Source organism: Microcoleus sp. M2_D5, from assembly GCF_036701935.1.
Lineage (GTDB): Bacteria > Cyanobacteriota > Cyanobacteriia > Cyanobacteriales > Microcoleaceae > Microcoleus.
The window spans coordinates 1-42,304 of record NZ_JAUBRP010000054.1 but is presented as its reverse complement, the minus strand read 5'-3'; the positions used below and the strand labels follow the sequence as shown (position 1 = coordinate 42,304).

Below are 42,304 nucleotides of genomic sequence, written 5' to 3'. Positions count from 1 at the left end.
GCAATGCCGGAAGTGCGATTGTTAATACCGCGAGTGCGGTAGGCAATGCAGCAGGCAGTGCTGGAGGTGCGATTGTTGTTAATACCGCGAGTGCGGTAGGCAATGCCGGAAGTGCGATTGTTAATACCGCGAGTGCGGTAGGCAATGCAGCAGGCAGTGCTGGAGGTGCGATTGTTAATACGGCTAGTGCGGTGGGGAATGCAGCAAGCAGTGCTGGAGGTGAGATTGTTGTTAATACCGCGAGTGCGGTAGGGAATGCGGTAGGGAATGCCGGAAGTGCAGCACTCCAATTTCCCAATTTTTTTGGTTCAGCCCTCGGTTCGATTTCCCAGAGTCCTATCCTAAAAAAACTGACTGAAAATTTCAAAATCGACTGGTTAGTTAATGCGATCAATAAAGTTGATGTTGTGACTGCCGAGGCGCAAGTTCGAGAGTTGCAGCGCCAATATCCTCACGAGAAACCTCAAGAAATCGCACATCGCTTAATGGTGGAAAAAGCCTTGCTAGCTGCAGGAAGTGGCTTGGTTAGCAGTTTAGTTCCGGGCGCAGCTTTGGCATTGGCTGGCATGGATTTAGCGGCAATGACGGTGTTATCCGCCGAGTTAGTTTATCAAATAGCTGCCGCCTATGGAAAGGATTTGCAATCGAGCGATCGCCAAAAAGAAGTTGTCGCTATTTTCGGTTTATCCTTGGGTAGCAATTTAGCGATCGAAGCTGGAGTTACGCTTGTCAGCAATATTCCCTTGGCGGGTGCGGTAATTAATGCTAGCGCCAGTGCGACAATGATTTACGCGCTGGGATACGGTGCTTGTCGGTTTTATGAAGCCGATATCGATTCCTCGAAAATCGAAACCAAGCTCGAAGATTTACAAGAGGTATTGCAAGCGGAAAGTGACCAATATTTAGAGACAGCGATCGCACAAGAAACTGTGATGGATTGGATTTTGGTGTATGTCGTCTATACCACCCAAAAATTCACCCGATGGGATGAGTTATTACCCCAATTACAAGCGGCGAATTTAAATCCAAAGTCTTTAGCTGAGATTGAAGCTGTGAAAAATAAGTCTAAATTGCCTCCCAAGTTGGATATTTTACTCGCACAACTCGAACTCGACTTTGCCGAACCGCTTTTAAAGCGATGCACTGACATCATCGAGGCTGACGGTGAAATTAATGAACAAGAGGGGAAAATTTTGCTGACAATTCAACGGGCTGTTTTGAGCAAAAGAAAGCAAGCTCAAAAGCAAGCGTAGCCAACTTCGATCGAGGATGGGGTATTGGAAGCCACTGAAGTACAAACTGAAGTCTAAGCTAGATCGCAAACTACTCCGTGCGTTCACGCCCGGAAATGTCAAATCCAATGCTCATAAACTGGCTCAAGCGAATGGGGTAAAACTCTGGGACGATAACAGTTAATTGATTTAGTGATTCGAGCTAAAAAATAAGGGATCTATGAACCAAGAATCCCAGTCTATGAAAGAGCGGGGAGTATCATTTGAAAAAAAAAATTGCAGTTTTGCAGTCTAAAAATCGCTGAATTCCCAGCAATACAGTGGAAATAGACACTCCAGAAAAAGCTCGATCGCTCCTGAAGTTAATGGATGCACTGGAAGATTTGGACGACGTGCAAAGTGTGACGGCGAATTTTGAAATGACAGATGAATTGATGTCTTTGAGTATGGTTTAATGCTCTAAATCACCAGATTTTTGCCATCCGCAAGACAAATCCCGGTAACTCTGGATCTGCGCTGACTGTTTCAGGATTATCTAAGATTTCCGGTTCGCGATTGGGACGGTAGATGTAGACTTTTCTGTTTTTGCGATCGATCAAAAAGCCGAGGGATACACCGTTCTCAATATATTCTTGCATCTTGTTTTGCAATCCCTTGAGAGTGTCACTAGCAGACCGCAATTCAATCACAAAGTCAGGACAAATCGGTGCGAAGGAGGCTTTTTCTTCTTCTGTTAAGGCATTCCAGCGCTCTAGTTTAATCCATGAGGCATCGGGGGATCTGGTTGCTCCATTCGGCAAGGTAAAGCCTGCACTGGAGTCAAACGCTTCACCTGTGCCATCTTCTTCTGCCCAGTTCGCAAGTTGCTGAGCAATTTTAATGTTGCGGTTCCCTGTATCTGAAAAAGCTGGTGACATAATGATAACTTCCCCACTGGCTGTACGCTCAATTCTCAAATCGCGATTAACTAGACAGAATTCATAAAACTGTTCAACAGTCATCGATTGAATCGCAGGGAAATTGACCGTCAGTGGGACGCTTTCGGTTTGAATTAGCAGCGTCGTCATGGTTTTTCCTCAGTTGGTGCAGGGGTGATATAATACCTTGAGCTTACACTATTTTAGCTTGGCGATCGCAAGTCTTAGTCGATCGGGGAATCGGAGGCTTGTATCGGTTTTTGGGCTGAGTCAATCGATTTTAGATTTTAGATTTTAGATTGAAGCATTGACTTGCGCGAGATAAATTCGGGGGCTTGTATCCTCGATGCTTTCAGTCAATAATCTTTTTTTCCAGTCAGCAAATAAGTAACCATGTATCCCTTGCCCTTAACTTGAATAGCGCCGCGCTTCTGAAAACTATATTTATCTTTTAATATCTCGTAGGTTTCGGCGGTGACTTGAATGCAGCCGGTAATCCCGTGGGATTCCATGCGCGAAGCAATATTTACTGTGTCGCCCCAGAGGTCGTAAATAAACTTTTTTAAGCCGATGACGCCGGCAACGACAGGGCCACTGCTAATCCCGATCCGAATGCTGAAAGGTTCCGAATGTTCTAAACTCAGCAGCCTAATTTCGTGCAGCATATCGATCGCCATGTTCGCAACCGCCTCGGCGTGATCCTCTCTGGCTGTAGGCAAACCGCCGACAACCATGTAAGCGTCACCAATAGTCTTAATTTTCTCCAAACCGTGGCGATCGGCCAAGTGGTCAAAAGCCGAAAAAATATCGTTGAGCACTTCCACCACCGCCGTCGCTGAAATTCTTGACGAAAGCTCTGTAAACCCCACAATGTCGGCAAACATCACAGTGACTTCCGCAAAACTTTCGGCGATATTGTGTTCGTTGTCCTTCAAACGCAGGGCGATCGCTGCGGGCAAAACGTTTAGCAGCAGTTGCTCGGATTTAGCTTGTTCGAGTTCCAACTGCAGGTAAGCAGCCTGCAACTGTTCGGCTTGGCGAATTCTTTCTCCGGCTAGCTTTTCGATTTGGGCGGTGCGACTCAAAGATGTCAGCATATATGTCACCGGAATCAGAGTCCACAGCATCCCCATCGTCAGAGTTCCCCAAGAGCGCCAGTGCTTGCGAAGCCTGCGAATTTCCGGCGTTGCCGACACGTACATAGACCACTGGCGGCCGCTAATTTTCAGCCGCCTTCTGCAAGCTGTATAGTTCGGGGCTGGATTGTCAAGAATTGGGCAGTTTTGCATCAGGGTTCGGTCAGCAGCGGCTGATGCTGGAAGCACTTGTTGGCTCGCGGATTGGAACTGCACCGCAAATTGCTGAATTTGTCCGTTAGCAGGGAGATTTTTGAGAACCGGGTTGGGCGTTTGGGGTAACAGCGAGGGTGGTTGTTGCTTGTCTGGAGCCTCGCTAACGAGATAAATATTGAGGTATTCGGTATTGCGTCCTTTTAAAGAGGTTTGGAAAATATCTTTGCCTCGAAATACGCCCAGAACAAATCCTTGTAGCAGTTGGCGGCGGGATTCCAGGGTAGTCGGTTTACTGCTGTTTTCGTAAATCGGAACTATGGCCAAAAGACCTAGTTCCGGGGAAGCGCCCTGAGTTAAGCCGATGTAGTTGGTGACAATCATTTCTCCTGTATCGCGCCCTCGATCGAGCGCGGGGCGGATTTCTGGGTGGGAGGCGAGGTCAAAGCCTAAGACTGTCTCGTTTCCGGCTGGTGGTTCGACGTAGAAAGCCGGGAAGTATTCGGAACGCTGGAGGGCCTTGCGGAGTTCTCCTCGCGGCCCGCGCTCTGTAATCTCGAAGCTGGGATCTGTTTCGGTTCTAGCTTTGGTTTCGTAGCCCGGCCGCTCGTCCTGGGGGACGCGGGGGGCCCAAGCCAGGAGTTGCAGGCTGGGGTGGACGGATAGGGGACGGGCGACAAACCGGGCAAAAGAGGAACGCTCGACGGCGCTGAAGGCTTTCATGTAGTCGCTGAGGGCGAGAACAGTATCTAAGTCGGAGTTGAGTTGGCGTTCGATGCCGATCGAAATATCGTCAATGCGGCGGTGCATTTCGTAGTCGCGGCGCTTGTCTTCCCAGTCCCAAACCAAGGCGAATGTCAAAACCGACAGTCCGACACCCAAAGCCAGCGTCAACCCGGCTGGAATGTAGCGAGACCAGGATAAAGGTAGTTTTTTCAGCATATTTGCCTAGCGAATAAGGGCAGCAGATTAGCACACCGCTGAGTGCGATTTGTTTCGGTCTCTGAGTGCGGTTAATTCAAAACCTTGATAACTCAAGCACCGACGGCAATTGGGAATTAAAAGTTAGATATTTAAACTTTTAGATTAATGGACGATCGCTCAGCAGGGGATTTCAATCCAGAATTCCGCTCCCTGTCCGGGCGCACAGATGCACCGCAGGCTTCCCTTATGTTTTTCTACCACAATCTGATGGCTGATGGATAATCCTAAGCCGGTTCCAGCCCCTACGGGCTTGGTGGTGAAGAACGGGTCAAATAGCCGCTTGCGAACCTCTTCGCTCATTCCCGGCCCACTGTCGGCGATGCAAATTACAATGCGATCGCAATCACTGAGCTGGCTTTTACTGTGGCTTTTCAACCCAGCTTTTTTCATAAGGGTGCGAATCACGATCGTCCGAGGTTCCGGTTGGTTTTCTAGAGCGTCGATCGCATTGCTGATAATATTTAGAAATACCTGGTTTAACTGACCTGCACAACAGTAAATTTTGGAAATTTTTCCGTATTCTTTAATAATTTCAATACTGCTTTTTTTACTTGCTTGATGCAATCTGTGCTGCAAAATTAACAGTGTACTGTCAATTCCTTCATGAATATCTACCAACTTCATTTCTGATTCATCCAGTCTCGAAAAATTTCGCAGCGACAAGACAATATTACTGATTCTTTCTACTCCTACTCTCATGGAATTCAGCATTTTTGGCAAGTCTTCCTTCAGAAAATCCAAATCTAATTCCTTAACTTTTTCAGCTATCTGAGGTACTGGGAACGGATAGCATTCCTGGTAGAGACTTAACAGTTCAATTAAATCGTTAAAATAGTTGTAAGTGTGAGAAATATTCCCGTTAATAAAAGTTGCGGGATTGTTAATTTCGTGGGCAATCCCAGCTACCATCTGACCGAGACTCGACATTTTTTCGGATTGAACTAATTGGATTTGAGCGTTTTGTAGTTGTTCGTAGGCTTCTTGCAATTGGGCGGCTTGTTTTCTTAATTGAGATTCGGAAGCTTGAAGTGCGGCGGCGGAAATTTTGCGATTGGTTATATTTTCAATCATCCCTAAGTTGTAAATAGGTTGTCCTTCGCCGTCTCGAATTAAAGTAGCTGTCACGTTTACCCAAACAATTTTACCTGTTGCGGTAATCTGGCGGAGTTCGATTTGATAGTGAGTAATTTCTCCCCGCTCAAGAGAATCAGCAACTTGGACATTTTTTGGAGAATCTTCGGGATGCCCAAGTTCAATAAATGTTTTGGCTAGCAATTCTGCTGCGGTATATCCCAGCATTTCACAGTAAGTTTTATTGACTCTCACTAACTTGTTATCATCTAAATTAGCTAAGTAAATAGCGATGGGTGCATCTTCAAAAATTGTGCGAAATAGTTCCTCGCTAGCCCGGACTTTAGCTGTTAGGGAAAGCCGCTCGGTGATGTCTTCAAAGGTAGACAAAATGCCGACAACATTGCCGGAATTGTCGTGTAAAGGTATTTTATTTGTATCCAGACAGCACTGGGTGCCGTCGGCTTGCATTTTGGATTCTATTATGTGATATTCTGGGGTGTTGGTTGCCATGATGCGGCGGTCGCAGGCTCGAAAAAATTCTGTTTCTTCGGGCTTCCAGGGCATATCGAAGTCGGTGAGACCTGCGATTTCACTTGGGTGATTGAAACCTGCGACTTTGGCAAAGTTTTTGTTGCCTCCCAAGTAAACTAAATCTCGATCTTTCCAGGCGATTAACTGAGGGATGTTGTTGATTACCGACCACAGCATTTTTTGGGATGTTTCCAAGGCTTCCGTGCGTTCTAGGACGCGCTTTTCCAGTTCTTGATTGGCTTGTTGCAGGGCGATTTTTGACTGGCCCAGGGCGATTTCTGCTAGCTTGCGATCGCTGATGTCGATTGTCACTCCCTCCCACAGTATATCGCCCCCAGGCTGCCGTTCGGGGCGGGCAATACCGCGAATCCATTTCAGTTTTCCCGATCGGGTTACGATCCGCCCTTCATATATCCAAGGTTTGAGAGTTTTGCCGGAAATTGCGATTGATTCTAACAGAGTTTTTAGGTCTTCTGGATGCACCGTTGCCCACATTAAATCGGAGTTTTGTTCAACTTTTTCTGGAGCTAATTCGTAGAGTTCCCAACAGCCGGAACTGACATAAATGAATTTATCGGAACCGTCGGGATGCCGCAAGTATTGATAAATCATTCCCGGCACGTTGGCGGCCATTTTTTGGAATCTGGCTTCGCTTTGGATCAGCGCTGATTCTGCAAGTTTGCGATCGCTAATATCAATCAACAAGCCGTCCCAAATAATGTTATCTTTTTCGCCCGGTTCTGGCCGGGAAGCCCCGCTAATCCACTTAATCCGATCGCCCGGAAAAACAAATCTGCCTTCCCACCGCCAAGGCTCTAAAGTTTTAGCTGAAATAGCAACAGATTCCTGGAAGCTTGGCGCATCGTCTGGGTGAATTATTTCGAGCGCGGGAATAGCTGAATTTTGGAGTACATCTGGTTCTAATTCCCAGAGTTCGCGACAGCCGGAACTGACGTAGGGGAATGACATAGTGCCGTCTGCTGCTAACTGAAATTGATAAATCATTCCCGGAACGTTGGCGGCTAGTTTTTGAAACCTCGTTTCGCTTTGCCGCAGTGCTGTTTCTGCTTCTACGCGATCGGTAATATCGTAAAATGCCGATAAAATTGCGGCTTCGCCATTAAAATTAATCGCTCGCATCGACATTTTTACCCAAAAAAAACTGCCATTTGCTTTCTTGAGGCAGATTTCTTCGCTGTCGCTAAATCCGTTTTCTTTGACTAATTCTAGCAATTGAATGTTGTCATTGATATTGGCATAAATGTCAATTTCTTCTCCACCAACAAGTTGTTCGTAACTCACACCGAAACTTTCACCAACAGCAGGATTTGCATACAAAATAACGCTGTCTTCTAGGCGCGTAATTAACAGGGGAACGGGAGTTGTAGTGGCAATCGCGCGCAATCTTTCTTCGCTTTCTTCCCTGGCAGTTTCGGCTGCTACTCTTTTGCTAATATCGTTCTGAACTCCGATAAAATGAGTTAATTTTCCCTGATTGTCTAAGATGGGGGAAACCATTAATTCATTCCAAAAAGGAGTTTTGTCTTTGCGATAATTTTTGAGCACTACCTGAATTTCCGTTCCCGCTTCCAAACTGCTGCGAAGTTTGTCTAATTCGGCCCGATCGGTATCCGGGCCCTGCAAAAATCGGCAGTTGCGTCCAATAACTTCTCGGGCACTGTAACCGGTCAGTTTCTCAAAAGCAGGATTGCAGTAGATAATAGGTGTGTCAGCCTTGCGAGCATCGGCGATGAGGATGCTGTTGCTCGACGCTGCGATCGCCCGTTCTAGGAGAGACAGGTTGAAAGAGTCTGTTGTCATCTGTAGCAATATCCAAACTTCCGAGGAGGGGACAGAACAATAAAAACTTATAAATAGCTTGAGCCATTCTTATTCTATAATTTTATTTTTAATTTAGCTGTGTTAGCAAAGTCAGCATTCCACGAAAGCCGGCGGGGAAAACAACTAATACCATTTTAGATTGTAGATTTTAGATGGGCAATGGCTGATTCCATAATGGTTGAGAGCAGGGGCATAAAGCGGCCTTCTTGTTTGAAAGTATGATAACAGAAGGGATTCGGCACTTAGGATCGCGAATTAAATAACTTACAATCTTAATTGTTATTGTGGGATGGGCGTCCCGCCCGTCCTTTTTGAACGGGCGGGACGCCCATCCCACTTTCAAGAGTGGAAGTTATTTAATTCACATTTCTTATCCATAAAACAAGGTGAAAATATCGAGGGCGGAAAGAAAACAAAAGGTGAAAATACTTATATTTTCTACTTGTTTCTTCTCCTCCTTCCATCCGGCTCGTCAGCCCTTTTAAATTGACAAGCTGATGGAAGAACCCCGAGCTGTTTTGCTGACTTCAATCCTGGCTTGAAAAGCTTCTTTCAGGTGGGGCATATGGGTAACGGTGAGAATGCAGGCGAAGTCGGAGGCGATCGCATTAATTGCAGCAATCAGCCGATCGCACCCTTCCGCATCCTGAGTCCCGAATCCCTCATCAATAATCAACATTTGCAAAGCCGTGCCCGCCCGCTGAGACAGCAGTCTCGCCAGCGCCAGCCGAATCGCAAAATTAATCCGAAAAGCTTCACCGCCCGAATAAGTTTCGTAGGCGCGAGTACCGCGAGCATCAGCAATTAAAATGTCTAAAGTGTCAATCAATTTAGTTGCTTTTTTAGAAGCCGCCGCCCGCTGAGTAATAAATTGAACGTGCAATTGATTCGCGCTCAATCTCGACAAAATCTGATTTGTTTCAGCTTCGAGTTGAGGCAAAACATTTTCAATCATTAAAGCTTGAATGCCGTTTTTACCAAAGGCTTGACCCAACTCTTGATAAACTCGCTGCTGGCGTTTGGCAACTTGCATTTGCTCTTTTTGAGCTATTAGCTGAACTTGCAGAGTTTCCAGATTTTGCTGCTGCTGCTGGAGTCGTCCGAGACTTCCCAAATGTTGGTCTAGCTGCTGGCGGCGGCGACTGATTTGCTGTTCGATCGCACTTATTCTGGCTGCGGGATCGGGATGTTGTTGCAATTGCTGGTTCATCGCGGAAGTTTGAGCGCTGACAGCTTGCAAATCTCGATCGCGCACTGCGATGGAATTTGCTATTTCATTAACCCGCTGCTGCACTTGCGGGTACTGCACAGTTGCCGATCGCAATTTTTCAGCGCGGGCGATCCAAAACTGCGATCGGCGCATTTCGCTCCGCACGTGTTCGTGCTGTTCCAAATTATAGCCAACTTCCGCAATGTATCTATCTAAAGACAGAATTTGCTGCTGTATTTTCGAGGTATTTTTTTGCTGTTCTAACTGTTGCTGTACGGTGGCTAATTGAGTTTGCAAATCCGGGCGGCGGGCATTAATTTTATTCAGTTTCTGCTGAGCGTCTTTGATTTGAGCTTGCTTAATTTCCGCCCACCGCAAGCGCTTTTCATCGCTGCGGGCGAGCGAGTGGCTGCGATCGCTGTAATTGAGCTGTTGCAGTTGCTGTTCGATGTGCTGGAGTTCGCCCAAATCCTCCGCTGCATACTCGCCGGTACGCAGCAACCGCTCTATTTCTGCCGCGTCTTGACGCATACTTTGCAGGCGGTTTTCGTCTTGGCTAAGACTATCTAATTGTGCTTGCAAATGGCTGCGGCGTTCCCGCAATTCTTGGTACGGCGCTAATTCCTCTTCTAGTTCGCGGTATTCATGTCTGAGAACTTGAATTTCGCGCTCGGAGACGGCCAACTGTTCGCGGACAACCCACAGTTGGTTCCAGATTTCCTGCTGTTGGGAGTGGTGTTTTGCGACTACCAAATTCCAGTAGTGTTCGTCTAAAGGTCGATCGCACAAAGGACAATTGCCAAAATTTACATCCCGCACCATTAAATGCGAATTCGATGGCTCGTTTTCCGCAAAATTCGAGGCTTTACCTTCACCTGCAATTTTTTCTCCTTCATGTTTCCGCAGCAGTTGCAGTTTTTGGTCGATCTCGGCGAGTCTGGTTTGATAGTCGCGGCTTTTGGCTTGCAGGTTTCCGAGAAAGTCGTGCCTTTCTTGACCTTTTTCGCGGACTCGCTGCTGATAAACTCGCTTGTTTTCCAACTGCAAAATTTGATTGGCGATGGCCGAGATTTCCTGCTGTAATTGCGGCTGTCGCTGCTGCTGCTGAACTTGCACCTGTCGGTTGATTTCCTCTAAGCGGGCGGTTAAACCGGCGCGGGCGCGATCGAGCTTTTGTTGCTTTTGCTGCTGCTGTTGTAGCAGCGGCGAAACTTGCAGTTGCAGTTGCTCTAGTTCGTTGAGGCGCGATCGAACTGCTTGCAACTGTGCGAGTCCTTTGTCAACCTCCGGCTGCTGTTTGAGAATCTCCAGAACATCTTTTTCATCTTGTTCTAAAACATCTAATTGAGCTTGCAACTGCTGAATTTTGCTTTGCAAAAAGCTCAGTTCTTGCCGCTGCTGTTCTTGCAATTGCTGGCGCTGATTTTGGGCTTCTTGGTTAGCTTTGAATTTGCAAGCCAGAGTCTCTTCTGTTGCTTGCAAGCTGTGAAAATACGCAATCCCTTCTGTTATTTCATTTTCTTGCCCTAGGAGGGCTTGCAGCTCATTTTGCTGCTGTTTGGCAGCGCTGAGTTCTTGCTGCAAGCGGCGGCATTCTTGAGTGATATTGTAGTGCTGTTGCTGGTGGCCTGCGAGGAGTTTTTGCCAAGTTTGGCGGTTGTGGTGCTGGAGTTGCAGTTGCTGCAACTCGGCTGTGTCGGCTTGCTGCTGCTGCTGAAGCAAATCCGTTGCTTGCTGCAATTGAGTTTGTTCGGAAGCGATGGTCTCTTTTTGTTGCAGTTGCTCTTGTACGGTTAGCAAATTCTGCTTGAGCACTTCGACTTGAGCTTTAAATTGTTTAGAGGTATCCTTGGCTTGGTCGGATAAAGTATCGTAGGAGTCGAGTTTGAGCAGGTTGGCTAAAACTTGTTTGCGTTCGATCGGCTTTTTGAGCATAAATTCATCAGCTCGCCCCTGCCGCAAATACGCCGAGTTGATGAAAGTATCGTAATCTAATTTGATCTGTTCGAGAATTTTTTGCTGAGTTGTTCTGAGCCCCTTGTCTGTGAGCGTGCGAAAATTAAGTTTTTCCTCGCTCTCGGCAGAATTCAAACTGACTTGAAATTCCAAACTTCCCGATTGTCCGCGCCGGCGGTTGCGAATCACCCGATAGATTTGGCCGCCGGTGGAGAAAGTGAAATCAACGCGCACATCAATTTCGCCGATATGGATGATATCGTCTTCCGTATCGCTGCGGCAACAGCCCCAAAGTGCCCAGGATATCGCTTCTAAGAGAGAGGATTTGCCAGCACCGTTGGGCCCGCAAATGCAAGCGGTGTGCAAGCCGCGAAAGTCTAAAGCAGCTTCGCGATAGCTGAGAAAATTTTTGAGTGTAAGCTGTATAGGAATCATTTAGGCCATCGCGCCATACAATCTATCTATAAATAACACTATTTGTACGCTGTTGCCTAGTTATTCAATCTAGATCCAGAACAATTGTCAGTGCTTCTGCAATTTCTTCCATAATTGTCTCGGACAAGGTTCCAAGTTGTCGGACAAATCTTTGTTGGGAAACGGAACGGACTTGAAAAGTATCGGCTGCTGAGAGTTTCGCCAAGCCATTTTTTGAGGTCGGTTCGAGCTGCACCATCCAATCAAGCGGGAAGAAAAGATCGTTCCATGCTGTAATCGGAACAATTACTTTGAGCCGCAAATTTCCCACTTCATCATCGCTAACAACCGCAACAGGTCTAGTTTTGCCAATTTCATCTCCCACCGTTGGATCTAGTCTGACAAGCCAAATTTCGCCTTTACGCATTAGTTTTTACCCCTGCGTTCAGGTATTCTTCCTCTGAATCGAAATACGGTTCGCTGTCGGGCGACCACAAATCGTGAAGCGGCCCTCCTGGTTCATACAAGGGCACTGCTGCTTCTGCTGCGGCTCTGAGTTTCCGCTTTCTCTCGGCTTTGCGCTGGGCTTTTTCTTCTATTTCTTCGCGCATCATCCGGGAAGCTGTTTCGATGATTTCTAGGCGTTCTTCTGCTGTCAGATTTTTGAGTGCTGCTAAGATTTCTGTTTTGGTCACGGTTTTTTCGGGTGGTTGGTGAGAAAGTGCGATCGATCTTATATCTTGCACCATTTTCAATAATCCTTTTTTGGGCGGGCTCTCCTGCCCACCCCACAAGAAAATCTACTCTTTGTGGAACGGGCATCTTGCCCGTTCTTGACAATAGGAATGAGAATTAAATAACTTACACTCTTGATGACTGTTGTGGGATGGGCAGGAGAGCCCGTCTTTTAAGGACGGGCGGGACGCCCATCCCACAAGAAAAAAGGGAAATTATTTAATTGGAGTGAATTTGATTGTGGGATGGGCAGGAGAGCCCGTCCATAAAAAGCTTATTGAAAATGACGCAACATCTCAGATCGATCGCACCATCATTATATCTTTCACAAAAATCAATATCGGCGCTCTGTGCTGATGAGGCAACCTACATTACCGGTCTGTGCTTGTGGCGCACCATACATCGGTCGCACAGGAAGATTTTCCATCATCAAAAAAAGGGTTGACTGTATTCCTACAGCCAACCCCGCGCTTATTTATTTGTCCTGCGTTTGCTCAAACAGCAACACTACCGGGCAATATTCGGGAACGTATAGCCGACACCGACTAACAATCCCACTTCAGCTCCGTCTACAAAACCAATATTCAGTCCCGCTGTTGCTGTAAAATTTCTCGAGAGCGGCACATCTACACCACCCGAAATCAGGAAGCCAAAAGTACCGTCATCGCCGGTAGAAATTAGTACGCCAGCACCTGCATAAGGAGCAGCAGTAATCACAAAATCGTCGCTGACTTCCACGGTCTCTTGAGATACAAAATCGTAGGTAACAGGAACTAGAAAAGCTAAGTTGTCGCGGAACAAAACAGTCGGTCTCACCGAGAAATTGTTCGTCAAACCGATTTTGCTAATAATCGCAAATGAACCGTCGCCTAAAGCTGAATCTCCGCCAAAACCTAGATTGCCGCCAATCCCGATGTAGCTGGGCCCAGAACGGGTTGCTCGGCCTGGTCGGATTTGAGTTCCTTGAGCCACTTTTTCAGTTGGTTCCGAGACAGTTGCCGGTTGTTGGGCAACTTTCGGTTGGTTTGTCAAAGCTGAGGCGGAAGTGCTGACAGGATTGCTCAACAATTCTTGTGCTGTTTGGACTTCTTTTTCTTCCTTCGTTGCTGCTACTTCAAGATGATTGCTCTGGGCAACAATTGAGGTTGGTCGATCGTTCTTTTTGGCAGTCTCGACTGTTGACTCCACTTTGACGCTATTATCAGCAATTTTAGCGGTTTCTTCCGACTTTTGGGTCTCAGCAGCAATGGAGGTATTTTGCGCTGTTTCTGTCTCAGCAATTTCAGATGTTGCTGCTGCCGATTTTTCGGGTGCAGCAATAGATACTTGCAAGTTTGCCGCAGGTTCAGAGGCGACTGGCTCTGCCCCTTCTGTTAGTTCGCTCCAACTGATAGAATCAATTTTTTTATTACTAGCCGTTGTTTCTGCGTCTGGTTTAACTGCTGAAGTTGCCGCTGGCTCAGAAATTTGGTCAATATTTTGAGCTGCGATTGTTGCAGTTGTAGCGACATCGGGCAAGTTGCCAGTTTCAGCTTTCGCTGACATGGTACTGCAACAAACAGCTAAAGCAGCAAGATTTATTAACGCGAAAGTAGACTTGGAAAATAGACTATTCATAGCAACTCCTCAATGAAGGGTGTGTTAAAAGTGTAAGTGTTTGAGGGAGAACGTCGAGAGCTTTGGGAACAAAAGACACAAATATGAGTTGTGTTGTTCCTAGATTGCCATTTTACCGTTGAATAGTCAACTCTCAAGCTGATTAAGATTCAAGAACGGACGGTGGGTTTAGAGGCTAATTTTAATTTACAGATCGATCGGCAAAAAATCAATCCTAGGGATGATTTCATCCTTAATCTTGTTTAATTTAGGGGTCGATCGTTCGCCTCGCTTGCATCCTACAATACTTTACTTGGGGGCGCTGCACTCGCAGCCACGCGGGAAAAATCCGGTTTTTGAGGGCGCACCAGCTCTAAACCAAGAGAAAACAAGCTTTTAAAACTGTTTTGGCAGTCCCGCCGTCCACAGCAAGTACACTTAATACAACGCGATCGGCTGCTGCAGGGTCCAGGACAAGTAATGTAGAATAATACCACCGATTCGAGAAAGATTTGTGGCTCGATCGTGTCAAAATTACTGAATATTATGAAAATTGTGTAAAATTTAGTGTTCTATTTGTAAAGTTTAGCCTTCGCTTTCGCTCAGGGTCTGACCATCTCACAACAGCACGCAACTAAACAAGTAAAAAAATACAAATTATCTCATCTCAACCTGACTTTATGAGCAAAGTTCTAGTGATATTAGGCGAATTGAGCGATCGCGACATCGATTGGATGCTCGCCAACGGCACCCGCACCCAAGTCCTCCCCGGCACAACCCTGATCGCCGAAGGTAAGCCCTTAGACGCCCTGTACATAGTTCTGGAGGGAACTTTGAGCGTGGCTGTATCATCTTTGGGCGACAAAGAAATTGGAAAAATTATTTCCGGCGAAGTGTTAGGCGAAATGTCTTTTGTAGACGGGAGGCTTCCTTCTGCTAGCGTCACGGCAATTGAAGAGTGCCTCATCCTGTCAATTCCCCGGCGGCTGCTAACTGAAAAACTCGAGCAAGACGTGCTTTTTTCCCTGCGGTTTTATCGGGCGATTACCAAATTTCTGTCGTCGAGACTCCGGGGTACAGTCAAACGCTTCGGCGATGATAGTGATGGTTTAATATATGAAGAGCCCGACGGCGAGGACGCCCTCCGGGGAAATGTCGAAAATCCCGATTTGGCGGCATCGAGATTTCAATGGCTGTTGGAGCGTTTGAAGGGGAGTTGAAGGAAGAAGGAAGTTCGGCAACGGATTCGCTTGCGCCAGATGTAACGGATCTAACGGATGTAACGGATTTCAGGAAGAAGGAAGAGGGAATAAGAGAAAAGAACACCTATTTCCTATTTCCTATTTCCTATTCCCAATTAGAAAACATATTTTTCAGCGACGCGCCAATAGCGAGAAAAACGCTTCAAATCAATGTAACCATCGTAGCGGACAAAGGGTTCCGGCGGCAAAACTTCTACTGGGTGCGAACGCTTAATTTTCCGGCAAATATCCTGAAACCGAGGACTGGGACTTTCCGCAGTCACCACTTGATTGGCGCCGGATTCGATCGCAAAAGCGATAACTTCCGCAGCCACATCGCCCCGCCGAATAACTACCGGCAACTCCAGCAAACATTCGTAAATAAAAACCATTCGTTTGAGACTCAACTGCCACTCATCAATCAGCGCATCATCCCAAACCCAGATGGCCGGTGCATCTGGGTGCGCTTGAAAAGCCGGGCCTTCAGGACTCAAACAGTCGCCGTGCAGCCAAATAATCGGATTGTTCATAAATGGGAAATGGGGAATGGGGAATTTGGAATTGGGAATTTGGAATTGGGAATTTGGAATTGGGAATTGGTAACTAATGACAATAGTTAACCGCCAACAGTCAACAGTCAACAGTCAACCAATAACTTTTTAATTTCTGCGACCTTTTTTAGGGCGTTCCCAACTTTTAGAACCGCCGCTGCGATCGACCTTTTCTCCATGAGGAAACAACTTCCCTTCCAAATATTCGTAAGTTCCCTCAAAATCGCACTGCCCGTACAGAGGACAATCCCGACAATAAACCGCCTTAGTGTAACGCTCCAAATTTTCCCGATTAAAAAAATAAGGTTTGTGACTAAAAGCGCTCGCTACCCACTGCCAAGAAAGATTATTGCTCGCCGGATCTCCATCTAGCAAATGTTGCAAAAACCAGCGAGCTCCGGCTTGCCAGCGCACGCGCCGCCAGTGTACCAGATAAGCGGCCATCCACATCCGCTGGTGATTGTGCAAATAACCAGTTTCTCGCAACTCGCGGCTGAAACTGTCGATGCAAACCAAACCAGTCGTGCCCTCGACGACATCCTGCGGCAGAGTTTCGCTGTAATATGAAGCAGTGTAACCAGTTTTGTAAGCTTCCCGGTCTTGCCAAATCCCGTTGCCCAATTCGGCATACAGTCGCTGCCAATAATCCCGCCAGCCCAACTCGTTGACAAGTTTTACGGCATCTTCTGGATGCCGCACCTTCTCCAGCACGGCATCCCGGACTTCGGCAAGACTCAAAACGCCGTAGCGCAAATAGGGCGACAAGCGCGTTACCGCACCGCCCTGGAAATTGCGGGTTGAGGCGTACTTGCCGGGGTCAATTTGTTGCAGGGCTGTCTCGGCTGCTTTGCGCCCGCCTAGGATCGGGGGTACGCTGCTGTCCCGGCCGGCTGCTTCGGGGAACTGTTGGCGCACGTAGGCAATTAATTCGTCGCGGCTGGCAAATTCCCGCTCCATGTCCTGACTCATTGTTTTCTCAAGCACCTGTTATTGTTTCTTAATGTTAAAGCTATTTGTTCGGGCCTGCGGGGTCGATCGGCCTAAATAGCCCTTCACTCCTGGTAACTCGCATCTTGCACCCTTGTCACCAACAGGCTTTTCGGCCTGTTCCACAACAAAATTTATCTTTTGTGGAACAGGCCGAAAAGCCTGTTCATAAAAGGCTAATTGAGAATGGTGCAATATCTCAGCGGTAACGTACAGTTTGCCCCAGCAGCAATCGATCGTCGGTTCGCAGCCAAAATTAGCATCAAACTCACTAAACTTAGGGTTAAATATCACGCAAAATCTCATGGAAACTTTTCCGGCGGGCGCTAAACCGATCGCCAGCTTAGCTAACGGACAGCAGCAAGCTACAAAACAACTGGAAAACAGCGAAGTTCAAGAGTTCGATCGAGCCATGATGCGCCGCTGCATAGAATTGGCTCGCCGTGCTCTGGGCAAAACCGCACCCAACCCCCTTGTCGGTTCTGTAATTGTCCGAGACGGCAAGATTGTCGGCGAAGGGTTTCATCCCGGTGCCGGCCAACCTCACGCCGAAGTTTTTGCGCTCCGGGAAGCGGGGGAACTCGCCGAAGGAGCGACTGTTTACGTGAACCTGGAACCCTGCAACCACTACGGCCGGACTCCCCCCTGTTCCGAAGCTTTAGTTAAGGCGAAGGTGGCAAAAGTAGTGGCTGGCATGGTCGATCCGAATCCTTTGGTAGCTGGAACTGGACTTGCCCGGTTGCGAGAGGCTGGCATTGAAGTGGTGGCGGGAGTGGAAGGGGAAGCTTGCCAAAAACTGAACGAGGCTTTCGTGCACCGGATTTTGTACCGCCGGCCTTTGGGAATTTTGAAATATGCGATGACTTTGGACGGTAAAATTGCTACTACTAGCGGCCACAGCGCTTGGGTAACAGGCGAGGAGGCACGGAGCGAGGTACACCGGGTGCGCGTCGGCTGCGATGCTGTGATTGTTGGGGGAAATACGGTGCGTCTGGACAATCCCCTACTGACGAGTCACCAACCTGATAGGAATAATCCCCTGCGGGTGGTGATGAGCCGCACTTTGGATTTGCCGAAGTCGGCGTGGTTGTGGGAAACCTCTGTGGCGGCTACTTTGGTGCTGACTGAGCCTGGGGTTAACCCGGAATTTCAGGAATTTTTGATCGCCAAAGGGGTGGAAGTTGTGGAGCTCTCGCCGCTGACACCGACTAATGTTATGGCTTATTTGTACGATCGATCTTTTCTTTCTGTACTCTGGGAGTGCGGCGGCACTTTGGCCGCTCAGGCAATTGCTGAGGGTGCAGTTCAAAAAATTATGGCTTTTATTGCTCCTAAAATTGTCGGGGGTCAAGGAGCTCCAACTCCTGTAGGAGATTTGGGCTTTTCGGCGATGACTGAGGCTTTAACTTTAGAGCGGATTTCTTGGCGCGCCGTAGGTGCAGATTGTCTGGTGGAAGGCTATTTGAAAATTAAAGATTGAAAGTTAAAAGCGAGTCTTTTTAGTTTTTGATTTTTAACTTTTAACTCCTTTTATGGTTGAAATTCTGATTTGGAGTTTGATGGTTGGCAGTCTCGGCTTGGAGGCTGCGCTCGCGGGTGTATTTGTGAGCCGCGAGCAATTGGCTGCGGGGCAAAAGTACGAGGAGGAGGAGGAAGTTTTGACTCGGTACGAATCTCAAGAAGATAATTTTAATGCGCCTGAAAATCCGCGATCGAATGGCAATCCCAAATCCGCTCCTAATGCTGTTGATTTGACGGTTTGGGAGTACAAGATTGTGCGGGCTAGCAATGATTTGTTCCGCAATCCTGCGATTTTTCAGAAGCTGTGTCGGGAAGAGGCGGAGGTTGGCTGGATTTTGCTCGAAAAGCTCGACGACAGGCGGGTGCGGTTCAAACGTCCGATCGCGCTGCGGGACGCCCCGATGCCTAATTTACCAACGTTTGACCCTTACCGCACTCATTACGGCCCGATCTCGACTGCCATGACTTGGGCGGCGGCGATCGTGTTTGTGAGCGCGATCGTGCTTCCTGCTGTTTTGGGCTATGCTTTGGTGTCTACTACTCTCAGCAGAAGTCGCTCTAATTGGCCTCCGACACCTGTTCAATCTTTGCCTGTTCCCAGCGGGCAAAAAAGTACGAATTAAGACTTGGGTAGTTGGTGATATCATGTTAGTAATTAGTCCTGTTATTTTTAACACGAAATTACAAAATCAGGAAGTTTCACCAACAGGTTAGCAATATGACAGTAGAATTGAAATATCGAGCGCGCTCGCTTCTCCAGATAGCTCTCAACAACACACAAGCTGACTTTCGAGACGGACAGTGGGAAGCGATCGCCTCTTTAATCGAAGAGCGCTCGAAACTGCTGGTTGTACAGCGCACTGGTTGGGGTAAAAGCTTAGTCTATTTTTTAGCAACTCGGCTGCTGCGAGATAGAGGAGCCGGCCCCACACTCCTGATTTCACCTCTACTCGCTCTCATGCGAAACCAAATTGCCGCCGCCGATAGAATTGGCATTAAAGCAGCAACAATTAACTCCTCCAATACAGAGGAATGGCAACTCGTAAAAACTCAGTTGCTAGCAGGAGAAATAGATGTTCTCCTAATTTCCCCCGAAAGACTCGCCAATCAAGACTTTACAAACACCATTCTGCTACCAATTTCTCAAAAAATTGGGTTATTTGCCGTCGATGAAGCCCACTGCATTTCCGACTGGGGACATGATTTTCGACCAGATTATCGCCGGATTGTCCGAATTTTGCAAGCTCTTCCTCCAAACATACCTGTTTTAGCCACAACCGCTACAGCTAACAACCGAGTGGTTAACGATATCGTCGATCAATTAAGTTCAAATCTCCGCGTAATCAGAGGAAACTTAATTAGAGAAAGTTTGCAACTTCAAAATATCGCTCTGGGAAGTTCAGCAGCAAGAATGGCATGGTTAGCAGAACAGTTGCCCAAGTTACCGGGAAGCGGCATCATTTACACCCTAACTATCAGAGATGCCGAACGGGTTACGGACTGGTTAACTATTCAAGGAATTGATGCTAAAGCCTACCACAGCAATCTGGAAAATCTTGATAAAGAAGCATTAGAAGAGCAACTTCTCAACAACAAAATTAAAGCGTTAGTTGCAACTGTAGCTTTAGGAATGGGTTTTGACAAACCCGATTTAGGATTCGTCATTCATTACCAACGTCCGGGTTCCGTTGTTCATTATTATCAACAAGTAGGGCGAGCAGGTAGAGCCGTAGAACAAGCCTATGGCATTGTTTTAAGTGGCGATGAAGATGACGACATTACCAACTATTTTATTAGAACAGCTTTTCCTCCCCAAGCTCATACGCAATTAATTTTAAACGCACTATACCAAGCTGATAATGGCTTATCTGTTCCCCAATTAGAGCAAGAACTAAATCTTTCGAGAGGGCTGATTGAAAAAGTTGTAAAACTACTATCCCTAGAATCACCCGCCCCGGTGATCAAACAAAGTTCCAAGTGGTGCGCTACCCCAGTCAACTATCAGCCAGACACCGATAAAATTGAACGTTTGACAGAAATTCGCCGCCAAGAACAAGATAAAATGCGAGAATACATGGGCGAAAGCACACAATGCCTCATGGCTTTTCTTGCAGGAGAATTAGATGACCCCAATCCAACTAACTGTGGGAAATGTGCTGTGTGTTTGGGTAAACCTTTACTGCCAGAAACACCTTCTCTGGAAATGGTAAATCAAGCAATTCAGTACCTACGGCGGTGCGATCGAATTATCGAACCCCGAAAACAATGGCCTTCTCAAGCATTTCCAATTTACCGTTTATCGGGAAATATTAAACCTAATTTAATAGCCGAAGCCGGAAGAGCTCTGTCTTTATGGGGTGACGCAGGTTGGGGAGAATTAGTTAAACTAGGTAAGTATCGGGATAATAATTTTAATGATGCACTGGTTGAGGGCGCTTTTGAAATGATTCAGCGCTGGCAACCTGAACCATTTCCTACTTGGGTGACTTGCGTACCTTCTTTAAATCGTCCCGACTTAGTACCAAATTTTGCTCAAAAGCTGGCCGATCGATTAAATTTGCCTTTTAAGCCAGTCATTCGGAAAATTAACCCAACACGACCTCAAAAAGAGATGAATAATAGTTATCAGCAAGCTCATAATTTGGATGGTGCATTTGCGATCGACACTTGGGAAGGAATAACAGGAACAGTTTTCTTAGTTGACGATATGGTAGATTCCCGGTGGACTTTTACAGTCATTGCGGCACTTTTACGTCAACGTGGTAGCGGGTCAGTTTTTCCGCTAGCATTATCCCTCAACTCTCTCGCCGATTAGATATATGAATCATGTACTACCACCAGATACTCAAGCAATTTTACTCTTGTGCGCCAGCTTCGGGCAAAACCGGCAAACAGAACCGCAACCTCTAACGCTTAGCGAATATAATTATTTGGCTGGTTGGCTGCGCGAAAATCAGAAGCGCCCAGCGGATTTGCTAAGTTCAACTTGTTTAAATTTGTTACAATCAGTTCCGGCAAGTAAGCTCGACTTTAACAGAGTTTCGGCATTATTAGAACGAGGGGTAATGCTGAGTTTAGCTGTTGAAAAATGGACGAATCAAGGGCTGTGGATATTGGGAAGAAGCGACTCTCAATACCCCAAGCGCCTCAAGCAAATATTGAAACATTTAGCACCAGCAATTCTCTATGGAATTGGCAACATAAAATTGCTAGGTCTGGGAGGATTAGCTATTGTCGGTTCTCGCGATGTTGATGAAGAAGGACTCGATCGCACTCAGAGAGTAGCACAGACTTGCGCGGAACAAGAAATGCAGGTAATTTCAGGCGGCGCGCGCGGGGTAGATACCGCGGCAATGTTAAGCGCGCTGGAGGCGGGAGGAACGGCTGTTGGCGTACTGGCTGACAGTTTGGCCGCTTCTGCTGTTGCTGGAAAATACCGCGCTGGCATTAAAGAAGGCAGACTGACTTTAATATCTGCTTTCGATCCGAATGCTGGTTTTAATGTTGGCAATGCGATGGGGCGAAATAAATATATTTATGGTTTAGCCGATCGCGCCCTTGTCATCAGTTGTTCCGTCGGTACTGGCGGTACTTGGGCGGGTGCGGTGGAAGCGCTAGAAAAGATCAAAGATGTCCCGGTTTTTGTGCTAGATGATGCCGTGCCAGAAGGCAATCGCCAACTGCTGAAACGGGGAGCACAACCTTTGCCATTTCCATTATTTATACCTGGGAGTTCAATAAGGGGAAAATTCAGGGAAATTTTGGAGGCTAAAGCATCAGAATTGGGAGCAATCGAAACAGCCATAGAAACCAAGGAAAACCCACAAAAACAAGGTTCGTTGTTAGAAATTCAAGCCGCATTTACAGAGGTGGAAGTCACACACTCATTAACATCGGATATTGCAGTAAATAGATCGCTGTCAAACTCAGTATCGGAGATTGTAACCGCAAAAACAGAAGTGGAAGCACCGGCCTCGGAAGAAATAAATGTTGCATTTAATGGAACTTCGGAAGATGCGATTCCCTACGGGATAGCTTCGCCGCGCGTACACGAGAAAACACCAACAGTCCAATTTCCTCCAAAAGATATTTACGAAGCAGTTTTACCCTTGATTCTCAGTAATTTAGAGCAACCGTTAGATGATAAATCTCTTGCAGAACTTCTGGATGTTCAAATAGGGCAAATGCGGCTATGGTTAAAAAGAGCAGTGGCAGAAGGTAAGGCGATAAAAACTAAGAATCCCGTGGTTTATGTAGCCCATCAAAAAGCAGCTTTATTATCTTTGCTGGAGGAAGGTGCATAACCCACGGTGTCTCAGACTTCCGTGGGTAATTTCTGCAATTATCCCTCGAAAATTTAAAGTTTAAAATCGATTGAATTCTTAAATTTGGGGCGGTATTACTGAGGCAGCGGATAGCAATCTCAAGTCATAATTTGTATCGCCTTGAAATTGAGAAACGCGGACAAAATAAGTCCCCGCAGGTAAAGGCCCATTGCTGACAATTGTTTCTGAAGCCGTGCCTAAATTGTTAGACGAAGCAATAAGATCGTCTAATCCAACGGCGCCGTTGCCGTTGAGATCCTGAATTAATTCAATATCGACATCTGCACTCAAACCGTCAACAGTTACACTGAAAAGGCTGGGAGTATTGAGGATAAAACTGTAAATGTCGGCTGGTTCAGCATCTCCCACAAAATCGCTCGCCGTTTGAATTTCTGTGAGAATACCCAGGCTTTTTGCTGCGTTCAAATTGTCGGCGGGATCGGGAAGAGTGCTCAACAGTCCTTCTTGTTGACCGAATTGAATGTAGTGGTCGATCGCACTTTTAACTGCGCCGCTTTGGACGGCTGCTGCTACCAGCGGATATTTTTCTAGATAAAAGCCGGGATCGAAGAAAACGCTGGCTTTGCGGTTTTCTAATTGACCGGCTTTGAAGTAGTGTTCAAATGCGGTAAATTGATTGGTTTGGACTGCTGTCTGAATGTCGGGGTTGCTTGTTAGATAAAAATTAACATCGAAGAATGGGTTGGGGTTGCGTAGTTCAAATTGACCGAATCTGATAAAGTGATCTGCCCCTGAAAAGCCGTTGAGTTTCGCTGATACCGCTACATCTGTATTGGTGTCTAAATAATAGCTGGCGTCGAACAGGGCATTCGGGTCGCGATTTTCAAATTTGCCAATTTTTCGGTAGTGATCGAAGGGACTCGATACCGTGCCTCTGGCAACTGCTACGGCGACATCTGGGTTGTTTTCGAGATAAAATTTGCTGTCGAACAGTGTTCTGAGGGTTAGCATTATTAAAAAAATCTCTCTGGACTTTAGTCGGGAAATTGCACGATCGAGAATCCAGTTTACATCAAAGTTTTGTTTTGTGAGGATGTCTGAATTATGGCTAAATCTGCACTGATGGCAATGCTGCGCCGCGCTGCAAGCATTGCCCAGAAATCAAGGGAAACGGGCATTCCGGCTGATGAACTGCTGGGGATGCTGAGCGATCGCACTCCCAATTCTCCCATATCTCGGCGCCGCTTGCTACACGGGGGCTTAGCTGCTGCGGGGGCTGCCGCTGCTGCGACTTTTACCAGGGAGGGAGGGGGAGCTTTTGCTCAACAGGGCGGACGATCGCCGATTTTGGTTGTGGGTGCGGGAATTGCAGGTTTGACGGCGGCTTATCGCTTGCGCCAAGCGGGCGTGCGCGCCGATATAATCGAGGCAACCAACCGCGTGGGGGGGCGGATACGCACTATTCCCAAGGTGGCTGGAACGCTGATTCCGGCGGATTTGGGGGGAGAATTTATTGACACCGGCCACACTAATTTAATCTCGCTGGCGACGGAATTGGGTTTGCAGGCGATCGACTTAGCCCAGGTGCAGAGTGGATTGGTGAAGGATACTTTTTTCTTTCAAGGACGCCGCTTTTCTCTCGACCAAATAATCGCGGATTTTGCGCCGCTAGCGAGTAGAATTAGTGGAGATTTGGGCGCTATCGGAGATAACATTAGCTATCTCGATTTTACGGAAGCAGCAGAAAGATTGGACAATCTTTCGATCGCTGAATATCTAGACCAAGCTGATACTAGCACGGTACTGCGACAATTGTTGCGGGTTGCTTATACGGTATTCTACGGTCGAGATTCCGAGGAACAGTCGGCGTTAAATCTGCTGTTTTTAATCGGTTCTGAAGCGGGAAGTTTTGAATTGTACGGCGACAGCGATGAGCGCTATCAAATTGACGGCGGCAACAGTCAAATTATCAACCGTTTGGCGGGTCAATTGTCTGGTTCGATCGAGGCGGGGACGGTTTTGGAAGCGATTACTCTTTTGCCGGATGGTCGCTATCGGGTAAATTTGCGATCGGGACTAAGCGCGTTCGAGCGCACTTACGAGCGAGTTTTGTTAACTTTGCCGTTCAGCACTCTGCGAGACGTTAAAATTAATGTACCTTTGCCCCAACCAAAGCAGCGGGCGATCGAGCAATTGGGTTACGGTACTAATTCTAAGTTAGTTACTGGCTACCGCAGCCGGATTTGGCGGGAACCTTATCGATCGACTGCTTCTGTTTATGGCGATTTAGGATTCCAGAGTACCTGGGAAGCTACGCCTTTCGCTCCTACTCCTAACGGTTTAGTTACTAATTTTACAGGAGGAAAGCAGGGTTTGTCGATCGGTGCCGGAACTCCTGAAGACCAAGCACAAAGATTTTTGAACCAATTTGAAAGAGTTTTTCCCGGAGTGAGAAATTTGCGATCGGGCAAAGCTGTGCGAGCTTATTGGCCGGGAGAACGCTTTTCTAAAGGTTCTTATTCCTGCTATTTAGTCGGACAGTGGACGCAAATGTACGGCGTTGAAGGCGAAAGAGTTGGCAATTTATATTTTGCCGGGGAACACACTTCGCTGGAAAATCAAGGTTACATGGAAGGCGGTTGTGAAACTGGACAAAGGGCGGCTGTTGAAATTTTGCAAGATTTGGGTTTGATACCTTCTGCTGATGCTTTGAATGCTCGAAGTGCGAGCAGTTTGAACAGTCGCCGTCCCAGCCGGAAAGTTCCCGGAGCGCAGAATCTTAGGAATAGAAAGCCGAGTATTAGATAATCGCGTAAGGCGTGCATCTAATTCTTGTGGGGAGTAGGGGTTGGGCTTCTAGCCCGCCCATCTAATTCTTGTGGGGAGTAGGGGTTGGGCTTCTAGCCCGCCCAAAAATACGCAAGATGCCCAGCAGCTTATGGCGTACAACTTATCAAATAATCTCGTCCGGGTTAATTCCCCGATCGCAAATATTCAGCCAGTCGTTCGGCCCGTTCGCGTTCGCGAGCGGCCCGCTGCCGTTCTGCTGCTAACTGTTCTACACCCCATAAAAGCAGATTTCCTGCTTCATCCCACCAGCGCAACCAATAGCCTGAACGCTCTTCTTTCTCCCCCCGCCACGTTCCTAAATACAAACCAAAATCTGCCATCCAGTGACGACCTTCCGCGTCGGGAAATTCTAGTTCGTATTTACCATTTTGCAAGCGATATACTTCCAGCAAGCCAGTTTCTGGGTCAAAAATGATGTAAGTTGGTACTCGCAGAATTTGTTCGTAAAAAAACCACTTTCCCGGAGGAAAAGTACGTTTGATAGAATATTCCCCACCGTCTGTTTCCGACAAGAATTCCATGACAATGGTCGGGATTTCTCCTTCCAAGTTTGGGGTATAACTTTTGCGGTCTCTTCTCGATTCGGCGGGCAGTACCGACGGTACATAAACCCAATCTGCTGCTTTGATTACTAACTCGCCGTTGACAGTAGCGCAAATCCCGAAGTTGCTGGCTATCAGCATTAGTGGGCCGATCGCTCCTCTCAGTTCTAAGATTTCTCGCAGTGCTCCAGCAATTAGCGGTTGACCTGTATTCTCCACTGGTTTTTCTGCTAATTGGAAGTCGTCTGGCAACTTCTCCCAAGTTACGGTCAGTTCTACCGTTTTTTGTCCTGGGTTATCTGGAGTAACGACCATGACTTTATTTTCTAAAGTTTGATACCCGATCGTAGCACAACGCAACGCGAGCGCGACGCACCTTACGTATATAGGGCTTACGCACCGGGACTCAGAAACCGGGTTTTTTTACGAAAAAACTTGGTTGTGACCCCCAGATTCGGTAAAAAACCCGGTTTCTTTGGTATTCTGCGTAAGTCCTGATATAGATATGCTAGCGTAAATTTTAGGTGAATTATATTGTACAATTAATTTCAGATATCCCTGAAAAAATATGAATATTTTACATTTAACATTAGCTTTATCGAGTTTGCTAATATCGCCGGTATCAGCTCGCCCTTTGATTGCAGACTCTACAAATTTTATTGTTCAAAACTCACAAATTGACGAGCCGTTTTGCTACATGAAAACCCCCGACGGCAAAACAGTAGACTTGGGCAATTTGTGCGACAAACAGCCATCTTTAGGAACTTCCCAAACTTGCATTCCCGGTGCCAACATTGCTGCGAAAGTGTCAATTGGGGCGGCAAATTATGACGGAAACTTTTTCAGCGGTCAAGTGCTTAATCGAGGCTGCAAAACAATCAAGAATGTCAAAGTCAATTATGAAGTTTTGGACGAGTCAGGCAATTTAATTGACAACGGATTTATCTTCGCTCAACCAGTTACTCTTGCACCCGGACAGTCCGCAGCTTTCCGGGGCGAAGTTGTCGAGGGGGCTAAGGTAGTAGCTACTCATGCAGACGGGCAAGAATGATTTTAGATTTTAGATTTTAGATTTTAGATTGAAGAATTGGACAATTAACCGCACGGATGAATCCGGGGGCTTTGTATCCCGGATACTTTCGGTGAAGAATGATTGTTGAGATTTGCCCGATCGCTGATATCATGTTTTGGCTCAGATATCTCTAAAACTCCTAGACGCACTCCCACCAAAGAAACCGGGTTTTTACCGCATCTAGGGGCTGAAACGAAGTATTTCGTAAAAAAACCCGGTTTCTGGACTCTATGCGTAAGTCATATAAACACAAAATTTGCGAGGGCAAAATATCTTGAAAGCTCGATCGACATACTGGCAAATCTTACCCTACCTCCGTCCCCAAAAACACACCATCGGTAAAGCATTAGCTTGTACCGTAGTATTTACGGTATTTTGGCCGATTATAGCGTGGCTGGTTGGCGAAACTGCCAAATTTATAGGTAAAGGAGATTTACAAGGGTTCGCTCAAATTGCGGCACTCAGCGCCGTTATATTTCTCATTCGCGGTACAGCCCAGTACGGTCAAGATACGCTGATGGCAAAAGCTGCTTTGACTATTGCTTTAGAAATTCGCAAAACAGTTTACTCCCACCTGCAAAAACTCAATCTCGGCTACTTTGAAACCGCCAAAACCGGAGACTTATCCTACCGCCTCACCGAAGATATTGACCGCATTGGCGAAGTAATAAATAAATTTTTTCATCAGTTTATTCCTTGTGTTTTGCAGCTAATTGCCGTCCTGGGATATATGATTTATCTCAACTGGCAATTAACTTTGGGTGCATTAATTATTGCACCGCTGATGGCTATTTTAATTGGCTGGTTTGGCGAAAGACTGCTGAGTTACTCGCGCCAAAGTCAAAACCGCATCTCTGATTTATCCGCTTTGCTGACAGAAGTATTCAGCGGCATTCGTTTAATCAAAGCATTTGTGGCTGAAGACTACGAAATTGCCCGCTTTGCAGAAGAAGCAGAACAAAACCGCCGCGCTAAGTATTTGTCAGAAAGAGTAAAAGCACTTCAGTTTGTTGTAGTTGGCTTTCTGGAAGCGATGAGCGTGATTTTGCTCTTTTTCCTGGGAGGTTGGCAAATTTCTCAAGGAAATCTCACAGGTACTCAATTTATAAGTTATATCGCAGGGGTGGCACTTTTAATTGACCCGATCGCTATTACAACTGCTAATTATGGGGATTTTAAGCAGGGAGAAGCTTCTAGCGATCGCATTTTTGAACTATTAGCAATTCAACCCGCTGTAGTCGAAAAATCTGGTGCAATTGAACTTCCCCACGTTACCGGAAAAGTCGAATACCGCAATATTAATTTTGCCTATAACTCAGAGACACCCGTTCTGCAAAACATGAGTTTGTTAGTGCTTCCGGGAGAAATGATCGCCCTTGTCGGCGCATCCGGTGCGGGGAAAACTACGTTAGTAAATTTGTTGCCGAGATTTTACGAGCCGCAAGCTGGACAGATTTTAATTGACGGGATTGATATTCAAGATGTCACCTTAAATACGCTGCGGCGGCAAATCGGAATTGTACCGCAAGAAACGATTTTATTTTCGGGTACGATTGCTCAAAATATTGCTTTTGGTCGCTCTTATTATGAACTAAAAGATGTGCAAAAAGCGGCGGAAATTGCCAACGCCCATCAATTTATCAGCGAGTTTCCCGACGGTTATCAAACTTGGGTGGGGGAAAGGGGTGTAAACTTATCGGGGGGCCAAAAACAAAGAATTGCGATCGCCCGTGCAGTTTTGCTCGATCCGAGAATATTGATTTTGGATGAAGCGACATCGGCGCTGGATTCGGAATCCGAAGGTTTAGTGCAAGAAGCGCTGGAAAGATTGATGCGCGATCGCACTGTGTTTATTATCGCGCACCGCTTGGCTACTGTGCGGAGAGCCGATCGCATTTTAGTGTTGGAAAAAGGCAGAATTGTCGAATCTGGGACGCACGAGGAGTTGCTGGAAAAGGGCGATCGCTACGCAGGCTACTACGCTCAACAGTTTAGTCAGTAGGGTATCTTAGAAACCGGGTTTTTAAGCCGTTTCTGCTGGCCTCAACGAAGTATTCTCGTAAAAACCCGGTTTCTGACTACTCGCGCGCACTTCGACAAGAAACCGGGTTTTTGGCCGAATCTGCTGGTCTCAACGAAGTATTCTCGAAAAAACCCGGTTTCTGACTACCCGTGCGTAAGTCCTAATCTAGCAAAAATTTCATTCAAAAGCCTCTCTCATCTCCAAAGACAATTGATCTCTGACTAGCATAAAGTCGTCAGAAAACATATTCCAACTATCTAAAAAAGTTTTGCAAGGCTTTTCTGGTATAATCACAAAAACTTCAACCTCTTCACCTACAGATCCAGGCGGCACTTGAATTTCCAGTTTATCTCCTGCAAGAACTTTGGTAGTAATTCGTATTGCTGACTGCATAATTCCTCCTTTGCGACGATCAATTTTCCACAGCCCCTAAAGCTTTGAGCGTGCATTTTTCAACTTCCGTTAAACCCGTAACACCCGTGATATTCATCTCCTCATAAGGTCTGTCACTTTTCAGTATTTTGAGGCACTCACAAGTCTCAACATCCCAAAGTATAATTGTGCCATCCCGACTGCAAGCAGCAATGATTTTTCCATTTGAACTGAAGGCAACAGAGTTAATTCTACTGGTATGACCTTGCAAAATTTTGAGACATTCGCCTGTACTGATATCCCATAATCTTACCGTTCCATCGACACTTCCACTAACAACTATTTCACTAGAAGAACTAAAGGCAACTGAACGTATCCAATCGGTATGCCCCTGCAAAATTTGGAAACATTCACCGCTGCGGACATCCCACAGTCTTACTGTTTGATCGACACTTCCACTGGCAAGTATTTCACCGTTGTGGCTAAAGGCGATCGCGCGCGCCCAACCCGTATGCCCCTGCAAGATGTGGAGGCATTCACCAGTATGGATATCCCACAGCCTCACCGTTCCGTTAAAACCTGCACTGGCAAATATCTCGCCCACAGGACTGAAAGCAGTCGAGTGTACAGAATTGTTATGCCCCTGCAACGTTTTGAGGCATTCGCCAGTACCGATATCCCACAACCTCACCGTTTGGTTATAACCTGCACTCGCAAGTATTTCACCATTTGGACTGAAGGCGATCGATCGTGTTTCATTGCCCAATTCTGGCAAAGTATGAAGGCATTCACCACTGCGAATATCCCACAGTTTCAGTGTTCCGTCATAACTAGCGCTGGCAAGTATTTGACCCAAAGGATTGAAGGCAACTAAGTTTACCCGATCGAGATGTCCCTGCAAGATTTGGAGGCATTCACCACTGCTGACATCCCACAGCTTGACTGTTTGCGCGTCATCGCCGCTGGCCAGCATTTCACCGTTGGGACTGAAGGCGATCGACCTTACTTGATTACTATGCCCTTGCAGCGTATTCAAACATTCACCGCTGTTGATATCCCACAGCCTCAGCGTTTTATCATAACTGCCACTAACAAGTATTTCACCGTTTGAACTGAAGGCGACTGACCCTACTCGATCGTTATGCCCTTGCAAAGTATTCAAGCATTCACCGCTGTTGATATCCCACAGCTTTGCTGTGCGATCGAAACTTCCACTTGCGAGTATTTCCCCCGAAGGACTAAAGGCGATCGACCGTACTCGATCGAAATGTCCCTCCAAAGTTTTGAGACATTCACCAGTACCGACATTCCACAGCCTCACTGTTGTGTCGCCGCTTCCACTAGCAAGTATTTCACCAGCAGAATTGAAAGCAACTGAATACAGGTTTTTAGTATGTCCCTCCAAAGTTTTGAGACATTCACCACTGTTGATATTCCATAGCCTTACTGCGTTGTCGCCACTGCCACTGGCCAACATCTGACCAGCAGGATGGAAAGCGACTGAAAACACATTTTCAGTATGACCGTGCAAAATTTGCAGGCATTTACCCGTGCGGATATCCCATAACCTTATCGCGCGATCGAAACTGCCACTAGCGAGTATATTTGCATCAGGATTGAAGGTGACTGACATTACTGATTCGGTATGTCCCTGCAAAACTTTTAAACATTCACCAGTCTTGACATCCCATAACTTGATTGTATTTTCATAACTGCCACTAGCAAGGATTTTACCGTCTGGACTGAAGGCGACAGACTCCACCACGTTGGTATGTCCTTTACAGGTCAGTATTTCTCTGCAACTGCTAGCTTCCCACAAGCGAACTACGCCATCGCTATCACCTGTAGCTAACAGTTTGCCATCAGGACTAAATATGACCGATCGAACAGTGCCGAAGATTTTAGTGAAAGTAGAATTAGTCAGATTCGCTTCAGCAAAATTGACGCGGCGCAGACTAGCATTTGTAAAATCAGCACCTAAAATAACCGCACGAGAAAGGTCTTTTGTTTCTAACGCAGTCCGATCGATTTTCACCAACAGCGTCGCCGCATTCCCTCCCACATAACCTACCTCGCTTTCAGTTTTTCCCCGCGTTGCTTCCAGAATTTCCAATAATTCCTCCGTAGCTGCCCCTACATCGAGGCAGGGCCGGCACGAGTGTACAGCCCCTACCATTGGCAACAACAACTCCATCACTGCTTTTGTCAGCGGCGCGTGTCCGAAACTCTGGCGAAGTTGCCCTAAATCTTCAGCAACAAATCCCTGCAAAGGCGCGATAAGTTGATTCTGATTTCTCTTTTGGGCCTGAAGCCGACAATAATTAGACCAAGCATATTTTTGAGGCGCTGCATTACGATCTAAACAAGACTGTTCGGGCGCAACTAATTCAGTAAAATCGGCCGCCAAAACTCCTAATTCCGCCGCAAATTTGTAAGCGACAAAAAACTCTAACAACGAACGATGGGCTGGAGTATAATCGCCATCGGCATTGCGGATTAGCATCGTTTGACCCATCATGTCGTAGTGCCAGTGGTCTAAGTCTTTTTCCTCTTGCACGACGGAACCAAACAGGCCTCGGATGCGATCGGGAAAACCGCGATAATTGAGACTCATTTGGTCGGTAGACAGCATTTCCCAAGACAGTTCGCACAAAAAGTAAAGCTTATCTGCTACAGAAGTAAAAGTCCGTTCAGCTTTGATATCTCTCTCTATCTTCCGCCGCACCGCATACAGATAGATCCGCGACATATCCACTGGTTTTCCAGCTTCAATATCGGGCAATGCTTCCAAAATTAACTCGGTCATCACCGGGCGACGCGCTAAATCCAATAGTTGCGGGTTTCCCATCACTTTTTCGACTGTCGCGGCTTCTGTTTGAAATGACAGCGCTTGCCCAATTTGCTCGTCGTTAAATTTCTCTAATTCTAAGACTTCAAATTGGGGAGTTTCGCCTGTTAAAATAGTTGTTGATGCTTGCAGTTCTGCATTGAACAATGCCCGTCCTTCCTTGCCTTCAGGAAAGTGTTCGGTACGGCAAGTGAGGATGACTTTTGCGCCGGGAACGACAGCTTTTGCTAGTTCCCAAAAGTTGTTGATGGTTTCTTGCCGATCGCACTTAGCGGCCATTTCATCAAAACCGTCGAAAATCAACAGAAACTTGCCCATGCGATTGAGTTGTTCAAAAGCCGAATAACCCGCCAGAGGTATCTCGTGTTTCCGAAAGAAAAACTCGGAAAATAGCGACTCGACACTAACTGCTTTGGCGTAATCTCGCAAAGGAATTACTAACGGCAAACGCGGACGTTCTAAGCCGCGCTTTTCAGCATTTCGGTAGCGTTGCAGCGCCATCCAAGCATAGTGCATCGCAAACCAAGTTTTCCCTGTTCCAAATTCTCCTAAAACTGAAATATGTTCTTTTACTGGGTCATTCAACCACAGGTCAATATAACCTTCAATCCAGCCATCTCGATCGCCATAATAACTCACGCCTATCTTGCGGTGAGTATCGGGATCTATTTCTTCTTTTGTACAAGCTAGCGGCACATATTTTTTATTAATTCCCCGGCTGGTAATTTCAGTTTCTAGCCAATTCAGATAAGCCGTAAAATCGGCATCTTGGTCGAGCAATTCATCGAAGGTATAGCAAGCTAGATCGCGATTTTCGGCTTTTTCTACTTCATCCCGCGCGGCGCGACTGATGCGGCGGGCGGTGACTAACCAGCCTTCATCGGTGCGCTGTTTTTCCACCGATTCGCGCAAGGCTGAGATATCCCTGAGTCCCGCTTCTCCGGCAATTCCGCGCACTAAAATGCGATCGTACTTTTTGCGTCTCACCGGAACATTGATAATCAATTCAAAATAGTTATTTTCCGATATTTGATAGGTTTCAAACTTATAACTTAATGTTTCAAACCAACCGCGCACTTGTTGTGATAAAATAAAGACTTGAGAGTTTTGAATATTAGTCGTTCGTGCTGCGGGAAGTGCCAGATAATCTTCGGATTCCAACCGCGCAAATTCGGTGCGAATTCCTTCGAGAGTGGGGAGGCGTTCGATGCGATCCATTACCATAGATAGGCGTTTTTGCAAAGAGGCAAGCGAATTTCCCACCATCACATCACCCAGCGTCCGCGTCCGCTTTGCGACTTCCATAAAAACGGCGGCAAATGCCATGAATTCCCGTCTGGGGTCAATGCCTAAATCTCTAATTTCTTTGCCTAAAACACTCTCATTCAGATATTCATCGCCTGCTTTAATTAAAATGGCTGGGCTATCGGACTCGAAGGCTTTGCGAAATGCTGATTCAATCTCTTTTTGGCGAAACAGTTCTAAAATCTGCTGGGGTTTGCCAGCGCCGTATTCTACTAAAGTATAAACATAAACTCCGCTAAAATCGGCAGGCGGCGCGTCGGGGTCGAGGTTAAATCTTTTTAATATTTTGATGACAGTTTCGTTGCGTTGAAACTTGTCTTTGATAGTGCCGAAGGGAATTGCTGTCAGGAGACTGATAACTAAGTCGAGACTAATTAGCATGATTTAGGCTTTCCTGTTTTTCCGTGGAAGTAATGCTCAAATCTAGAATCGGTAGGCTGTGTCCCTCAAATGCGTTGCGGGCGATCGTCGCCAACTGCTTGAATTTTATGTTAACAGGATTTACGCACTCCGATCGAAGAAACCGGGTTTTTACCGAATCTGGTGGCTAAAACCCGTCTCTTCGTGAAAAACCCGGTTTCTGGGTTTCGTGCGTAAGTTCCACCATCAAAAATATTAGCATTTTTTCCTCAATGTGGCAACAATAAAATAGAGAATAAACCGACATATATTGTAGTATAAAAAGCTCTGATATTAGTGGTGATCTCCTAGTGCAACAGCTAAAATATAGATAACTAACAAATAAATCTTGCTATCTATGAAAGTACAATCTTCTGTCTTAGTCCACCTGGGATTTGGCAAATATGTACGCTCCGATCGAGTAACAGCAGTAATACCAATTGAAGAAGAACGGGGGCCCGGTCGGCGCACTTTCGTGCACGTAGACGGCGAAGCAGACCCGATCGTTGCTTCGCGCGCCGAAGACACCATCATCCGCGATTTAGTGCAGGAACCGCGCGAAATAACTCAAGCTCGGCAGCAACAAGAAATCCTGCAAGATTTGCTGGCAGATTTGAGCAATGTTAACGTCACCGTGCGCCGGATCAGCCGCGATGAAGGCGGACTCGATCTCGAACGTTTGGAACGCCGCATTCGCCAAATTTTAGACGCCTAAAAAAGAAAGACCGCCCGGGCGGTCTTTCTTTTTGTTTGTGTAGCTAAAATTTTTAAGTTGAGGGCTTCAATGTAACTTCGATGTCCGCTAAACCAGTAAGTTTTTCCACCAGGGGCTCTTCTTCAACTCGCGGTACAAAAATAGTTAAACCTCCCGGAACGCACTCAATAGAAACCGGAGTCATGCCGATGATTTCGCCGTCTACAACCAGTTTTTGAGGTGGATCGGCACTAATTTTTACTTTTTTTGCCCGCAAATAACCGATGTCATCGCGATCCGTAGGATTGCCGCTCAAAGCTGTTTGCAATAGGTGATAAGAAGCTGCGATCGCCCCAGCTTTATTCTCAGGCGCCACCAGCGTTATGTCCAGCAAGCCATCATCAAAAACAATTCCTGCCGGGCCTTGAGCTAAAATCGAAGTAGGCGGCGCTGCATTCGCTACTGTCACGGCCACAGCAGTAAGGCTGATAATTTTATCTTCGGTTTCGATTTCCGCTTCAAATCTTTCTAAATTGTTTAACTGTTTAATTCCCGACAAAATGTAAGCCAGCATTCCCCAGCGGTTCTTCATTTCGCGATCGGCTAGTTCGACAGTTTCTGCCTCAAAACCCACTCCCGCTAACAAAACCATAGGCATTTCACCGTTGCAAATCGCCGCATCTACCACCCGCGTCAACCCTCCCAAAATAGTGGCGCAGGCGGTTTCAATTGTATTGGGAATTTCTAAAGCATTCGCAAAAGCATTAGCCGTTCCCCGCGAAATAATTCCTAAAGGAATATTTGTGCCGACAATCGCCCCAGCAACTGCTGATAATGTGCCGTCGCCCCCGGAAGCAATAATTTCTTCAACTCCCCTAGCAACTGCTTCGCGGGCGATTTGATCTGCGTCTAATTCTGGGGTTGTCAGACGAATGTCTAAGTCAATAAAAGGCTCTAAAAGTTCCTGAATTCTAGCTAAGTCTTGGTCGGGGTCGCTGTTACCGGCGACTGGATTGAAAATTAGGCAAGCTGAACGTTTCATAGTTGGTAATAGGTAATAGGTAATAGGTAACGTTTGTATCGAAGTTTTGCTCCCCCTCGCATCCCCCTTAATAAGCGGAGTAGGAGTTGACTTTGAGTGTTCTTGTCCCCCCCTTATTAAGGGGGGTTAGGGAGGCTCAAGACTCAACTATAACGCTGATTGATATCATGTCAGATCGAGTTACCGCGATTAACAGGGCGGGTTTTTGAGATTGGAGATTGTTGGCCGATAGTGTTCGTGAACCCGCCCCTATCGTATTAGGGATAATCGACCCGACATAATATGAGACATGGTTTTAGGATTAAGTTAACACAAATGCCATGCCCGCTAAACTTCGACAACAACCCTCACCTATTTTTCACAGGTTTAATTAAGACTTGACAAAAGTCCACTCTAAGACTTCGCGGGGAGCTTTGTGCAACGCTTCCTTAATTTCCTTGTTGCTGTCGAACTTGACTTTATCCAAAAGGCACGCTTCGACGTTGACAGTAAATTTATCGTCTTCAAAAGGCCAAGGAGTTACAGTCACGAGTTCGTTGCTGTGCTGTACAATATCGTAGCGCTTGCCGTCGGGGCCGACACTAATTTCTAAAGCTCGTTCTCCCGCAGGTAACTCGCGGCTGCAAAGAATTAATGATAGCCGATCGCACCACTGGAAAAAAGCATAAGCTGCCTTAGCATCTTCCTCGGAAATCTTCAACTCTTTTTGCCATTTTTTTTGATTTTCCAGTTGTTCGTCCAAAAATTCGTCGAGTTCCTTGGACTCTCCCCGCTTTCCTTCATTGAGATAGCTCATGTGCATAGAAATCAGCATGGCTACCCACCTACCGCGATATAGGGAATTCTGCGTCATGGCTTTAATTTTAGGCAGAGAAGTATCCGTCTGCAAAGTAAAATCAAAGGGCGCGCCCGCTTCAGTTAAAATATTTTCTTCCCACTCTTTCTCCAAATCATCGTGATGCGAAATCGCGGCTATGGTTTCGTACAACCGAAGCGGAGATTTCGAGCGCTTCCACTGTCCGCCAAGTTGGGCGGCGAGCAAAGCATGGGCGCGGTGGTAAATAATTTCCCAGCCGGTGGCGGTTAAGTTAGCAATCATTGAGTTTTTCTCCTGAATTAAGTTGAGTGCAAAGATGAGACGAGCAATTGCTTTAATCTTTGATTGATAGATCGACCGCAGATTTAAGGCAGATTAACGCTGATTGACGCAGATAATTTCCTGTTATGGCGATCGCATGAATGCAATGCGAGTCTATTGAAGTTTTCCGGGTTTGAGAGAGAATCTTGAGAGTTTCAAGCTGAGGAATTAAGCCGTTTGCTGCGGCCTGCGCCCGATCCTGACGGCAACTTCATTCGTTAAATCACAAAAGGTTCGATCGAGATATCCTGCCATGAACCCTCAAATCGTTCAACAACCATAGGTCGGATGCGGAACTTCGGGGGACACCCATCGAGAACATCAATCCGCAAACACGAATAAGGACGGCGCTTGTGGGAACCTTGACCGCTGCGGCCGACAAATAGCAAAGACTCCGCTACCCGCCGGCTGGCTGTTTCGGAACCAGACTGCCGCGCCAACCGATAAGCTTCAGGACTCAATGCTTCCTCCAACATCGGCCCTTCCGGGCGCTGGCGGCGGAGACTGTGGCCGCTTCCCCCGCAGACAATCCAATTAATCCCAGAGTCGCCGTGTCCGGTATCCCCAGTCCGCAGGTATTCCAAACAGTGAGCGTGGCCAGTCAGCACCAAATCTACTAGCGGACGCCCCCGCGCCACATCCCCAACTGCATCGGCCACCGCGTCGAGTACCTCGCGCAATCGCAACCGAACCGCCAAAGTTTGAGCTTGATTCCACTTTGTCGCCTCGGTCACGTAGGGGGGATGGTGCAGGTAAATTACCCGCCCCCGCACCTCGGAATCGCGCCAAGAGTCAATCAGCCTTTTTTTCAGCCATTCGAGCTGTTCAACGTCGGTGGCGGCTGTTTTGTCGGGGGACAGTTGTTTGTCAATATCCATCAGGATTTCGTCAACTTGCTCTAACTTGGCGGCCAAGTCGTCTAGCTGTTCGGCTTCCTCGGGAATTTCGGGGTTTAGCCGATCGCACATTTCGATGGTTGCCAATTTTTCTTGTTCCAACTTCTGCCGATCGAGTTCCAAATTCTGGCGGCGAATGTCGCCCTGTTTGGTTTTCGGGATCGGTAATGGTTCGTTGAAAGTGTTGGAGTCAAGGGCGAAGAAGTCGATGCCGCCACTGCAGAAGGTGTAGTAGCGGTTGGGTAAGCGGGTAAAGCGTCCGGGTTGGTAGCGGAGGCAGCGGCCTGTGCTGGTGCTGGCGGTGTAGTGGGCGTCTAGGTGGCGATCGAGTTCTCCCGGCATTTTGTGAGCTTGCAGGTAGTCGAGAAAGGCTTTGGCGTAGGTGTTTCCGCGATCGGAACCGTGCCAGCCGACATCGAGATCCAACTTGGAACCCAACAGCCGGCGCAGCGGCAAAGCTGTCGCCGACAGAAGGCCGTAGACTATCGGCAAGTCGTAATAGTCGTGGTTTCCCGGTACGGGCAAAAACGGAAAGTTAAACACCATGCGATCGTAGGCAATCCGAGATGGCTCCTCGCCGCCGACTATAAATTCTCGGTAGGGGCGAATAAAGTTTTGCAAGTAATATTCGCTGGAACCGACGAGATAAACTACATCGCCGGTGTGGAGGACGAAACGGCAAGTTTCGCGCTCGGAGACCATCTGTTCGGCAATCTGTCGCTGGGGATTGTAGCCGCGGTGATTGCCCGTGCCGCTGTCGCCTACAACTAAAAACGAAAACTCTGGAGAGTCGGTGGTTGGAGATTCCAAAACCATCCGAGTTTGGTCGATTCCCCGATGGACGATCGACTGTTCTTGCCACCGCACCCGCTCGTTCATTTTGCGGATTTTGACTTTTATTTGCGGGTCGGAAACGAATTTCAATTCACCTCTTCTCCAAAATTGCTGAGTTCCTAGTTAATAGTGTAGCGATCGGGCGAGTTTTTACCTCTCTCTAAAAGCTGAAAATCGAGGCGCGGGTACTCAGCAACCGGGTTTGGGACGAGAATACGGCGTTAAAACCGATCGCAACGGCCAAAAACCCGGTTTCTTTGGTTTGAGGCGCGGGTACTCAGAAACCGGGTTTTTTACCAGAATATTTCCTTAAAACCGACAGCAACGGCCAAAAACCCCCTAATCCTTTCCTCCCGCAACTATTGCCGAGGAGTGTTCAGGTTTTATTTGATAATCTCAATCAACACTCAAGGCATCGAACCACTGTAAAATCCGATTCCAGGCCCACCACCGATCGCTATCACCAAATTGATGCTGACAACGTTTACTACTGATATGCCCAACATGACCGCCGTAGGCTGTCACCACTAATTCTAAGGCAGAATTGTTCGCGCTAATGGCTTGCAACTCAGAGACAAGCACCGGATCAAACATCGGATCATCTGCTGCATAAAGGATGTAAGTGGGTTTTTTGAGGTGAGGCAAAATGTGTAGAGCGCTGCTAGCCTCATAGTATTCTTCCACAGAGGAGAAACCTAACGGGCCAATTACCAGTTCATTGTCAAAGCCCCAAATGCTGTTGGCGCGTTCAATAGCGGCAGGATCGATCGCCCCTGGATGCGATGCGGCGATGTTTTTTGCTAGTTTTTTTAACTGTCGCGCGATCGCTTTTTCTAAAAATTTCCCCCACTCATCTTTAACTAGATAAGACAGAGAACGGTTCGAGTCCAAGCTGGGGCAAATCACCGCCGCGCCTGCTAGTTCTGACTCTTCGATCCCTAAGTCCTGCCCCCAATCTGCGATCGTCTGAGCTGATTTTACCGCCCACAAGGCTAATTGTCCGCCCAGGGAATAACCCGTGAACCAAAAAGGGGCGGGACATCCCATTTCTTTAGCAGCCGCAGCAATCCGAACGAAATCTTCGCCTTCGTACAGGCCATCAGAAGTCAGGGTGGGAGAGAGTTGGGCTGTTTTGCCGTGAGCTCGCCAGTCAAATAACACCACTGCACAGCCTTGGGCATAGGCTTTACGGCCTAGTAGCTTGAGATACCATTGATTATCCAGATCGCCAGTAATGCCGTAAGTGCCGACAATGGTATATCGGGGATTTTCGGGGATGGCAACCCAGCCGAAAATCGGGACTCCACAGGCACCAGTAAAGATGTGTTCTCGGTAAGGGGGTTCTGGGTGAGCGATCGTCTTTTCCCAGCGGCGACTAGCCCTTAATGCGGTGTACAACGTCATTAACAGGCCGTTGTTCAGCAGCCAAGGTGGAGTATAGGCAATGGTCATAAGCGGATGCCGGAAATGTCTGTCTTGTTGGTGGGATGTTTTTACTTGACAGGTTGGCTATTCTAGCGAATAACCCTGAAAATCGCAATACTTTTTGACTCCGACTCCAAGCGCGATCGATCCCTACACCCTGCCCCAAGTGGGCAACATCAGATAGAATGCAGTAAACAAATATAAAATGGAAGCAATACAACTGTCTTTGTTCTCAAACGAGGAAGAATTAATTCCTGCCAAAAAGCAGAAGAAAGCAAAATTAGGGCGTTACGAACGCATCCAACGCGAACTCGAAGCAAATGACTGCGATCCGTACAAGATATTCATTGATATTGAATCTCAGTCACTGCCAAAATCCGACTATACATTTGTCGATCTTTTTTGCGGTGCTGGCGGCATGACCCAAGGTTTATTGCAAGCAGGTTTTCGACCAGTAGCAAGCGTTGAAATTAATGCGATCGCCTCGGCAACTCATACAAAAAACTTTCCCGATTGCCATCACTTGTGCGACGATATAAAAAACTTAAATCCCCAAAAGTTGCTCGCTGAAATTGGTTCGCCAGAAGTTCATGTTGTTGTAGGCGGGCCGCCGTGTCAAGGCTTCTCAGTTGCCGGAAAACGCGACCCCAACGACCCTCGAAATCGCTTATTTAGAGAGTTTGTCCGCGTTGTCTCTGAAATACGTCCTTGGTATGTTGTCATGGAAAACGTACCCGGAATATTGACTATCCAAAAAGGAGCTGTTAAGCAAGCAATTTGCGAGGCTTTTGAGGAAATTGGCTATCCCTATATGTCCGTGGCTGTTCTGGAATCCGCAACCTATGGAATCCCACAAATCCGGCCGCGAGCTATTTTTATTGCCAATAGATTTGGGATGCAAAATCCATATCCGAAGCCGCAATTGTTGCCAGAACAATACAAAGCGATTGAGTCAGCAATTGATGATTTACCAGAGTATACTCCCATACCAGAAATTAACCACGAATGGACTCGTCATTCTGTTCAGTACATGGAAAGACTTGCTAAAGTTCCACCAGGTGGTTCTTTGTATGAAAGCTACGCCGATGCTTTCAAGCGACAGTATCCGGGAAAACCGAGCATGACTGTTAAAGAAAATCACGGCGGCACTCATATTCATCCTTATCTCAACCGCGTTATTTCAGCTCGTGAAATGGCTAGATTGCAAACTTTCCCGGATTCATTTATTTTTGAAGGTTCGATGAAAAAGGCTATGTGGCAAATTGGCAATGCTGTGCCGCCCCGTTTAGCAGAGTGTATCGGTTTTGCACTTATTCCATATTTGGCTGATATTGCTTTGAATAGATTTACGCAGTCTGAAATAATTGTTCTAGCTTCTTAATTGCTGGTAATGGTTTACCTTCAGCTTGACAACTTTCGATTAGTAACTCCAGTACCTCTCGCGCATTGTAGATAGCTTCTTCATAAGAATATCCGTGAGTTACCGGCTGCATTACATCTTCAAATTCAAGCAAAAATACGACAAAGCATCGATCTTCTTCTGACCATTGGATAACAACTGTATATTTCATGGTTAGTTAACTTATCGCATCTTTTGTTCTACTTCCTCTAGGGACAAATCGAGAGCTTGGGCAATTTGTTCTGCCGTTAATCCAATTTTTACCAATCGCGGTATCGTTTCTAGTTTAGCTAGCTTTCGCTCAGTTTCAATATTGTCATCCTTGCTAGTCAGATGTGTGGAAGTTTCTCTACTGATAGATTCAATTTTTTTTGCTTCAGATTTTTCTTTTACTCCTGAAGGATTAGAGCAGTGATTAATATTACCACCAATCACATAATGACCAATAATTTGACTTTTATAATGAGATTTGTCAACTCCTAATCTTTCAATAGAAGCACGAAAATTTGACCTATTCAAATCTTCTCCCAACGCTTCAGAAAGAATCTGCCAAAGTGCGTAAGCTTCATCTTTTGCATGACCTCGCGTGCATTGATATTCTTTCGCAATATCGGCGTATTTATGACCGTTGATAACGCCTTTAATAATTGCTCTTTGCAGACTATCGAGGTGCTTACCTGTTTGAGCGAAAACCAGTTCGTCTAAGTATCTCAACACTTCTGTTGCGTCCATAGTTTGCTAAAAATCTTACTCTATCCGTCATTATCCGCTAAAATCCGCCCGTTGTAAATATTCTTAATCAAACTCCCGTCTTTTTCCGCCATTTTCCGCCACTCAACAATTCTGATACCTTTGAGATTCGGGGAATAATAAAGTATAAAAAATGACTCCATCTTATATTACGGGTCAGTCTTAACTAAGGCGATCGGGGTGGGTTATTAATTATTAGACCTCATTCAAGGATAAAACAATGAAGTTGAAGATTCTTGGCTCAGCGGCCATCGCAACCATAACGGGAGTATTTAGGGTTTGCTGAATAATCGATCGCACGTTACGTAGCGAAAGCGATCGAGAGCGTGCGAGCGAGTGAAAAGTGCAA

At 46.8% G+C, this 42,304-nt stretch carries 32 protein-coding genes and 1 pseudogene; 12 read left to right on the top strand and 21 right to left on the bottom strand.

Annotation, left to right across the window (positions count from 1 at the left end; translation table 11 throughout):
* Both QUA50_RS20780 and QUA50_RS20775 read left to right on the top strand, forming a co-directional pair.
* On the top strand, positions 1-1,253 hold a 1,253-nt coding region (locus QUA50_RS20780; protein ID WP_333433665.1), incomplete at its 5' end, for a hypothetical protein.
* Positions 1,254-1,537: 284 nt separating this feature from the next.
* Positions 1,538-1,687 (top strand): annotated as a pseudogene (locus QUA50_RS20775) (YebC/PmpR family DNA-binding transcriptional regulator); the annotation flags it as partial.
* Between the two features lie 9 nt (positions 1,688-1,696).
* Here QUA50_RS20775 and QUA50_RS20770 read toward each other — a convergent pair.
* From QUA50_RS20770 to QUA50_RS20740, 7 genes are all read right to left on the bottom strand, one after another.
* The gene (locus QUA50_RS20770) at positions 1,697-2,299 is read right to left on the bottom strand and encodes a Uma2 family endonuclease (RefSeq protein ID WP_333266400.1); all 603 of its coding nucleotides are present in this window, start codon (positions 2,297-2,299) and stop codon (positions 1,697-1,699) included.
* A gap of 206 nt (positions 2,300-2,505) precedes the next feature.
* Positions 2,506-4,380: an adenylate/guanylate cyclase domain-containing protein gene (locus tag QUA50_RS20765; RefSeq protein ID WP_333266401.1), complete on the bottom strand. Its 1,875-nt coding sequence runs from the start codon at positions 4,378-4,380 to the stop codon at positions 2,506-2,508.
* 159 nt (positions 4,381-4,539) lie between these two features.
* Positions 4,540-7,848 carry a PAS domain S-box protein gene (locus QUA50_RS20760; RefSeq protein ID WP_333266403.1) on the bottom strand — a complete coding sequence of 1,103 codons (3,309 nt, stop codon included), beginning with the start codon at positions 7,846-7,848 and terminating at the stop codon, positions 4,540-4,542.
* 502 nt (positions 7,849-8,350) lie between these two features.
* Positions 8,351-11,470, bottom strand: a complete 3,120-nt coding sequence (locus tag QUA50_RS20755; protein WP_333266405.1) for an AAA family ATPase — start codon at positions 11,468-11,470, stop codon at positions 8,351-8,353.
* A gap of 64 nt (positions 11,471-11,534) precedes the next feature.
* On the bottom strand, positions 11,535-11,876 hold the full coding sequence (locus QUA50_RS20750) for a type II toxin-antitoxin system PemK/MazF family toxin (RefSeq protein ID WP_333266407.1): 342 nt from the start codon (positions 11,874-11,876) through the stop codon (positions 11,535-11,537).
* Positions 11,869-12,198, bottom strand: coding sequence for a hypothetical protein (locus tag QUA50_RS20745; RefSeq protein ID WP_333266408.1), 330 nt, complete (start codon positions 12,196-12,198; stop codon positions 11,869-11,871). The genes QUA50_RS20750 and QUA50_RS20745 overlap by 8 nt, the downstream gene beginning before the upstream one ends.
* A 493-nt stretch (positions 12,199-12,691) precedes the next feature.
* Complete coding sequence (locus tag QUA50_RS20740) at positions 12,692-13,801, bottom strand: hypothetical protein (protein WP_333298832.1); 1,110 nt, start codon at positions 13,799-13,801, stop codon at positions 12,692-12,694.
* Between the two features lie 659 nt (positions 13,802-14,460).
* Here QUA50_RS20740 and QUA50_RS20735 point away from each other — a divergent pair.
* The gene (locus QUA50_RS20735) at positions 14,461-15,000 is read left to right on the top strand and encodes a cyclic nucleotide-binding domain-containing protein (RefSeq protein ID WP_333266411.1); all 540 of its coding nucleotides are present in this window, start codon (positions 14,461-14,463) and stop codon (positions 14,998-15,000) included.
* A 137-nt stretch (positions 15,001-15,137) separates the two neighbouring features.
* Here QUA50_RS20735 and QUA50_RS20730 read toward each other — a convergent pair whose 3' ends face one another.
* From QUA50_RS20730 to QUA50_RS20720, 3 genes are all read right to left on the bottom strand, one after another.
* Positions 15,138-15,551, bottom strand: a complete 414-nt coding sequence (locus tag QUA50_RS20730; protein ID WP_333266413.1) for a hypothetical protein — start codon at positions 15,549-15,551, stop codon at positions 15,138-15,140.
* A 129-nt stretch (positions 15,552-15,680) separates the two neighbouring features.
* Entirely contained in the window at positions 15,681-16,556 is an 876-nt protein-coding gene (locus QUA50_RS20725) for an FAD-binding domain-containing protein (protein ID WP_333398224.1), read from the bottom strand.
* A gap of 3 nt (positions 16,557-16,559) precedes the next feature.
* The gene (locus tag QUA50_RS20720; RefSeq protein ID WP_333266416.1) at positions 16,560-16,865 is read right to left on the bottom strand and encodes a hypothetical protein; all 306 of its coding nucleotides are present in this window, start codon (positions 16,863-16,865) and stop codon (positions 16,560-16,562) included.
* On the opposite strand from QUA50_RS20720, the gene ribD reads away from it, so the two are divergent.
* From ribD to QUA50_RS20700, 4 genes are all read left to right on the top strand, one after another.
* A complete protein-coding gene (gene ribD / locus QUA50_RS20715; RefSeq protein WP_333266417.1) occupies positions 16,864-18,039 on the top strand; it encodes a bifunctional diaminohydroxyphosphoribosylaminopyrimidine deaminase/5-amino-6-(5-phosphoribosylamino)uracil reductase RibD in 1,176 nt (391 codons plus the stop codon). The genes QUA50_RS20720 and ribD overlap by 2 nt on opposite strands.
* A 52-nt stretch (positions 18,040-18,091) precedes the next feature.
* Entirely contained in the window at positions 18,092-18,703 is a 612-nt protein-coding gene (locus QUA50_RS20710) for a hypothetical protein (RefSeq protein WP_333266419.1), read from the top strand.
* Between the two features lie 95 nt (positions 18,704-18,798).
* Complete coding sequence (locus QUA50_RS20705; RefSeq protein WP_333266421.1) at positions 18,799-20,895, top strand: RecQ family ATP-dependent DNA helicase; 2,097 nt, start codon at positions 18,799-18,801, stop codon at positions 20,893-20,895.
* A gap of 4 nt (positions 20,896-20,899) precedes the next feature.
* Positions 20,900-22,384: a DNA-processing protein DprA gene (locus QUA50_RS20700; protein ID WP_333266423.1), complete on the top strand. Its 1,485-nt coding sequence runs from the start codon at positions 20,900-20,902 to the stop codon at positions 22,382-22,384.
* A gap of 78 nt (positions 22,385-22,462) precedes the next feature.
* Here the strand turns inward: QUA50_RS20700 and QUA50_RS20695 are convergent, their stop codons facing one another.
* A complete protein-coding gene (locus tag QUA50_RS20695) occupies positions 22,463-23,377 on the bottom strand; it encodes a PPC domain-containing protein (RefSeq protein ID WP_333266425.1) in 915 nt (304 codons plus the stop codon).
* Positions 23,378-23,470: 93 nt separating this feature from the next.
* On the opposite strand from QUA50_RS20695, the gene QUA50_RS20690 reads away from it, so the two are divergent.
* Positions 23,471-25,174 (top strand): NAD(P)/FAD-dependent oxidoreductase, encoded by a 1,704-nt coding sequence (locus tag QUA50_RS20690; protein WP_333266427.1) that lies wholly within the window; start codon positions 23,471-23,473, stop codon positions 25,172-25,174.
* 164 nt (positions 25,175-25,338) lie between these two features.
* Here QUA50_RS20690 and QUA50_RS20685 read toward each other — a convergent pair whose 3' ends face one another.
* Positions 25,339-26,073: a Uma2 family endonuclease gene (locus QUA50_RS20685; protein WP_333266429.1), complete on the bottom strand. Its 735-nt coding sequence runs from the start codon at positions 26,071-26,073 to the stop codon at positions 25,339-25,341.
* A gap of 253 nt (positions 26,074-26,326) precedes the next feature.
* Here QUA50_RS20685 and QUA50_RS20680 point away from each other — a divergent pair, with 253 nt between their 5' ends.
* Entirely contained in the window at positions 26,327-26,809 is a 483-nt protein-coding gene (locus tag QUA50_RS20680; RefSeq protein WP_333266431.1) for an FxLYD domain-containing protein, read from the top strand.
* Positions 26,810-27,104: 295 nt separating this feature from the next.
* Complete coding sequence (locus QUA50_RS20675) at positions 27,105-28,832, top strand: ABC transporter ATP-binding protein (protein WP_333266432.1); 1,728 nt, start codon at positions 27,105-27,107, stop codon at positions 28,830-28,832.
* Between the two features lie 198 nt (positions 28,833-29,030).
* Here QUA50_RS20675 and QUA50_RS20670 read toward each other — a convergent pair whose 3' ends face one another.
* Both QUA50_RS20670 and QUA50_RS20665 read right to left on the bottom strand, forming a co-directional pair.
* A complete protein-coding gene (locus tag QUA50_RS20670) occupies positions 29,031-29,246 on the bottom strand; it encodes a hypothetical protein (protein WP_333266434.1) in 216 nt (71 codons plus the stop codon).
* 19 nt (positions 29,247-29,265) lie between these two features.
* Positions 29,266-33,759, bottom strand: coding sequence for a WD40 domain-containing protein (locus QUA50_RS20665; RefSeq protein WP_333266436.1), 4,494 nt, complete (start codon positions 33,757-33,759; stop codon positions 29,266-29,268).
* Between the two features lie 376 nt (positions 33,760-34,135).
* Here QUA50_RS20665 and QUA50_RS20660 point away from each other — a divergent pair, with 376 nt between their 5' ends.
* Positions 34,136-34,492: a hypothetical protein gene (locus QUA50_RS20660; RefSeq protein WP_333266438.1), complete on the top strand. Its 357-nt coding sequence runs from the start codon at positions 34,136-34,138 to the stop codon at positions 34,490-34,492.
* A gap of 52 nt (positions 34,493-34,544) precedes the next feature.
* Here the strand turns inward: QUA50_RS20660 and QUA50_RS20655 are convergent, their stop codons facing one another.
* From QUA50_RS20655 to QUA50_RS20640, 4 genes are all read right to left on the bottom strand, one after another.
* Complete coding sequence (locus tag QUA50_RS20655; RefSeq protein ID WP_333266439.1) at positions 34,545-35,513, bottom strand: YegS/Rv2252/BmrU family lipid kinase; 969 nt, start codon at positions 35,511-35,513, stop codon at positions 34,545-34,547.
* A gap of 370 nt (positions 35,514-35,883) precedes the next feature.
* Positions 35,884-36,612, bottom strand: coding sequence for a DUF3891 family protein (locus QUA50_RS20650; protein ID WP_333266441.1), 729 nt, complete (start codon positions 36,610-36,612; stop codon positions 35,884-35,886).
* Between the two features lie 257 nt (positions 36,613-36,869).
* Positions 36,870-38,471 carry a metallophosphoesterase gene (locus QUA50_RS20645; protein WP_333266442.1) on the bottom strand — a complete coding sequence of 534 codons (1,602 nt, stop codon included), beginning with the start codon at positions 38,469-38,471 and terminating at the stop codon, positions 36,870-36,872.
* 306 nt (positions 38,472-38,777) lie between these two features.
* Entirely contained in the window at positions 38,778-39,833 is a 1,056-nt protein-coding gene (locus tag QUA50_RS20640; RefSeq protein WP_333266443.1) for an alpha/beta fold hydrolase, read from the bottom strand.
* A gap of 178 nt (positions 39,834-40,011) precedes the next feature.
* Between QUA50_RS20640 and QUA50_RS20635 the strand changes: the two genes are divergently transcribed.
* Positions 40,012-41,187, top strand: coding sequence for a DNA cytosine methyltransferase (locus QUA50_RS20635; protein ID WP_333266444.1), 1,176 nt, complete (start codon positions 40,012-40,014; stop codon positions 41,185-41,187).
* On the opposite strand, the gene QUA50_RS20630 is transcribed toward QUA50_RS20635, so the two are convergent.
* From QUA50_RS20630 to QUA50_RS20620, 3 genes are read right to left on the bottom strand one after another with little or no spacing between them, the layout of a single operon-like run.
* On the bottom strand, positions 41,153-41,377 hold the full coding sequence (locus tag QUA50_RS20630) for a type II toxin-antitoxin system HicB family antitoxin (protein ID WP_333266446.1): 225 nt from the start codon (positions 41,375-41,377) through the stop codon (positions 41,153-41,155). The genes QUA50_RS20635 and QUA50_RS20630 overlap by 35 nt on opposite strands.
* A gap of 11 nt (positions 41,378-41,388) precedes the next feature.
* A complete protein-coding gene (locus QUA50_RS20625) occupies positions 41,389-41,937 on the bottom strand; it encodes a hypothetical protein (protein ID WP_333266448.1) in 549 nt (182 codons plus the stop codon).
* Between the two features lie 20 nt (positions 41,938-41,957).
* Entirely contained in the window at positions 41,958-42,098 is a 141-nt protein-coding gene (locus QUA50_RS20620; RefSeq protein WP_333266450.1) for a hypothetical protein, read from the bottom strand.
* Positions 42,099-42,304 lie beyond the last annotated feature (206 nt).

Coding starts and splice junctions, on each gene's coding strand:
- QUA50_RS20770 (WP_333266400.1), bottom strand. CDS start 2,299: ATGACGACGCTGCTAATTCAAACCGAAAGCGTCCCACTGACGGTCAAT.
- QUA50_RS20765 (WP_333266401.1), bottom strand. CDS start 4,380: ATGCTGAAAAAACTACCTTTATCCTGGTCTCGCTACATTCCAGCCGGG.
- QUA50_RS20760 (WP_333266403.1), bottom strand. CDS start 7,848: ATGACAACAGACTCTTTCAACCTGTCTCTCCTAGAACGGGCGATCGCA.
- QUA50_RS20755 (WP_333266405.1), bottom strand. CDS start 11,470: ATGATTCCTATACAGCTTACACTCAAAAATTTTCTCAGCTATCGCGAA.
- QUA50_RS20750 (WP_333266407.1), bottom strand. CDS start 11,876: ATGCGTAAAGGCGAAATTTGGCTTGTCAGACTAGATCCAACGGTGGGA.
- QUA50_RS20745 (WP_333266408.1), bottom strand. CDS start 12,198: ATGGTGCAAGATATAAGATCGATCGCACTTTCTCACCAACCACCCGAA.
- QUA50_RS20740 (WP_333298832.1), bottom strand. CDS start 13,801: ATGAATAGTCTATTTTCCAAGTCTACTTTCGCGTTAATAAATCTTGCT.
- QUA50_RS20735 (WP_333266411.1), top strand. CDS start 14,461: ATGAGCAAAGTTCTAGTGATATTAGGCGAATTGAGCGATCGCGACATC.
- QUA50_RS20730 (WP_333266413.1), bottom strand. CDS start 15,551: ATGAACAATCCGATTATTTGGCTGCACGGCGACTGTTTGAGTCCTGAA.
- ribD (WP_333266417.1), top strand. CDS start 16,864: ATGGAAACTTTTCCGGCGGGCGCTAAACCGATCGCCAGCTTAGCTAAC.
- QUA50_RS20720 (WP_333266416.1), bottom strand. CDS start 16,865: ATGAGATTTTGCGTGATATTTAACCCTAAGTTTAGTGAGTTTGATGCT.
- QUA50_RS20710 (WP_333266419.1), top strand. CDS start 18,092: ATGGTTGAAATTCTGATTTGGAGTTTGATGGTTGGCAGTCTCGGCTTG.
- QUA50_RS20705 (WP_333266421.1), top strand. CDS start 18,799: ATGACAGTAGAATTGAAATATCGAGCGCGCTCGCTTCTCCAGATAGCT.
- QUA50_RS20700 (WP_333266423.1), top strand. CDS start 20,900: ATGAATCATGTACTACCACCAGATACTCAAGCAATTTTACTCTTGTGC.
- QUA50_RS20695 (WP_333266425.1), bottom strand. CDS start 23,377: ATGCTAACCCTCAGAACACTGTTCGACAGCAAATTTTATCTCGAAAAC.
- QUA50_RS20690 (WP_333266427.1), top strand. CDS start 23,471: ATGGCTAAATCTGCACTGATGGCAATGCTGCGCCGCGCTGCAAGCATT.
- QUA50_RS20685 (WP_333266429.1), bottom strand. CDS start 26,073: ATGGTCGTTACTCCAGATAACCCAGGACAAAAAACGGTAGAACTGACC.
- QUA50_RS20680 (WP_333266431.1), top strand. CDS start 26,327: ATGAATATTTTACATTTAACATTAGCTTTATCGAGTTTGCTAATATCG.
- QUA50_RS20670 (WP_333266434.1), bottom strand. CDS start 29,246: ATGCAGTCAGCAATACGAATTACTACCAAAGTTCTTGCAGGAGATAAA.
- QUA50_RS20665 (WP_333266436.1), bottom strand. CDS start 33,759: ATGCTAATTAGTCTCGACTTAGTTATCAGTCTCCTGACAGCAATTCCC.
- QUA50_RS20660 (WP_333266438.1), top strand. CDS start 34,136: ATGAAAGTACAATCTTCTGTCTTAGTCCACCTGGGATTTGGCAAATAT.
- QUA50_RS20655 (WP_333266439.1), bottom strand. CDS start 35,513: ATGAAACGTTCAGCTTGCCTAATTTTCAATCCAGTCGCCGGTAACAGC.
- QUA50_RS20650 (WP_333266441.1), bottom strand. CDS start 36,612: ATGATTGCTAACTTAACCGCCACCGGCTGGGAAATTATTTACCACCGC.
- QUA50_RS20640 (WP_333266443.1), bottom strand. CDS start 39,833: ATGACCATTGCCTATACTCCACCTTGGCTGCTGAACAACGGCCTGTTA.
- QUA50_RS20635 (WP_333266444.1), top strand. CDS start 40,012: ATGGAAGCAATACAACTGTCTTTGTTCTCAAACGAGGAAGAATTAATT.
- QUA50_RS20630 (WP_333266446.1), bottom strand. CDS start 41,377: ATGAAATATACAGTTGTTATCCAATGGTCAGAAGAAGATCGATGCTTT.
- QUA50_RS20625 (WP_333266448.1), bottom strand. CDS start 41,937: ATGGACGCAACAGAAGTGTTGAGATACTTAGACGAACTGGTTTTCGCT.
- QUA50_RS20620 (WP_333266450.1), bottom strand. CDS start 42,098: ATGGAGTCATTTTTTATACTTTATTATTCCCCGAATCTCAAAGGTATC.